The following is a 57,671-nucleotide window of genomic DNA, read 5'->3' as shown; positions in this document are numbered from 1 at the left end:
ACTTACAGTGTTTTGTATCGCCTTTATCTACACCAGCACTAATTGTAACTCTTTGCAATTCAGGTGATATATCAGTTAAATTAAGACTCGCAATTGCCTCTACAAGCCGTTGTGAAATCATTTTTACAATTTCAACATCATGGCTAGGAAAGAAAACTACAAACTCTTCTCCGCCATATCGCCCTACAATATCTTTCTCTCTAGTTTGAAATTTTAGAGCATGGGCTACTCTTTGAAGGACTTTGTCACCAGCATTATGTCCAAATTGATCATTGATGAGTTTAAAGTTATCTATATCTGCAATTAGTAAAAAGCCGCTTTGTTTATCTAAGCGTGAAACTTGTTCATGGAAGCCTCTCCTATTTAATACTTTTGTCAAAGGGTCGATTAACGATTCATTAGTGATGGTTATATTTAGTCGTTTTAATCTTTTAATATGTCGAAATGAGAAAAGTAAAATTAGAATGAAAAGGCTAAGATTAATGAACAGAATTATATTTAACCTAATATGATCAGCCGCTTTGTTTTGCCAATCTATTTCGCTTGGAAATGCAAAGCTACTGAATAAAGAAAGGCTAATTAGTGCTAAATTTAAAATATACATTTTTTGATAAAGTAGAAACACAAATTAGGCAACTTATAAATGAATGTAATAATAGACCTTGAATACCAATACTTAAATAGGGCCCAATCATCTTTGCATCAGATACATCTAGCAAAACACCCCATGAAACAACCAGGTATAAAAATCCAATTAAGAGTAGAGATAAAGATATCGTTTCAGGCTTCAACTTAGTTACATACGTTGAAAATAAAATTATAAGAAGTAATGAGCTTATAGAAGATAAAACAGTCATCGGCTCAAACCAAAAACTTGGGGCCTCAATAAAAGAATGATTTTCATTAGCTTCCCAAAACTCAGGAAAGGTCAAAACCTGTAAAAGATCGACATTTGAAAATATGATCAAAAGTTCTTCAAATGTTACTCCCGCAACAGACTCGTTAAAAGCAATAAAGGTGATAAAGCCATTTGAAAGCCAGATACAGAAGGCTGAAGTAATTGCTAAAAGCAAATTGTATAATTGAGTTTTACCACTATAGCTTTTCAACTCGTTATTCCGTTTTTTCTTTAAACTCACACAAGTCTTCAATAATACAGCTGCCACACTTTGGTTTACGTGCTACGCAGGTGTAACGTCCGTGCAGTATCAGCCAATGATGCACGTCTACTTTAAATTCTTTTGGTACAACCTTTTCAAGCTTTTTTTCTACAGCTACAACATCTTTACCCATGGCAAGCTTTGTACGGTTAGATACACGAAATATGTGTGTATCTACGGCTATTACAGGCCAGCCAAAGGCGGTATTGAGTACAACATTAGCGGTTTTACGGCCAACGCCTGGTAGGGCTTCTAGGGCTTCACGATTTTCTGGCACGATGCTGTTATGTTCATCCACCAAAATTTGGCACATTTTGTACACGTTGGCAGCTTTAGAATTAAATAAGCCGATGGTTTTTATATAATCACGCAGTGTATCGTGACCTAAGTCTAAAATGGCTTGTGGCGTATTGGCAACAGGGAACAACTTTCGAGTGGCTTTATTAACGCCTACATCGGTTGCTTGCGCTGAGAGGGTTACCGCTACTAGTAACTCAAATGGGCTTGAATATTCAAGCTCTGTAACTGGATGTGGGTTATCGTCGCGTAGGCGCGACAGTATTTGGTGACGTTTGTCTTTATTCATGCAACTTAAAACGTATTAGTGCTAATTGTTGCTCTAATACGTTTTCCCCTTAAGTTAAGCTAGTAACACGTGCTCGAGGGCCTTTTTCAGCCTCTGGCGGTGCAACTTGTTTTGATTTTATTTGTGCGTCAATTACGTTTTTTGCAGCAATAAGCAGCCCAAGCCCTAAAAAGGCACCCGGTGGTAAAATTGCGAGTAAAAATTGGTTATCAAAGTTAAATACTTCTATGCGCAAGCTCTGTGCCCATGGGCCAAGTAATAAGTCGGCACCGTCAAACAGCGTACCTTGGCCGATTAGTTCGCGCATAGTACCTAATACTAACAGTACAGCCATAAAGCCTAAGCCCATCATTAAGCCGTCAAATGCTGATAAATGAACAGGGTTTTTAGAGGCGTATGCTTCGGCGCGGCCAATAATGGCGCAGTTAGTTACAATCAACGGGATAAAAATCCCTAATGATTGATATAAACCAAAGGTATAAGCGTTCATGAGTAATTGAACTATTGTTACAAAGCCCGCGATGATCATTACAAATACAGGTATACGAATATCTTTTGGCACCCAGTTACGCACAATTGATACGGTAACATTTGAGCCTATTAGTACGAGTAAAGTTGCTAAGCCTAAACCTAAGGCATTTGTTACAGTTGAGGTAACGGCAAGCAGTGGACATAAACCTAAAAGCTGCACAAGGGCAGGGTTATTTACCCATACACCTTCTTTGTATAATGTTTTTAACTCACTCATTTAGCTACCTCCATACATTCGGCATTAGGTGCTGCAAAAATATCATCAAAATTAGTTTGTGCGAACAATACGGCATTTTTAACAGAGCCCACAACAGCACGTGGCGTTATGGTCGCGCCTGTAAATTGATCAAACTGGCCGCCATCTTTTTTTACAGCCCAGCGAGCGTCTTCTTCGCCTTCAACCGTTAAGCTTTTGAATGTTGTGATCCAAAGTGATTTTTTAACTTCGACTTTGTCACCTAAACCAGGGGTTTCTTCGTGTTTAGTCGTACGAACGCCAGCAATAGTGCCATCGCTCAATACCGCTGTTAATAAGTTAATATCGCCACTGTAGCCGTTTGGCGTAACATGCCTAATAACAACAGCGACTGGTTTATTGTTTTTACGAGCACGGTAAATTACTTGATTTGCGTGTGGGCCTAGTTTTTCGTCAGTAATAATTACGCAATCTTGTGATAATTGATTGTCGTACGATTTTGGGTCGAGCACTTCTTGTAACTGCGCAGTGAGTTGCAGTTGTTCTTGCTCTGCAATTTTATCGGCAGTAAGCGCATTGATAGAGGCAACTAAGCCCGTCGTAGCTAACGCAAACGCAGTTAAAATAGCACCATTTTTAGCCATTGACGAAATGATCATTTTACTGCTCCATGGCCATAAGTACGCGGTTGTGTGTAGTAGTCTATTAGCGGCACTGCAATATTAATCAGTAATACGCTAAATGCGATAGCATCAGGAAAACCACCAAAGGTACGAATTAAATAAATTAGTAAGCCAATTAGCGCGCCATAAATTAAGCGCCCTTTGTTAGTTGTTGCTGCAGATACCGGATCGGTTGCTATGAAAAAAGCCCCCATCATAGTGGCACCACTTAATAAGTGAAATAGGGTGCCCGGCTCTGTACCAGGTGATGCGATATAACCAATAGCACTACATACAGCTAAACTTACGATAAAACTGACAGGAATATGCCAGTTAATTATTTTTGCTTTTAGTAAGTATAAACCACCCACTAAATAGCCTAAATTAACCCATGCCCAACCAAGGCCAGCCCATTCGTTAAATATTGGCTTTTGCATGCTCTCGGTAACGGTTAAACCGTGGGCTATGTCTGTTTTAACAGTATCCAGCGGGGTTGCCATTGTTAGGCCATCAACCCCTGCGCGTACTTGATCTAGGCTAAACCCAGAGGCCGTAAAATCGGTGAATATTAGCCTTAGCTGATCAGCAAAGCCTATTGGCGTATTTATTAAATCAGTAACAGGCAACCATGCGGTCATTTGCACCGGAAACGAAACTAATAGCAGTACATAAGCCGCCATTGCTGGATTGAATAAGTTAAACCCAAGGCCGCCATAAAGCTGTTTAACTATAACAATAGAAAATAAACAGCCAATAACGATTATCCACCAAGGCGCAAGTGGTGGAATACTCAATGCCAATAACACGGCAGTAAGCCACGCACTGCCATCACTTAATGCAGGCCAAACAGGGCGCTTTCGTATTAGCATTATTGCAGCTTCAAATACGCTTACAGCAACAAGCGCTAGTACCAGTTGAATAAGCACACCTGTTCCAAAAAAGAAAACTTGAGCAATTAGCCCAGGAATACACGCAGCAATAACGCTAAGCATTAATCGCGTTAACGATTTATGGCTGTGATTATGCGGCGAACTGGCCATGGTTAATTTCATGACTGATTATTTCCTTCTTTTTGTAACTTTTTAGCTTTTGCTCTCGCAATTGCAGCAGCCACGGCGGCTTTTTTCTTATCGTCGACTGATTTAGGTTTATCTGCTTCAGTAGAATTGGATGAGTCATCGGTGTTACTTTCTGCACTCTTAGGTGCTGCGCTATCAACTTGTAGCTCTTGGGGCTGAGTTTGTTCGGTATCTTCTAGTGCTTTAGCTGCTTTTTTAGCTTTTGCACGAGCAATGGCCGCCGCTACGGCTGCTTTTTTAGCATCAGCAGGCGTATCGCTTTGTGGCGCTTCACTCACGGTTTGCTCGGTTTCTTCTAATGCTTTAGCTGCTTTTTTAGCTTTTGCACGCGCAATGGCCGCGGCTACCGCTGCCTTTTTGTCATCAACAGGGGCATCACTTTGTGGCACTTCACTTGCTGTTTGCTCAGCTTCTTCAAGTGCTTTAGCCGCTTTTTTAGCTTTTGCACGCGCAATGGCCGCCGCTACGGCTGCTTTTTTATCATCAACAGGGGCATCACTTTGTGGCTCTTCACTTGTTGCTTGTTCAGCGTTATCTAATGCTTGTGCTGCTTTTTTAGCTTTAGCACGCGCAATGGCCGCCGCTACGGCTGCTTTTTTATCATCAACAGGGCCATCGCTGTGTGGCTCTTCACTTGTTGTTTGCTCAGCGCCATCTAATGCTTTAGCTGCTTTTTTAGCTTTAGCACGCGCAATGGCTGCAGCTACTGCTGCTTTTTTATCATCAACGGGTGCCGTGCTTTGTGGCTCTTCACTTGTTGTTTGTTCAGCGTTATCTAATGCTTGTGCTGCCTTTTTGGCTTTAGCGCGAGCAATGGCTGCAGCGACTGCTGATTTTTTATCATCAACGGGCGCAGCAGCGGCCGATTCATCTGTTTGCGATTTTTGCTCTTTATATTTACGTGCTTGTTCTTTACGTAGTGCGCGCTCTTTTGCTACTTCGCTGTTATCTGGCTCTAGTTCTTCGCCTTGTTGCTTTTTAGCTTTAGCGCGTGCAATAGCGGCAGCAACAGCAGATTTTTCATCGCCGTTATCTGATTTATTTTTAACACGGGCTAGTGCCTCAGCTACTTTTTGTTTTTCGTCAGCAGACTTAGCAGCAGGTTTGCGTTTATGGCGGTTTTGGCGTTCTTCTTGCTCACGCTCTAAACGTTCTTTTCGGGCATCAAAACGCTCTTTTGCTCTGTCGGCTTTAATTTTGTCAGCTTGTTGTTCTTTAATTTCAACTTTGGCTATACGGTAGTACTGTACAAGAGGGATTTCGCTTGGGCACACGTATGCACAAGCACCACATTCAATACAATCAAATAAATTGTGCTCTTGTAGTTTGTCGTACTCTTTTGATTTAGCAAACCACTGCAATTGTTGTGGCAATAAAGAAGCAGGGCAGGCATCGGCACAGGCGCTACAACGTATACAGGCTTTTTCAGGGCCGGGTTCCGCTAGCTCTTTATGATCAGGCGCTAAAATACAGTTAGTGGTTTTAACTATGCCAATACGTACTGTGGGTAGCGTAAAGCCCATCATTGGGCCGCCCATCACAACACTTTGCTGCGGTACAGGAGAGAAACCTTGGCAATCTAGTAAATGCTTTATTTCAGTACCAAGCAGTGCCCATACATTTCCAGGTTTATGAATAGTGTTACCTGTTACCGTAACTATACGCTCAATTAGCGGTTTGCCTTCATAAACGGCTTGTTGTACGGCAAACAAAGTACCCGTGTTATGCACTAAAATACCAATATCGGCTGGAATACCAATGCTAGGAACTTCACGGTTAGTAAGTAATTTAATTAATTGCTTTTCACCGCCAGATGGATAAATAGTTGGCACCGTTTGAATAATAATTTTTGAGTTATGCTCAGCTGCTTGCTTCATTGCTGCAATAGCTTCAGGCTTGTTATCTTCTATACCCACAATGCACAGTGTTGGGTTTAAAAGTTGCTGCATTATTTCAATGCCTTGGATAACTTCTTTAGCGTGTTCGCGCATTAAAACGTCATCGGCAGTAATATAAGGTTCGCACTCAACAGCATTTACAATCAAAAATTCGATAGGTTGCTTGGTATCTGCTTTTACATAAGTAGGAAAACCAGCACCACCCATACCGCTAATACCGGCTTGGTGAATAATATTTATAAGCTCATCATGGCTAAGCTCAGCAGGATTTTTATTTTTATTTAAAGCTACCCATTCGTCTTTGCCGTCTGGTTCAATAATAACACTTAGTTCAGGCAGGGCCGATGGATGTGCTGATGGCATAGGTGCAATATCAGTAACTACACCAGAGCTTGGCGCATGTACAGGTACCGACCAGTTAGCAGCGGGTTCTGTTAGTGGTTGGCCTTTTAATACGTGTTGGCCTTTTTCTACAAGTAACTTACCATTTGCGCCTATGTGCTGCTTAAGCGCAACAATGAGTTTGTCGGGCAAGGGTAGGCGAGTGATACTCGCACTATTAGAGAGTGATTTTTGTTGTGGTGGGTGTATGCCGCCAGGAAATGCCCACACGGTGCCTTTTTTTATTTGTTCAAGTAACTTGTCCACTCAAACCTCTAATCTATTTGTGTAACAGGAATAGCATCTAGCTGCCATTTCCAGTTTTGTTTAGTTTCGGCTACAGGTAGCATATCAATGCAATCTACAGGGCAAGGCTCAACACATAAATCACAGCCAGTACATTCATCAATTAACACGGTATGCATTTGACGAGTTGCGCCCAAAATAGCGTCAACTGGGCAGGCTTGAATACATTTGGTACAGCCAATACATTCATCTTCGCGAATATAAGCCACTGTTTTTATAGGTTCTGCTTGCTCGCCACCGGCAAGTGGTTTTTCATCAACCCCCATTAAGCCGGCAAGCTTTTTCATGGTAGATTCGCCGCCTGGTGGGCATTTATTTATTTCATCGCCATTAGCTATGGCTTCGGCGTAAGGGCGGCAGCCCGGGTAGCCACATTGTCCGCATTGAGTTTGCGGTAAAATCGTATCTATTTGCTCAACAATAGGGTTACCTTCAACGCGAAAGCGAATTGCTGCAAACCCTAAAATAAGTCCAAAAATGAGTGCTAGCGAACCAATCGCTATCAAGGCATAAAACAAGGTCATATTAAAACTTCACTAATCCAGTAAAACCCATAAACGCCATCGACATTAAGCCTGCAGTGATCATTGCAATAGAGGCGCCTTTAAAAGGCGTAGGAACGTCAGCAGCTGCTAAACGCTCTCGTAGTGCTGCAAACAATACAAGCACTAAAGAAAAACCAACCGCAGCACCAAAACCATATACCGCAGATTGTAAAAACGAATGATCTTCTTTGATATTTAATAAAGCCACACCTAATACCGCACAGTTAGTGGTGATCAGCGGTAAAAATATGCCTAATAAACGATATAGAGTAGGGCTGGTTTTACGCACAACCATTTCGGTAAATTGCACTACAACGGCAATCACTAAAATAAAGCTCATGGTGCGTAAAAAGGCGATATCCAGAGGGATTAAAATATATTGATTAACTAAATAGCTAGTTACAGAGGCAAGGGTAAGCACAAACGTGGTTGCCAAAGACATACCAATCGCCGTATCAAGCTTACCTGATACGCCCATAAACGGACATAAGCCTAAAAATTGTACTAATACAAAGTTATTAACCAGAACGGTTCCAATCAATAACAAGACATATTCTGTCATGTGTGCCTCACGCTATTAAAGTCCTGCTTATTATCCTTTTTTCTGCCCCGATAAACAACATTTGCGAGTCGTTATCAGTTAAATAAACGCAAGGACAAACATATTGATCACAAGGCTGTAAAATTAATGTGATTTTGATGTAAGGAATTAGTCAAATAGCAGAAACAAAAAAAGAGCAACGAATGCTCTTTTTTGTATTAATTGAAAACTAATTAAATGTCTTTAGGTTTTTCTATGTAATAACCTTGAACGCCATCTAAACACAACGTTTCTATAATGTGTTTCTCTTCTTGGCTCTCAACGCCTTCAGCAAATACGCTAACACCAATGCGGTGGGCTAAATCGACCATTAAGCGCATAAAGTACTGATTATTTTTATCATCTTCTAGACCGCGAGTATAACTTGCATCCATTTTAATAAAATCAGGTTTTAAATCGCGGAAAAACTTAAATGAAGTTAAGCCAACACCAAAACGTTCAACTGTAACGCGTGCGCCAACACGGTGAACCATGTCGATAAAGCGCTTACTAGCCTTGATGTTTTGCTGTAAACCAAACTCGCTTACCTCAAATACTAGTTTAGATGCAATATGCGTATCTTTCAATAATCGGCGCTCTAGCCAAATTACAAACTGATCGTTGTGTGCACTTGAGGCTGTTACGTTTAAACCAAAAAACTTTTCAGATAAATTACGGCTTTTAACTTTTTCAAGAGAAGAGTCGATTATCAGGCGATCAATTTCTATTGCCATATCAAGTTTTTCGGCCATTGCTAAAAAAGAAGCGGTAGGCAGTACTTGATTGTCTTCTGTTTTAAATCGAACTTGTACTTCAGCGTAGGCTTTTATGCTTTTACCAAGCGGCATAATGTTTTGCATCACTAAATGCACACGCTTAGATTCAATAACTTCCTTAATAACCTTACGCCAGTTTTGATTACCAAACCCCGCACTTACGTTATTAACTAAATCGGTTTCGCGTTGTACGTGCCATGCATTAACTTGCTTTGACTGCGCCATGCTCATCGCGTTATCAACAACAGAAAGTAGTTCGCCTAACGGTTTACCTTTTTCGTAACCTACAATACCCGTATTAGCTACCGAGCTTAACTCTTGGTTTTGTTGGTACTGCGTGAAGCGCGATTGCAGGTTTTCACCAAAGCGCTCAGCTTCTTTTAAAGGAATGTGGGGGAGTACTACCGCAAAATCAGAGCTGTTTAATCTAAATACTTGGCTACCAGTGTAAGTGCCGCTTATGTGCTTAATAATATCGGCAACGCCTTTAACGTACTCATCACCTTTTTGATAACCACGGGTTTGGTTTATAGCTTGTAGCTCGCTACAACGTACCATAGCTAAAGAGCCAAATGTACTTTGCTCAGTGTTTTCAATATTTTTTTCGTAGTACTCAACAAACATATTACGATTACCAAGCGAGGTAATTACATCTTTGTACGCTTCATGCTTGATAGTCATAGCAGCGCTTTGTATGTCTTCGTTTTTGTTTTTTAAAAAATGTGATAACCGATTAAAACTAGGTACTAAATCTTTTCCCATTTTTTTCAACCGAGTGCCATCTAGTGCTGTTTCTAAATCGTTATCAACTTGGTTTTGATTGATATAAATATCGATAATGTCAGCAACTGTTGTACTTATATTTTTATTTAAATGATAAAAAATAGATTTCATTAGAATTATTGGAATAATAACTAAAATAGCAGAAATCAAAATAACAATAAAAAGGGACGTTTGTAGCTGCGACGCTAAATGCTCAATGTTAAGTACAAATTCAACTTTTATATCTGCGGCATCGTTTACAGCAAACTGTGGGCGTACAGAGTTAAAGTTAGAGAGTACAAAATCAGCAAACATTGGTAATTGAGTAGGGGGGTTAATGCTAAATACTTCAGCACCTTGGTAATCTCTTAGAGTAAAGCTTGAAAACGTATTACCATCTGCAATTGATTGTTTTAAATTTTGAGCAGAAATATCGTCTAAAGAAAGGTCATTAATATACTTAGTAACAGTCGTTTGTGCATTTTTTTGTGCATCACTTACCGCAGTATCAAAGCTTATAGATATGAAGTAGCTTCCTGCTGCAACACACAATAACCAAGAGATAATTTGTATAAAAATAAGTTTTTTAAATCCAGCCATGTTTTCAGTCTTTTAATAATCAAAAGGGAAGGAATCAAGTCCTTGATTAATAAACTAAGTACAGCGCATTAAAGAATTAAACTAATGCTTTAGTTATATAAGGAAGAGTAGTGGAAATAGCTTGGAATGTCTATGAAATTCTTAGAATTGGCTCCCCCTCCCCGACTCGAACGGGGGACCTGCGGATTAACAGTCCGTCGCTCTAACCAACTGAGCTAAGGGGGAACTAAAGTACTGATATTATTATGATGATTTGGCTCCCCCTCCCCGACTCGAACGGGGGACCTGCGGATTAACAGTCCGTCGCTCTAACCAACTGAGCTAAGGGGGAACTACATCATAAACATAAACTTGGCTCCCCCTCCCCGACTCGAACGGGGGACCTGCGGATTAACAGTCCGTCGCTCTAACCAACTGAGCTAAGGGGGAATCGTTTATGGTTGAAAAACTTGGCTCCCCCTCCCCGACTCGAACGGGGGACCTGCGGATTAACAGTCCGTCGCTCTAACCAACTGAGCTAAGGGGGAAGCGTCTTGCCTTTCAACGGGGCGAAATATTAATGACCGAGCCGCAAAGTGTCAACATATAAAAGTCATAAATTGAAAAAAGAGGTTTATTCGTTGTTTTTGTGTTCGATCTGCGTGATTTATAGCTCTATTAAAGCTGTTTTTTTAAGAATTTAAGAATACTAATGCGAGTTTTATTGTTGTTGAGTCTTTAAATTGGTTAAATTAAACACGCCATTAAGGCCGCTTGTAATTAAAAAACAACTCAAAAACATAAAATTTCATTTTTTACTTTGGGGTATTCTTCGTATTTATTTACTTTTTTATTTTAATTTTCTAAAAATATACCTGCACGAATAGTCATAAAAGTATTGTCCCTCTTAATAGTGATCCAATTTTGATCTATAAATTGAGCATTTATTATCTTCGCTCAAAAATAGAACAATCAATAACTTAACTTTGTATTAAACGTTTTTTATTTACTAACGTATAAGTATGTTAAGAAGAAAAATCGGCAAGCTTGCGTTTTCAGTGTGAGTTTATAAAAATGCCACAGTTAGCAAATCAACAATTGGTTGGACCTCAGCGAAAATTGCGAGTCTCTCAAGGCCTTTATAAATGCGGCTTTGAATGAGTTATCCACGGTTTCTGTGGATAACTCTGTTTATGAAACTTTAAGAACATCATCGGCACCAATGTTTTAGGGTGCTACAACGATTTCAAGCTTTTAAATCACTATTTTTTATTCATTGTAAAACAGTAGGTTATGTTTTGGTGGCTAATAGATGTAACTCCATGAATGAATTTTTTCGTAACGATAAACCAAGTAGTTGCTTTGTGTAAAAAAGCATCAGATAACACAGGGTGTTTGTAATAAAAGTTATAAAAATGTGTTTTAATTGTTTTTTGGCGTGTTTAGGCTCTATTTTAACAAAAAGATGTAAAAACCAAGTTTTACTATTTTTTAGAATATTTACTTACGTAATTACATCAATTGTAGTGATAAATCCGTGGCTTGAACTGTCTTGATGCTTTAAAATGATTCGTTCAGTAAAAGAGGCCTATTTATTTCATGCGCGCAATTTCAAAATCTCAGACTCGCCCAGATTTACTAAACGATCCTATCTTGCCTACATTAAAGACGATGACCATACCGATGATATTCGGCATGATCACACTAATGATGTTCAATATTGTAGACACCTTTTTTATAAGTTTACTTGGCACCGAACCATTAGCTGCCGTGAGCTTTACATTTCCAGTTACTTTTACCGTTATCAGCTTAGCAATAGGGCTGGGGATCGGTACATCAGCAGTAATAGCGAAAGCGCTCGGCAGTAATAAAATTGATGAAGCACGTTTTGATGCCAGTATTTCTTTAATGGTTGGTGTGGTTTTGGTTATTGTGTTGTCATCTGTTGGATATTTACTGATTGACCCCATATTTACTTTACTAGGAGCGGGCGCGCAAGTATTGCCGTTAATACATGAATACATGAATGTATGGTTTATCGGTAGCGTATTTTTAATAACCCCAATGATTGGTAATTCGGTACTGCGTGCCAGCGGTGATACCAAAACGCCAAGTATAGTAATGGGCGGAGCCGGGCTGATAAACGCCGTACTTGACCCAATACTGATATTTGGCTTTGGGCCGGTACCCGCGTTAGGAATTCAAGGCGCTGCCATAGCAAGTGTTGTCGCATGGTCGGTCGCTGTGGTTATTATTTTATATATATTAGCGGTTAAAAAACGTTTGTTGAGTCTCAAAGCGGGCAAGCAAACTGTAACTGGCGCTATTCGTAAAATATTAAAAATTGGTTTACCTGCTGCAGGTGCAAACATGCTTACACCTGTTGCAATGGCTGTAATGACCGCCTTAGTAGCGCATCATGGGCCAGAAGCCGTGGCCGCATTTGGAGTAGGAAGCCGGATAGAATCTATTGCAAGTATTTTAGTGCTTGCGCTATCGATGACATTACCGCCATTTGTGAGTCAAAACTTTGGGGCTGGCAAATTATGCCGAGTTAAAGAAGCGTATACCGGCACACTCAAATTTGTGATGGTATGGCAATTTGCCATTTACGTATTACTAATTGCATTTTCAGGTGTTATAAGCCAATTATTTGGTAAAGAACAAGCCGTAATAGATGTAATTAAGCTCTTTATTTATACCATCCCACTAAGCTATGGCTTACAAGGGGTGATCATATTATCAAACTCATCGTTTAATGCTTTACACAAACCAATGAACGCATTGGTACTAAGCGTTATTCGTTTATTCATATTTTATGTACCATTTGCTTATATCGGCAACGAAATAGCCGGATTATTAGGGTTATTTATAGGCGCTGCCATAGGTAATTTATTTACAGCAATAGTGGCATATAAATGGTTTATGAAAAAACTAGAAGCGCTGAGCGGCGAATCGTTACAGGAGTGCAATAATTGAGCGACCATTTTCAGTTAAAATCACATTTCAAACCAGCAGGCGATCAGCCTACCGCCATTAAACAGCTATGCGAAGGGTTAGAAGCGGGGCTTGCACACCAAACGTTATTAGGTGCCACCGGTACAGGTAAAACCTTTACTATGGCCAATATTATTAGCGATTTAAATCGTCCAACAATAATAATGGCGCACAATAAAACATTGGCTGCGCAGCTATACGGCGAGATGAAAGAGTTTTTTCCTAAAAACGCGGTTGAATACTTTGTATCGTATTACGATTACTACCAACCAGAAGCCTATGTTGTATCTAGCGACACATTTATTGAAAAAGATGCTTCGATAAATGAGCACATAGAGCAAATGCGTTTAAGTGCGACCAAAGCATTGCTTGAGCGTCGCGACACCATTATTGTGGCATCGGTATCGGCTATTTATGGTTTGGGTGACCCTAAATCGTACATGAAAATGATGCTACTTTTAAAAGTGGGCGAAAAAGTCGATCAACGCGACATGCTACGCCGCCTTGCTGAAATACAATATACCCGCAATGATATAGATTTTAGCCGAGGTACATACCGTGTACGTGGCGAAGTAGTTGACATATTCCCAGCAGAATCAGACACTTTTGCTGTACGTGTAGAAATGTTTGATGATGAAATAGAGCGCTTAAGTATTTTTGACCCGCTTACCGGTGCAATTGAAAAGCATATAGTGCGCGCTACTATTTATCCTAAAACGCACTATGTTACCCCGCGTGAAAAGATACTTGGCGCTATCGAAAAAATAAAAGAAGAACTAAAAGAGCGACGCGCCCAGTTACTCAGTGCAAACAAGTTAGTAGAAGAGCAACGTGTAGCACAGCGAACGCAATACGATATAGAAATGATGACCGAGCTTGGTTATTGCTCGGGTATAGAAAACTACAGCCGCTATTTATCTGGGCGTACGCCAGGCGATCCGCCGCCAACATTGCTTGATTACCTACCTGATGACGCATTAATGATTATTGATGAATCGCACGTAACCGTATCGCAAATTGGCGCCATGTATAAAGGCGACAGAAGCCGTAAAGAAAACCTTGTTGAGTATGGTTTTAGAATGCCATCAGCAATGGATAATAGGCCACTGCGTTTTGAAGAATTTGAAGCCATAGCACCACAAACTATTTATGTATCGGCAACGCCTGGCGACTTTGAGTTAGAGCGCTGTGCGGGTGAAATAGCAGAGCAAGTAATTCGCCCAACAGGGCTGCTCGACCCACTTATAGAAGTACGTCCTGTGGGCGATCAGGTTGATGATTTACTCTCAGAAATATACAAAAGTGTGGAGAAGGGCGAACGCGTACTGGTAACTACACTTACTAAACGTATGTCTGAGGATTTAACAGACTACCTAAGCGAGCATAATGTAAAAGTACGTTACTTACATTCAGACATTGATACCGTTGAGCGCGTAGAAATAATTCGTGACTTACGAGCTGGCGTGTTTGATGTGTTAGTGGGCATTAACTTACTGCGAGAAGGCCTTGATATGCCAGAGGTGGCACTTGTTGCCATACTTGATGCTGACAAAGAGGGTTTTTTACGCTCGGCTCGCTCGCTGATACAAACCATTGGCCGTGCTGCGCGTCACTTAGATGGCCGCGCTATTTTATATGGCGACAGAATTACAAAATCAATGGCAAAAGCCATGGACGAAACAGCACGCAGGCGCGAAATTCAGCATGCATACAACGTTGAGCACGGTATAGAGCCTCATGCTCTGGCTAAAAAAATACTTGATGTAATGGATGTAGGCGAAGAAGCGGCTCCTAAAGACAACCTTAAACTTATTCGTAAAGAGTCTAAAAAGGTACTTAGTGCGAAAGAAATTGCCGTGCAAATTAAGCAGCTTGAAACCAAAATGCATGCATACGCAAGCGACCTAGAATTTGAAAAAGCGGGCTCTGTTCGCGATGAAATACATGAACTACAACAACAGTTGATTAATTAAAAATGACAGCAAACTTTACACCTCTTATTACTGCGCTTGAAAACGCGCCAATTTTAAAAAATGAACTGTGTCGTGTTTTTCATGGCCGAGGCCACAGCGTCGAAGCATTAAGCCATATTAATTTAGACTTTTACCCGCCAAGTTTATTTTTGGTTTCGTACGATGAAATTGACGAGCAAACACTAAGCGAGCTCACCAATGTTGTGTGGCAGTGGGCACAAAAAAATCAGCCTGAGCTTATTACGTCACTTGTGTACCAGCAACGTGCTGGCGTACAAAGCCAAAACACTGTGGTTTATGGGCAATTACCTAACCCACATGTTGTAACCGAAAATGGCATTCGCTTTTTGGTTGATTTACAGAGCCGCCAAAATACCGGAATATTTCCCGATATGCGCAGCGGCCGTGAATTTGTAATGGCTAACAGCAAGCATGGCAAAGTGCTTAATTTGTTTTCATATACGTGTGGGTTTTCGCTTGCCGCCATGCAAGGCGGGGCAGATCATGTGATGAACATGGATATGAGCAAAGGTGTGCTTAAAGTCGGCAAGCAAAACCATCAACTAAATGGTTTTGAGCGCGGGGTAAGTTTTTTACCTCACGATATTTTAAAATCGTTTGGAAAACTAAAAAAAGCAGCCCCGTTTGATTTAATAATAGTTGATCCGCCAAGCTTTCAAAAAGGCAGCTTTATATTAACTAAAGACTATCAAAAAGTGCTGCGCAGGTTGCCAGAGCTACTTTGCGATACCACACAATTGCTATTGTGTGCGAATAGCCCAGAGCTTAGCGAAGATGCGTTTAAAGCATTAATAAACGAGAACACCCAAGGCGCAATTGAATTTGTTGAGCGCCTAGCCCCCACCGAGCGTTTTATTGAAGTAGACAGCGACAAAAGTTTAAAAGCGCTTGTCTATAAAACGTCACAAATACCTGCTTAAATGAAGCTCAGTAAACGCCTAACTGTCATTGATACATTAATTTCGCAGCATCACGATATTATTTGGGATTGTTGCTGCGACCATGGTTATTTAGGCATGGCGCTATTAAAACGCGCAGCTGCAAACCACGTTTTTTTTGTAGATATAGTCGCCACTTTAATGAACGACCTAGAAGCGCAATTATCATCTATTAATAAATTACAAAAAACCTGTGATAAAAATCCGCAGTGGCAGGTCTTATGTCAGGATGTAGGCAAAATAGAAATTACTCAAAGTAAAAGCCAAGTAGTTGTAATAGCAGGTGTTGGGGGTGAGCTGTTGTTAAGTTTAGTACAACAAATTATTGCTAATAACGCAGTGGAGCATTTAAATAATGTTCGGTTTATTTTATGCCCAGTGCATCACACTTATAAGTTGCGAGTGGGTTTAAAACAACTCGGTTTAGGGCTTATAAGTGAACAAATAGTCTACGACAACAAACGTTTTTATGAAGTGATTGAAGTGAGCTTTAGTACCAATAATGAGATTAGCCATACCGGCAACAAAATGTGGGACTTTGCTAGTACAGAGCACGCTATGTACCAACGACAACTCATAAATCATTATAATAAAATGCTCAATAAAGATAAGCCATACTATCAAAAAGTTATAACAGACTATCAAGAACTCACCGATAGTTAAAAAAGCCCAAAAGTAGGGCGTACATGTGATCTAATTACGACATTGACGACGTAATGTGTTCATAGTTTATATCGCACTACGCGAGTTTATTTGGTTTATTTATGTCAGATAACAAGAGTCACATTAATCATTTGCTTAGCAATGAGCAAAAATGGCAACACAGTTACGAGCAACCTATTTCTTATGCACCCCTGGTGCAATTGGCTAATAGTAATTGGGTGGTGCCACAGCATTTTTTACGTTACAAGCACACGCTTCAAAGCGTAAACGAAGTACTTGAGAGTATTGAGTTTTCGGCTCACTTTAGAGTGCTCGCTGCACAAAAAGGTGAAGAGATTTATCTGCAAGTAGCAGTGCTGAGCCCTGATAACTACCAAAAAAGCGCATCTACTAATGAAGCCAAAGCTAAAAAACTATTATTTGGCAGACGCTGGATTGTAGAGGAAAACCTACCTACTTCAGAACTTATCCAAACTGCATTTTTAGCGTTAAAAGTAGCGCGAGAACATGAAGTAAGAGAGCTTTTTCAGTTAATGCAAAGCGGCGCAACAAGTACGCCATTTAATAACCATCACGACTTACCTGTAATGGCGCAAAACCCTGAACTTGTTAAAAGCGAAGCGGTTACAAGTAACGTTGACGAAGTGCTTAAACGTATTGTATTTGCAGGAAAAAGTATTGAGCTTAAAAGTCAGCAGCAAGTAGCCGAGCAACATTTATATACTGTTGAGCTGTTGTGTGAGGATTGCCAGCTTAGCGAGTTTAATAAAAAAACAATTGCGTTTTTAACAGCAGACTCATCCGCTAATAGTTTTTTACACGGCTTAATTGCGGCATTGGTGGCCACAAGTAATGACTACGTAAACGAGCAGTTTAAATACAAAGGTTTTGCCCGCTTTAGTAAGCACGTAGTGGTTGAACAAGTAGGTAATCTAAGTATCGCTATGCGCTCGCCAAGTACCGTAGGGCTTTGCTCTATGGGTAAGCAACATGCTAATCAGTTAAATTTTGAGATAGACAGTGGGCGAGCACCACAGGGCTGCGGGCAAGCTATTGGTGGGTTTTTAGCTGCTCACGGCATTGAGCAGCCAGAAAATGCGCATTTATATCCAAATTACTTATAAAAACTTAAAGTTTATTAATTTCATCTTTAACGCTAAAGCTTGAATCGGTAACAATAGCCTCAAGTGTTTGTACACGCTCTTTTAATGCAAGCACTTGTGCGTTTGTTTCAGCTAGTTGTTTATGGGCATCGCTGTTGTTGTTTTGCATTTTATGCTTAAATTCAAGATGCTTTTTATACATATCGTAAACTACTCCTGAGCCAACCGAAATTAGCACAATAAGTACAATCATCGTAGTTCCAGACATAATCTCATTCCTTATCATTTTATTATTCGTTTATGGTTAAAGTATAACCTTTAAGCGCTTTTGATAAAGCTGACAATTGTAACTTAATTTGTATAGTTTACTTGGCGTGTTCATAATTCATACATTTTTTATATTGTTTAATGGAGATAGTGCCTCCATATAATAAACATACTTTAGCCAATACAGAGAGTTGCCATGTTAAATAATAAAATTCCACCGGTTATCGTTGTGCTGTTTTTTGCAGGCATAATGGCGCTTATTGCGCATTACAGTGTTATTGATTTCACCGCCTTTATTACCTACCTAGCAGCAAGTTTGGTCATTATCGGGTGTGTTTTTTGTATTGCAGGGGTAGCGAGCTTTAAAATAGCAAACACCACAGTAAACCCAAATAAACCTGAGCAAGCATCAAAACTTATTACGAGCGGCATTTATAAAATTTCGCGTAACCCAATGTATGTGGGTTTTGCATTTATTTTAGCAGGGTGGGGTGTTTGGTTAAGTTCCTTGTGGGCGCTTTTATGTATTATCGGGTTTATTGCGTATTTAACGTTTTTTCAAATAATACCCGAGGAGCGTGCGCTCACTAAATTATTTGGCGAAGAGTTTACCGCTTACAAAGCGCGCGTAAAACGCTGGCTGTAATCAATATCATTGACTTAAAACGTGACAAACAAAAAAGGCTATCGATGATAGCCTTTTTTTGTTTGCAGCAATTGTATTACTAATTAATTGCGGCTTATTCGTATTCTAACGGGTCTGTAATGTTATTTAGTGCAAATGCTTCAAGGCGTTCTTGGCACGCGCCACATTTACCACAGGCCTTTTCACGGCCGTTATAACAGGTCCACGTTTGGCTGTAATCTAAACCCATTTCAATACCGTCGGTCAAAATACCAATTTTAGTATTATTTAAATACGGGCTAAAAATTTCTACCGCGTCGTAGTTAGCAATACGACACACATCATCCATTTTTTGCACAAATTCAGGACGGCAGTCAGGGTAAATAGCATGATCCCCAGAATGAGCGCCGTAATAAACTTGGCTAGCTTTAAGTGATACCGCGTAACCAACAGCAAGCGAGAGCAAAATCATATTACGATTAGGCACAATCGTACTTTTCATGCTTTCTTCTTCGTAGTGGCCTTCAGGTACGTCAATATCATCAGTAAGTGATGAGCCACCAATAAGTTGGTTAATCGCCGAAATATCAACAATTTTATGTGGAACGTTTAATTTTTCACACACACTTGCTGCTACTTTAAGCTCTTTTACATGACGCTGACCATAGTCAAATGAAAGGGCATATACATCATGGCCTTGTTGCAGGGCTTTATTTAATACGGTAAATGAGTCCATACCGCCGGAATAAATAACAACTACTTTTTGCGTCATATCTGTTTTGCTCTTAGTTTTAATAGAGGTTTATATCAGGGCGCGATATACTACACGGCCGCAGCTTAAATAACAATTTTTGCACAGCGCTTTTTGGTTTTTTAATAGTAGCAATTTGGCTGCTAGGTAGTAAGTGAGATCTCTTTTGTACAAAATTAATGAAGTGTTTGAAACCATTCAAGGTGAAGCTAGCTTTACTGGCACACCCTCAATATTTTTACGTTTGCAAGGCTGCCCAGTAGGTTGCTCTTGGTGCGACACCAAGCAAACGTGGGATGTTGATAATGTATATAAAGTATCGCTGGATGAAACCGTAGAAAAAAAAGCCGACTCAGATCATTGGGCTAACGCCAGTGCAGAGCAAATTTTAGCGCTGTTTCAATCACGTGGTTATACCGCAAAGCATGTTGTAATTACTGGCGGCGAGCCATGCATGTTTGATTTAAATCCAGTCTGTAACTTATTACACGAACACGGTTTTAGCACACAAATAGAAACCAGCGGCACGTTTGAAATACTCGCCCCAGAGCAAACATGGGTAACGGTATCGCCAAAAATCAATATGCGCGGCGGCTATGAAGTACTTACCAGTGCAATGAAGCGTGCCAACGAAATTAAACACCCCGTTGCCATGCAAAAGCATGTAGAAGAGTTAGAAGAATTATTTGCTAAAACAGGCGTTAACCCTAAGCTTGTTTATTTGCAGCCAATTAGCCAAAAAGTATCAGCAACAAAATTAGCAATCGACACCTGTATTGCCAAAAACTGGCGCCTATCAATACAAGTACATAAGTATTTAGGAATTAGTTAAAGCCAGCTTAAAGTTATATTACGTATGTTGGGTAGAGCGAAGCTAGACCCAACAAATCTCCACTTCCGCACCATTTTCTAATAACGTTTCATAATATTTAAATACGTAGGTCGGATAAGCGAAGCACCACCCGACAACCTTAAAGCTCATATCTTCTTCGCTAATAGCCATAATTAGTTTACTATGCGCGACTTAAAAATATTCCACTACTTACTACTAGGCTTATATGTCCGTAAATGCGCTTTACACCGACCTTTCTGATTACTACGACTTAATGTGTGCAGATATTAATTATCAAGCCCAAAGCAATTCTATTCACAGGCTGCACCAAATTTTTGGTAATGGCGCAAATACCCATCTCGATTTAGCGTGTGGCACCGGCCCGCATGTACGCCACTTTATTGATTACGGCTATAAAAGTAGTGGGCTTGATTTAAACCAGCCAATGCTCGATAAAGCAAAAGTTCGTTGCCCAGAAGCGCAATTTTCGTTGCAAAACATGAGTGAATTTAAGGTCGCTGAGCACGTGGATTTAATTACCTGCTTTTTGTATTCAATCCATTACTGCGACGGCATTAATAAGTTAAAAGAGTGCCTTGCGAGTGTGCATAGCGCATTAAACGTAGGTGGAATATTTTGCTTTAACACGGTTGATAAAAACAAAATCGACAGCGATTCATTTGTAGAGCACACAGCAACAAGCGAAAATAGCTTCTTCACATTTCGCTCTGGTTGGCATTACAGTGGCAGCGGCAGTAAACAGTTATTAAAACTCAGCATAGAAAAAACCACCGCAGATAAAACACTCGTATGGCACGACGAGCACCCAATGGTTGCTTTTAGTTATACCGAGCTTAAAGAAGCCCTAAAGCCGTACTTTGAATTCCACATATTTGAACATGACTACGACAAAATAACCCCATGGGCAGAGCGCTCAGGCAACGCCATTTTTGTCTGCGTAAAAATTTAAGTTAAACACTCATCAAGAAGAGATACAAGTTTGGGTAGAGCGTAGCGAAACCCAACGAACCTCCAATACCCACACCCAATAACCCCGCATTATATATTTGAAAGCGTAGGTCGGATAAGCGAAGCGGCATCCGACACAGTAACTTATTTGAGTCTCGGCGAATATAAACAGCTAATTAATTATTAAGTCAAGATTTGACGCTCTGGTTTATAAAAAGTAATTACTGATTAGTTATAGTATGTGAAGTCAATATTTGATCTTTTTAGTTTTTTGTAATGACTCATTTAATTGCTTATGTACGAGTAACGATATAAAAAGAGATGAAGGCTTAGCCCTAAAAAGCAAGTTTACTGATAAAGTTTTATGCGTTTAATTAAAGTGGCTGTTGGTTTAGTTTTCTGAAGTTATCTGGTGTTCCAGATAAAATAACTATTTAAGGGAATTTAAGAATAATATGACTGATAAAAGTAAACTTATAGGTATCGTTATTTTGGCTGGATTGCTCATTTTTGCCATTTTATTTTCATGGGTGTGTAGCCTTGGAATTGGGTTTGGCGGAACAACAGAGACGTGGTCTCATTTCGGTAGTTTCTTTGGAGGTGTATTAGGGCCGATTCTTGCTTTTTTCTCATTTATTGGTGTTATCTATACTGTTTATCTTCAGTCTAAAAGTAATAAAGAACAAGCAATTGCGAATAAAAATGCTGCGTATGATCGACTTGCTTCAGAGCTTCTTCAAAAAGAGGCGCAAGTAGAAACAAGAAAATTATTTGAACAAAGAGTTGCACATGAAAAGCAAGTCAGCTTACAAAAATTTTTGACGAGTTCTTTGAATGATTTAGAGCACGCAGGTTGCTTAGTAATGAAGGATATAAATGTACTATCAGGGCAACCTATTTTAGGTCCTAATTACAATCCATACTATTGGAAGTTAGTGTCATTATCAAACTCTTTGGAATATTCTATAAAAAATATAGAATCTGGTTATGGGGAAGTAATTTATATTTATTTAGCTAGTTGCTGTAGTCAGCTTTATAATCTTTCGAATAATATAAAAATTAAGAAAAATACTTTTTATAATAATCCAGCAGAAATAGATGAGGCTTTGAAGAATTTAGATGAATTTGAAGCTAAGTTGAAAACTACCTTAAAGGGGTTAAGAGATAAATAATTTTTTACCGTGGATATTTTGCTGCTGGTCTGTCATCAGTACTGGCCGCTTTTATACATGCTTTTATTTAATCAAAGTTTGAGTAAATAACATAAAAAAACGTTGCGCTAGAGCAATACTTGTCTGTGTCTTTTTAATAGATCAAAGGCTATTCAGCCGTTAAATGAGTTTGGGGCGACTTAAGAGTGAGCTGTAGTCTTAAACTTACAACTATAAAAATTAATACTCACAAGGAAGAACACTTGCATATCCAAATTGCAGAACACATTAAGCTAGCTCCTTTAGTGGAAAGCGATGCTGCGGACATTTTAAAGACTGTTAATTTAAGTCGGGCAAGTTTAGGTAAGTTTTTGCCTTGGGTAGAAGGGGTAAATAATATTGAATCAGCTAAAAAATATATACTCGACAGAGTCAACAGCGGGCTAAATGGTTCGCGGTGGTTTAAAATTTATTATAAAGATAATCTGAGTGGCATTTTTGCAGTTAAGTCTATTTGCCCTGAGTTAAAAGTAGCGGAGCTTGGTTACTGGTTAAGTATTGACGCACAAGGAAATGGTATTATCAGTCAAGTAATCGCAAGAGTGCCGATCATACTCAAAAATACAAGCGCTAAAGTATTTGAGTTTAGATGCTTAGAACAAAATGCAGCTAGCATTAAAATTGCTTTAAAATCAGGTGCAAGTTTAGTTGGTACTATTTTAAACTTTGTATCGGTTGATAATACAATTCAGCAACTTAATAATACCAAGTGGATTTGTGAATAACGCATATACCACACCCTCCAGTAATAACTCCGTCTATTTAATTACTTTTCTCATCAATTTCTTTCCCGCAATTATAACAATTGTTAGTGGGGAGCTTATAACTAGAAATAGAGCGCATTACTTGGTTTTTCTTACAGGCAGGGCAGGCGTAATTAATTACAGAGATTATAAGCGCAATAGCAAAAACAAAACTACCGATATAAAACGGGTTTGAGTAAAATTGCATACTTGGTTCTGAAAAGTTAAAACCGATAATACAGATGATTAAGGCAGTTAAATAAAGTTTAAATTTTAGGCTTTTATTCAAGGTTTAAATATCCAATTGGCAAGGTGCTAATAATAAGTGCTTTGGCAGTTTTAACAAATTATTTACTAAATTACTAATTAAGTTTTTATATAGCGCAAATGTATAGGCATAAAAAAAGCGTTGCCCTTGAACAACGCTTTTCTGTATTTGTCTAATAGCTGGTAGCTAACTTACTCAGCCGCTAGCTTACTCTGCAGCAAGATTATTCCGCCGCTAAGTAATCCAAAACCACTTGATGGTGATCTTTAGTTTTAAACTTATCAAATAGGTGTTTTATTTTACCGTCTTGGCCTACTAAAAACGTTAGGCGGTGAATACCATCGTACTCTTTACCCATAAACTTTTTGTAGCCCCATACACCAAATGCTTCAGCAATGGCGTGGTCTTCATCGGCTAATAAATCAAAATTAAGCTCTTTTTTAGTTTCAAAGTTTTTAAGGCGCTTAATTGGATCTGGGCTAATACCTACAACGCGGGTGTTAAATTTAGCAAGCTGTGCTTGCTCATCGCGGAGGTTTTCGGCTTGTACAGTACAACCCGGCGTTGACGCTTTAGGGTAAAAGTACACAAGCACTTGTTGCTCTTTTAACAGCTCGCTTAATGTTACTGTTTCGTCGTTTTGGTTTTGTAGGCTAAAAGCGGGTGCAGTATCGCCAGCTTGTAATGGACTAATTGTGTTCATGTTTAGCATCCTTAACGAATTCGTTTAAAAATATAATCTACGTTTAGTGTGTGAGAAAGGCTCTCAAAACTAATTTTAAATTGATCTATATCTACATCAACAGGTATGTTGAATTCAAGTTCACAACGCATTTTAATGTTGTCTTCTTGGGAATAAGTGTCTGACTTAAGTGAGCAAATACTAATATTATTGTCGGCAAAAAAGCGCGTTACTTTGCTCAATGTACCAGGGGTGTCTATGCCTGTGTATTCTAGTGTGTAACCTGCACAAAACTCGCTAGGAGTATGACTTGCTGTACGCTTCATCATGGTTAGCAGGCCAAGTACCATGGCTTTAGTGGGCAGTACGTGTTCTATGCGGCTTATTGCCGACATGTCCCCGCTAAGTAGCATTATAAAGGTAAATTCGCAGCCTAAAATAGCAATACGGCTGTCAATAATGTTGCAGTGGCAATCGCTAACCAGTTGGGTTAGTTCACTTACTATACCGGGTCTGTCTTCGCCAATCGCTGTTAAAACAATTTGATGATTTGAAAATGCAGTCATGAGTTCAAATACCTTGTTACTTGGATTATATCAACCGAGTTGGCAACACCAAAAATACACACGAGAAGTTGCACGGCGGCGAAGTTTAACACAAAAAGGGCTCTAAACTACAGCACACGCTAATTAAGCGCTTTTAAAGTGCGGTGTTTCTTGTTTTTACTGGCACGGGAAAGTACCATAGCTAAAATTTGCTTATTTGCGCTTAGTTGCTTACTAAGTTGAAGTGCTGAACTTTATTGCATTTAGGCAGCCAAATAATAAATGTAAAGTTAATATTGATTTTACACTGAACCAAATCGGTATTACCCACTCATATATTTGTTAAAACAATTAAAGGGTATGCTAAGGAGAAATATCTGTGCAGTATTGGATCCCAAAAGCACTTGCAGTAAGTGTATTGGTAAGTTTATCAGGGTGTAGTGTATTTATTAATAAGGCACATGACGAGCGTAATTATCGTACGCATGAGCCTGTAAAAGCACCAGCGTCGTTATCTCAACCAGCTCAAGACCCAGTTTATAAAATGGATGTAGGTCAATACGACAATAATCCTGAAGCTACAAATTACCGCCCACCGGCACAAGTATTAACAATTGCGAAAGGCAGTTGGGTAGAAGAGACAGATAAACAAGCGCGTATTTATTTTGATAAAAATGATGGCATTGCTGATTTAGATGAGTTTCTTTGGGATACGATTAAATCTGTCCTAGCTGATAATAATGCAGGAACTACTAAAGAAGATAAGCTACTTGGTATTATTGAAACTGATTGGTACTCAATCATTAAAACCGAAGAAGGTTTTTGGTGGTGGGGCGATGAAGTTAACGATGATTTAGAAAAGTTTAGGTTCACTATTGAAGAAAAATCACATCAACGCACTGCGTCTTTACGTGTAGAGCTGATTGATTTTAAAGGTGATAAAACGCTAACAGACTTACTCAAGCAGCAGCTAGAAGTACGTGCGCTTAACCAAGTAGTAAGCGAGTTTGATTACCGTTACCGTCAACTTGAAGTTGATATGCGTAAACGCCAAGGTATTATTTCTCTTGAAATGGGCTTTGATAATAAAGGTAATGCAGCACTTGTAACTGAGCAATCTTACGACGCTGTGTTTGACCGTTTCTCTGGGTTTTTAGAGCGCTTGTCGTTCTCTATTGTTGAAATTAACCCAGATACGGGCTTAATTACTGCAGATTATACTAAACCAGAAACAAGCGTTTGGGATTCAATTTGGGGTGATGACGTAGCTCAACTACCTATTGATGAAGGCCAATACCAAATTTTAGTAAGTAAAACTAAAGAAGGCGGTACTAGCTTAACGTGGATGGATGATAAAGGCGAAACGCTTGAGCCAGGTACTATGAATGGTTTACAACAAGCATTAGAAGCAGCACTCATTCAGCGCGGCATTAAAATTTAAATAATAATAAGTTTTACCACAAAAAGAGCGCTATGCTCTTTTTGTGGTTTTTATAGGTTAAACAATATGTCTCAGCTACCTGAACGTTCACACTATACGTGGCGCACTTGGTTTACTTTTTTGGTTCCTTCGTTAATTGGTGTGTTTTTATTTATGACACCCATTAGTACTTCGCAAGGGATGACCATTCCTATTGCAGTTATGGCAAAAGCGGTTCAAGCAATGATGCTTGGCTCTGCTCAAGCAATTATTACCCTCATTATTTGTATTACAGGGGTTATTTCTGTAATTACTAAAGTGTTTAAACCCGCCGCTATATGTAACTCACCTTTGTTAAAGCATTTATTTGATGTGAGCTGGACATGGCTGGTGGTACGCTTATTTGGTATGGCGTTTGGTTTAATGACGTACTTAAGCCTAGGCAGCGAGATGATTACCTCGGCCAATACTGGCGCGCTGGTATTAAATGACTTATTGCCTGTGTTGTTTTCGGTATTTATTTTAGCGGGCTTATTACTGCCGCTATTAATTAACTTTGGTCTATTAGAGCTTGCTGGTACGTTAATGACCAAAGTAATGCGCCCTGTATTTGGTGTACCAGGCAGAAGCGCGGTAGACTGTACTGCGTCGTGGTTAGGTGATGGCAGTGTGGGTATTTTGATGACTGCAAGGCAGTACGATCAAAAGCATTATACACAACGCGAAGCGGCTATTATTGGTACTACGTTTTCAGCGGTTTCAATTACATTTAGTTTAGTGGTGCTTGGGCAAGTTAAACTTGAATACCTATTTGCACCGTTTTACGCAACGGTATGTTTAGCCGGTATTGTTGCCGCTATTATTGTGCCGCGATTACCGCCACTGCGCTTTAAAAAAGACTTACTCATTGATGGCACTGAGCCAGATAGAGACGCTGAAACAATTCCGGGTCATAAAACTTTATTTGGCCATTCATTAGATGTTGCACTAGCTAAAGCAGATAACTCAACGGGTGTTAAAGGCACTATAAAAGAGGGCGTACATAATGCGCTTGATATGGTGTTTGGTGTGTTACCAGTAGTAATGGCGGTAGGCACATTTGCACTGATCATTGCTGAGCATACGCCTATATTTCAGTATTTAGGTATGCCGTTTGTGCCATTTTTAGAGCTATTGCAAGTACCCGAAGCAGCCGCTGCGTCGCAAACTATTATGGTTGGTTTTGCTGATATGTTTATTCCGTCAATATTAGCAGCAGGGACTATTGAAAGTGATGTAACGCGCTTTATTATTGCCGCAATGAGTGTAACTCAGCTTATTTATATGTCTGAGGTGGGTGCACTTTTACTTGGCAGTAAAATACCGGTAAACATTTTAGAGTTGTTTATTATATTTATTTTGCGAACGCTAATTACTTTACCTGTTATTGCGCTAATGGCGCATTGGCTCGTAGGCTAAATTAACGAAAATATAATTAAGCGAATTGATATTATTGAAAAAGCCCTGATTAATCAGGGCTTTTTTGTGTCTGTTGTATTTTTTATATTGGCGTTGGGTTTTATAAACTCCTGTTTTGCAGAGAGCTTAATTAGCGCAATGTTACCAATGATAATGGCAAATACAACGGCGACAATAATTACAATATGCCAAGTTTGCATCGCAGTATCACCTAATCTTTAGTACGTTTAAGTGTGACCGCTTTGCACTATAACAGCAATTAATTTACTCAAAAATACAATCAATAACGTTAAAAACGTCTCGCTACCGAAAGCGTTAAAAAGTTAAGCCCAGGGTTTGGCTCTTTAAAGCCTGCGTTTGAATAGTGAATAACGCGAAGGGCAACGTTAGTATGGCCAAAATCGGCTACAAGGCCTATGCGGTCTTCAAACTGGTAGTGAGTACTTATGTTTTTACCGGCAAACTGCGTTTCATCAATCAGTGATACACCAATGCCTGCTTCTACATAAAATGGGGTGTTGTTAAAACTAAAAGCAGGAAATTGCAGTACAGGTGACATAGCAAGTACTAGGTTTGATTGTGTTTCATCGCCGTGGCGGTATTCCCACATGTTTACGCTGGTTTCAAAGTAAAAGCGTGCATCACCAATAAGGTTTTGCATACCAGGTGCATGATACTGATACGCAAGCTTAACGCCGTTTACGTTACCTTCGCCTTTGAGAAAGTCAACGGCATAACCGTGGTCCGATTGAGCAAAAGCAAGCTTGCCAAAAAGTGAAACTACTAATACAAAAGAGATAATAAGTGTTTTAAGTGACGTTTTCATAGGTGCCAAATGTTTGTTTGATTTAAGCTGATAACTAAATGATAAGGGCGGCCTGTAAACAATTACAATGAGGACAAAATGCCGGTTGTATATGAGCTGTTAATGGAGTTTTCTAACCGCTTGAATTTATTTTATTTATTCGATTGGTGCTAATTGGGCATTAATAAGTTGCTTATTTGTGCCTTTTTTATTGCGTATAGTTCGCGTAAATTACAGCCATCTTAATCACACAGACATATACAATTATGAAACTCTTTAAACTATTCGTTTTAGCCACTGCTTTTTTTAGCAGTTCGTTATTTGCACAAGCTCAGCAATCACCAGATCAGTTACTTGAATCGGTAGCCGACAAGCTTTTTGCAGATATTGGTCAAGTGAACTCAAAAGGTACAGCCAGCAAAGACGCGATGGCTGCCATTGTTGAAAAACGTTTAATGCCACATATTGACGTTAAGTTTGTGTCGTTTAAATTATTAGGTAAACACATTAAAGGTATTGAGCGCGAGCAAGCTGTTCAATTTATAGATGCAGTAGAGCATTACTTAACAGGCACATACGCCGGTGCACTAATGAAGTATACGGGTCAAAAAGTAGTATTTGAGCGTAATAACGCAAAAAGTGACTCTGAATACGCAACAGTTAATACGCAAATTATTGAGCCAAATGCGCCTACTATCGACTTAAGCTTTAAGCTTCGTTTAGGGAAAAACAATGAGTGGAAAGTATACGATATTGTTGCTGAAGGCATTTCACTATTAAGTGCTAAACAAAAAGAGATTATTCAACGCATTTCTGATGTGGGTTTAGAGCAAGTTATTAGCGAGTTAAAAAGTAAATAGACTATTTGTCTGGCTCTGATTAAGCCCAACTCCAACCTCAAAAACGGCCAATTACTTATGTATTTGGCCGTTTTTATATTTTTGCTAAGGACAATACCAATCCACAGTAATACTTAATCATTTAGAACAACTAAATAACGAAATTTTTGCTTTGCTATCACATGGTTTTCTACCTCAAAATAAATCACTTAATTAAGCGAATTGGTATAATCCTAAAGGATTGTTGTTATAGCGTAATTTTGCGCTAGCAGCAAAACAAAGGTGTGCTAGAATATCGGCACTTTGATTAAGCGTGGTGTCAGCTTAAAACTGATATAACTTACCACCCCCAAGCCACACTGGAGTTGTGTTGTTTTAATGGAAAATGTACTGATTTGGCCAAAGGAATACCCATTACTTATTAAAGGACTGGTAGAACAAAACGGTGCCTTTATTTTAGATGCTTTGGAAGCTTGGCCTGCTTGTCGTTCTACAAATGAAGACGATGGTGTATGCACCACCGTGCTGCCACCTATTTATTATTTGGCATGGCTAACCCCGCTGGAGCCATTTGAAGAATGTTACTTTCAACATATCTCTGAATATGACGAAGACGCACAAGCGTATATTAGTGCGGTTAAAAGCCATTACTACGATAATGAATACACCCCTGAAAGCTTAGTGCTTATGCTGTGCCAGCGCCTTGAAAAATACGCAAGCGTGGCTGCACAAAATACCATAGATACGCCACTGTCTTTAGTTGATTTATTTTTTAGTAAACGCTACTTCACCTTAATTGAGCATGCGTTAAATAATAAAAGTAAACTCTCGGCAAAGGACACATTAGCGCTTTGGAAAGAAGTTGATTTTAGAGAGCGCCTAAGTGCGTTTATTCCAGAGTCTATTGCTGATTTAGATACTCTCTCTGAACTTGCCAGCGAAAAAGTAGCTGCGGGTAAAGACTATTTTACGCTGCTTACGCAGGTTTCTCCTGATGTTGACTCTGTTGTATTGCTAGAAAAAGCTTTGCTTACTCATTTACGTAAAAAAACAGCTAAGCAAACAATGGCTATGCGTTTTATTGAACAAGGCGCTACAGGTGTGCTTGCTGATGAAAACAATAAAACAGCTTTTATGTGGGCGGCCGAAAAAGGCTTTGTAAATGTGGTTGAAACGCTACTTGCAAAGCAAGACAAAAAAGCGACAGATAACTTAGGTAATACTGCACTTCATTATGCTGTGTTTGCTAAAAATGAGTCGTTAATGGTGCTGCTTATTAAAGCCGGATACGATTTTAGAGCACGTAATAAAGAAGGTTTAAGCTGTTACCGTTTAGCGGTGAGTATTAAAGCTAATAACTTAGTTAAATGTTTAGAGCGTGACTTTGGTATTAAAGAACTTTCGCCAGAAGGGCAGTTCGATCGCATTAAAAAAGTGCATGTGCTACATGCTATTGTGACTATATTGCTGCCTTTACAGTTGTTTTTCTTTTTTGATGAAACCCTGTCAATTAAAAGTGAGCTGACGCTGGGTTTAACTATGACTGCAGTGATTTGTTTTTTCTTTGCGACCACTTTAAAACGCTGTGCGCTATATCCACATATTAAACACCCTTGGGGTTTGTTTGTGCTTAGAGGCTTTTCGTTTATTAGCTTAATTGCTCAAATAGGGTTGGCGAGTATTGTGGTGCTAGCTGCCTTGAGCGATTTAGTTTAGCTAGTTTTAAACAATTAATAAAAAACGCGCTTAAAGTAATTTAAGCGCGTTTTTTTGTATATAGCGTTTATGGTTAAGCCTTATTTACCGTGCTCATTTGCTGCTTTTTCTTCAGCTAATTCTTCTTTAAGCTTACGGATTTTTAAACCTTGTTCTTGTCCGCGGTGTCTTGCGTAGTAAGTACAGCCAATAAACATTGAAGAGGCAAACACAAGCTCTAACAACACCCAAATTAATTCATCTGGTGCTGCCCACAGCATGGTAAGCCCGTGGATAAAATAAAGCATTACAATAAAGTTAGCCCACGCATATGTGTATGTGTTGTCTTGAATTATGCCTCTTAGCGGCAGCAGTAAAGGAATGATAGGAAAAAACAATGACACCCAACTAGTATTACCGTCTAGAGGGGGTACAAAATACATCCACAAAGGAATCAGAATAAGTAAACCAACATAGCCAAATAGTGCTGCACGTTGAAATTTTACCGTAATCGGCTTTTTAGCTGGACTGTCAGCTGTATTCATTTAAGTTTTCTCGCAATGTGAGTAAGGCGTTTACCAACGCTTTGGCATATTTTAATTTCGTCTTTGCTTAGCTGTGCACTATTAGCGCTGCCAGCGACGTGTGTTGCACCGTATGGTGTTCCACCGGTTTGTGTTGCAAGTAGTTCGGGCACATCATATGGCACGCCCATAAGCATCATACCGTGGTGTAATAGTGGCAAAGATAAGTTAAGTAAGGTTGCTTCATTTCCACCATGCATGCTACTTGATGACGAAAATACACACGCTGGCTTATCGATTAATTGGCCTTTTAGCCACAAGTCGCTGGTGGTTTCCCAAAAGCTTTTTGCTTGAGAGGCCATCATGCCAAAGCGAGTTGGTGTACCAAATGCTAAACCATCGCAATTTATTAAATCATCTTTGGTGATCACAATATCGTGCGCGTTTTTAGCCACAAAGGTGCGAAGTAGTGCACTAGCACCTTGTTGCTCTATCGACTCTGCTATCTCGTGAGCCATTGCTTCAACTGAGCCATGGCTTGAGTGATAAAGCACCACTATGGTTGCACTCATTATAAAACGCTTAGTACGTTTTCTGGTGGACGACCAATCGCTGCTTTATTGTTATTAACTACGATAGGGCGTTCAATCAATTTTGGGTATTTAACCATAGCGTTAATAAGTGCATCCTCATTTGTTTCATCTTTCAAATTAAGCGCTTTGTAGTCATCTTCTTTTGTGCGCATCATTTCACGTACGGATGAAAAACCAAGTTGGATTACAAGCGTTGAAATTTGCTCGTGAGTAAGAGGGGTTTTTAAATACTCTACAACACTTGGCTCTATCGCTTTACTTTGCAGTAGCGCTAGCGTTTCGCGTGATTTAGAACAACGTGGGTTGTGGTAAATAGTAACAGACATAAAATGATTCCAAAGTGTGAATTGCGTCTATTTTAGGGTAAGCGCTTGCAGACTTAAAGTCTTGCAAGCTCTTTTTGTAAAAGTCGATACTGGGTAAGTAGTGCTTTTAAACGTTGTTGCTTTACAAGTTCGGTTGGCTCTACGAAGTTAAGTGCTTTTTGTACTTCGTCTGCGGCTTTTAAATAAGCACCGTATTGAGCCAATACATCGGCGTTCGCTTCGTGATATGAGGCTAATTTATCTTGTTTTTTATACGCATCAGCAAGAAGTTGCTTGCCTAGGTTATGATCTGGCTTTTCGAGTAAAAAACTCTTCAAAATATTTTCGGCTAGTTCATATTGCTCAGCTTCAAGTGCTGCGTTGGCATAGTTGAGCGTAATTACCTGATTATTAGGGCGATACTGATTTAAATCGGCTAAAAATTTTACGGCTTCATCTGCCTTTTTTTGCGCGATGAGTAAATCGGTATGGGTATCTATATAAAATAGGTTTTTAGGATCGTTTTTTAAAAGCTCATCTAGTATTGGGGCTGCTTCATCAAGCTTTTTTTGATCAAGTAAGCTAATAGCTAAACCGTACTTTAAAGCGGTGTTATCGTAGCTATTTTCGCGAAGTCGTTTTCTAAATAGGTCTTCGGCGTTTTCTGGTTTGTTGTCGTAGCGCGCAAGCACGCGGCTTTTAGCTAAATTAAACTCAAGACTGGCACTCATATGACGCACAGGAAATTGCTCTGCACGCAAACGCACATCTGATACTCGGCTCTCTGGTAATGGGTGAGTAAGTAAAAACGCAGGTGGTTTATATTTATAACGAATTTGCGCGGCAAGTTTAGTTAAAAATTCGCTCGATGCACGGGCATCAAAGCCTGCATTGTTAAGCGTTTGCATGCCTATGCGGTCAGCTTCTTGCTCGGCTGAGCGACTATGCGTTAACTGACTAAAAGCAGATTGTGTTTGGCTGGCAGATATAATCGCAATACCCGCGTCGGGTGCAACAACGGTTGCTAATATACCGGCAATCATACCGGCAATAGTCAGCGCGCTGTTATCTTGTTGTTGCTGTATTCTTCGTGCTAAGTGGCGCTGTGTTACGTGAGCAATTTCGTGACCAAGCACTGAGGCAAACTGGCTCTCGTTATCGGCTTGCGCTATTAACCCTGTATGCACGCCTACATGGCCGCCATAAAAGGCGAAGGCATTTATTTCTGAGTTATTTATCCAAAAAAACGAAAACGGAAAGCGCACGTCATTAGCATTAGCAACGAGTTTACGGCCAATAGTTGTGAGGTATTCATCAAGCACTGGGTCATTTATTACTGGTGATGAGCCTCGTATTTGCATCATCATTACTTCGCCAATGGCTTGTTCTTTTTCGAGTGGCAGTGCTTGTAATGCAGATGTTCCTAAATCAGGAAGCGTAAAGTTAGTTTGCGCTTTTAAAGGTTCGCTTATTAATAAGCTAAACGTAAGCGCAGCACTGCATAAAGTGATAAATGCTGATTTTAGCTGCATTTTATTCCTTGTTAATTTGTTCGCCAATTGCAATTTTGGCTATGTCTATTTCGTCACTGCTTGCACGGCTGTCTTTTTCGCACAATTGGTACAGTTCTTTTATTGTGACTCCATCAAGCTTTACAACGTTCAATTCTCGCTGCAAAAAAGTAATAATTTTATGTACTACTTTGTGTGCATGTAAGATAATGGCTTTATCTGCTTTGTCGCCTCGTTCAAAATAAAAGCCAATAAACTTATGTAACTGACTTATTCTGATCAAGTTTTTCATTGAATGTGGGTCCCACACTCTAAACTCCATAAAGCGATTGTTTTTTATGTATTGATCAACAATAACATCTTTAGCATAAGGCTGTGCCCATAGCTCAAAGCCTCTGTCGGTAAATACTTGGTGCAGCGCAATACGTGGCTTATGTTTGGTATGTATTTCACCTAAGTTATCTTCATAGCCTTCTAATAAATCTAAGTTCCAATTGCGTTTATCTAAAAGTTGTTTAACTGCATTGTCGAACCCATGATCTAAAATTCCTTCTGATTCGCTTATTGATGAGGCAACAAGGTGATAAAAAGGAGGTAGTTCGCCCCAATTAATCTGCTTTTTAAACCAATTAATCTCTTTGAGTGTTGGATTACTTGGTAGTTGCGCTTTATTATGCGTGCCAGGCATTAACTTATCCTTACTGCTAGTTATGTTATAAGGATAAACTATTGCAGGAATTGTTTTAACAAAAAGTTACAATGGTTTGAGTATATAAATACGTAGACCGTAAATATGCGACTTATTATTCATTTACTATACGGATAAAGTAGTTATGGTAGAGCGCGATTTAAAAGAGTTTAAGTGTCCTCAGCAATTTGTGCAGTTCAAGCTTGCGCTACGAAGTGCGCAGTCATCAAAACAACGTATCACTTTTAGTCTTAATAAAGGTGAAAGTGCGAACGACATTGAACGTTTTTTGCAAAAAAATGCTTATAGTTACAATTTTGATAAACAACGTGGGTTGTTATTAGTGGAGCCATTACATGTTTGAATACGTAAAAACATGGTACGAAAGGAAGTTCTCGGATCCTCATTCGTCTACCTTATTATTTTTATTATTGGTATCAGTTGCCTTACTTTACTTTTTTGGCGCGTTAATTGTTCCTGTGCTTGTTGCACTGGTTATCGCTTATTTACTAGATTGGCCGGTTGTTCATTTAGAGCGTGTTGGCTTAAAACGTTTTACTGCAACAATTATTGTAATGTTAATATTTATTAGCATTATGCTCACCCTTATTTTAGTTATTGGCCCAGTGCTTTGGAAGCAAACCAGTAACTTAGTGCAAGAAACACCGCATATGCTAGAGCAGGGGAAGTCTTATTTAATGGCTTTACCTGAACAATACCCAAGTTTAATTAATATAGAACAAGTACAAGCAATTGTTGCAACCGTAGAAGCTAAAATCATTGAGTTTGGTCAAGCGGTATTATCGTTTTCACTTACGTCTTTAAAAGATGTTGTTGCTTGGCTTATATATTTGGTGCTTGTGCCGTTACTGGTGTTTTTTATGCTTAAAGATAAGCTGGAGCTGACAGGGAGTATAGCTAAACTGATCCCGCAGCAACGGCGCTTGATTTTACAAGTGTGGAACGAAATGAACCAACAAATTATGAATTACATTCGCGGTAAAGTATTCGAAATTTTAATTGTTGGTGGTGTGTCTTTCATTGCATTTACTGTTTTAGATTTGCGCTATGCAGCTTTACTTGGTGTGCTTGTTGGCTTTTCGGTATTAATTCCATTTATTGGCGCGGCACTCGTCACTATTCCGGTAGCGGCAGTTGCACTGTTTCAGTTTGGATTAGAAACGCAGTTTTGGACCATTTTAATTATTTATGGAATTATTCAAGCGCTTGATGGCAATGTACTTGTACCGCTGTTGTTTTCTGAGGCAGTTGATTTAAATCCGGTATTTATAATTGTCGCGGTATTATTTTTTGGTGGTTTATGGGGGTTTTGGGGCGTATTTTTTGCCATCCCACTGGCCTCATTAGTAAAAGCGCTAATAACAGCTTGGTCGTCAACGCACGAAGAGATCAGCAAAGAGCTCAGTGAATAGTTAAGCAAACAGACTTTTAGTTTAAAAAAGCATAGTAAACGCACCTCTAGTGCTAATTGATTATTACTCATTACCTGTAAATTTATGTACTATTGGTAATAAGATATATTTTTTAGTAATAAGGTGCGTTTTTTAATGTCTGAGTTTTTATTGCACGATGAGCCAGTAAAACAAGTTTACCTTGATGCAAATGCAACGACCCCTGTGTTGCCTTGTATTGCTGATGTTGTTTCTCATACCATGCAAATATGTTTTGGTAATCCTTCAAGCCCGCACATCACAGGTATTCAAGCCAAGCATTTATTAGAACAAACACGTCAAAAGGCACGCACGGTTATTGGCGCAACTAATGGCGATATCCTATTTACCTCTGGTGCAACGGAGGGTATTCAAACTGCGGTGGTTTCTACATTAATTAATGCTAAAAAGCAGTCTATTAAAAACCCTGTATTATTATATGGCGCTACTGAGCATAAAGCGGTGCCAAATACACTCAAGCACTGGAATAGCGTACTTGACGTTAATGCTGAGGTGCTTGCTATTCCGGTTGATAGTAACGGTATTTTAGATTTAAATTTTATCGCAGAGCATATTAATAACGCTTTGATGATTTGCACCATGGCCGTTAATAACGAAACCGGTGTATATCAAGATTTACCCGCTATAGAGCAGGTAATTCGTAGCCGTAACAAAAATGTATCGTGGATGGTGGATTGCGTGCAGGCACTCGGTAAACAAGCGCTCGCACTGAGTAATACAACTATTGATTACGCTCCTTTTTCGGGGCATAAGCTTTACGCACCTAAAGGTATTGGCTTTTTATATATTCGTAGTGGCAGTGCGTACACACCTTTTATAGCGGGTGGCGGTCAAGAAAGTGGAATGCGTTCAGGCACCGAAAATCTACCCGGTATTGCAGGGTTAAATAAACTATTTAGTATGTTGCTTGATAAATCAGACGATACATTTAAACCAATTAGCACACTAAACTCTTATCGAAGCCAGTTACAAAGCGCGATAAAAGACACCTTTGGCAATATTACATTCAATCATGATTTTGCTTATAGCGTGCCTACTACACTTAACTTTGCGGTAAACGATTTAACGAGCAAAGAAGTGATTGATTTATTTGATGCTGCGGGCATTCGCGTAAGTGGTGGCTCGGCTTGTAGTACGGGCGCATCAACAAGTTTTGTTTTAGATGCAATGGGTGCAAGTAAGTGGCAAAGTGAAAATGCGATTAGGCTATCGTTTGGACCTGCTGCAACACAACACGATATTGATGATGCTTGTGTGCGTATTCGCGCTCTTAAAGCAATACTTCAGGCTAACTGTTTAATTGTATCTGATAGCACTACACCACAACAAGAAGTGTGCGCACTTGGCCTTACTCAGTTTAGGCACCAAGGAGCATGTAGTTGGCTTTATGTAAGCGATGATAAGCGCGCAGTTATAATAGACCCGATTGTTGAGCTTATTCCGCGCTTTGAAAAAATAGCCAATACACAAAACTTAACTATATCAGCGGTGCTTAATACTCATCTGCATCAAGAGCGAGAGTCAGCGACTAATTTATTAACCAGCGTTCTTGCATCAAGAGTTGTAAAAGGTGAGGTTGATGCTTTAGGTTGGCCACTAAATGCAGAAAGTATTAGCTTAGCAAATGACGTACTTGAAAAAGTAGCGACACCTGGGCACAGCAAAGATAGCGTAAGTTATTTATTAAAAAATAGTAATGGCGAAACGCGTTATTGTTTTTGTGGTGATTTAATTTTGCCTGCAGGACTTGGCAATACGTCCCTTACGGGTGGGGATGCAAAAGCAATGGCACGCTCTATTTTAGCAATAAGCGAGCAACTAAATAGCACCAGCATTATTTGCTCAGGGCACGACTACCAACAATGTTTTGCCATGAACTGGGCTGTACAACAAAACCAAACGCCATTACTCAATGCGTTAGTAAGCGGCAGTATTTCAGTTGATGAATTTACAATACAAAAGCAGCAGTACGACGCTTCAAAGCAAGTAAATAACACGCAATTGTGTGGTTATGTAAATGCATTGCCTGAGATTGATACACAGCAATTAAATTTTGATGACGCTAAAGCAATGTTAAACACCAGCGATGTGTATTTAATAGATACTCGGGAGCCGTATGAACATGGAGCAAATAATGTTGCTCAGTTATTTAATACACTTGATGGAAAAACATTAAATATACCGCTTAGCAGAATGGCAAATGCGGTATTTGAAGGGCAGTTAAGTAAAAATAACAACTATATTTTATTATGCCGCAGTGGTAACCGCTCAAAGATTGCTGCGAGCAATTTAATGCAGCTAGGGTACAAAACTGTTTATAACCTAAGTGGTGGGCTAGCGCTTAGTAATTAAGCAAAGATTGTAATTTATACAAAATCGGCTTTAGAGCCGATTTTTTGTTTTTAAGGTTTATTTGTTTGCAAGGCAAACAATTACAGTAATTAGTGAATAACTATGAAAAGTAATTAGCAGCGCTTATAAAAATTCATTAATATTTCATTTTGATTGATTAAGCTATGCCGTTGCCTTTCAAATTACAGGTAAATTAATTTATAAAATTTTTATGATACCGGTGTCAAAAGCTAAAAATTGCGTTATCATCTGCACATAAAATTATAAAAACAGCATTTTTTTTGCATTTTTAGTTATACTATTTGCGCTTTAATTTAGTGTGAATAAGTAGTATTAAGAGTTTTGCTTTTATAAAAAACATTTTTAAATCAATTGATTGAAAAAAATAGAGGATATTTCCATGTCTAACCGAACGCAACTAGCAAGTTGGCAAGCACTAGAACAAAGTGCAGCTAAGATGAAACAAACACATCTAAAAACGTTATTTGCACAAGATGACACGCGCTTTTCTCAGTTTTCTACTCAAGTACCAGGTGTATTATTCGACTATTCTAAGCAACTTGTTGATAATGATGTTTTTGCTAACTTAATGTCGCTTGCTAAAGAATGCGATATTGCATCGTGGCGCGATAAAATGTTTAGCGGTGAAAAAATAAATATCACTGAGGATCGCTCAGTTTTGCATACGGCACTTCGTAATCGTGCTCACACTCCATTAATTGTTGATGGCGAAAACGTGACACAAGCCGTAGACAACGAGTTAGCTAAAATTAAAGTGTTTGTAGAAAAAGTTCGTAGCGGTAAATGGTTAGGCTATACCGGCAAAGCGGTAAAAGATGTTGTAAGTATTGGTGTTGGTGGCTCTAACCTTGGTCCACAAATGGCAACTGAGGCATTAAAAGCACTTGCTGATGATACGTTAAATGTTCACTACGTATCTAATGCTGACGGTGTACAAATTTCGTCTATATTAAAAGCCATTGACCCTGAAACAACATTATTTGTTATTTCGTCAAAAACATTTACTACGTCAGAAACCATGACAAACGCAAAGACGGCGGTTGACTGGTTTTTACAAGCAACAAAAGATGAAAGTACAATTGCAAAGCATTTTGTTGCAGTAAGTACAAATTTAGAAAAAACGGCAGCCTTTGGTATCAGCGACGAAAACGTATTCACTATGTGGGATTGGGTTGGTGGTCGCTTTTCACTTTGGAGTGCGATAGGCTTACCAATTGCTTTATATTTAGGCTACGACGCCTTTGAAGCAATTTTAGAAGGTGCGTTTGAAATAGACGAGCACTTTAAATCAGCGCCGTTTGAGCAAAATATACCATTAATTATGGCATTGCTTAGTGTATGGAATACGAGCTTTTTAGGTTATACAGCGCAAGCTATATTACCGTACGATCAAGCACTGCATATGTTGCCTGCGTATTTACAGCAAGGCGAAATGGAAAGTAACGGTAAACACGTTAACTTTGCAGGCGAAACGGTACCTTATACTACGGTTCCAATTATTTGGGGCATGACGGGTATTAATGGCCAGCACGCATTTTATCAGTGTTTACACCAAGGTAATGTAATTGTACCTGCAGATTTTATTGCATCAGTTAAGCCACAAGTGAATGTTGATAAGCATCACGATATTTTATTATCGAACTTCTTTGCTCAAACAGAAGCGATGATGAGTGGTGTAGATGCAGCGCAAGTTACAGCTGATTTAACCGCTAAGGGTAAATCGCAAGCAGAGATTGATGAGTTATTAAATCATAAAATTCATCAAGGCAATCGTCCTACAACGTCTATGCTATTAGATACAGTAGATGCTAAAACAGTGGGCAGTTTAATTGCACTGTATGAGCATAAGATATTTTGCCAAGGCATTATTTTAGAAATATGCTCGTTTGACCAATGGGGTGTAGAGCTGGGTAAAGGTTTAGCATCTAAAATTGAGAGTGAACTCACTGATGATAGCGTGAAACACGCTCATGATAGTTCTACAAACGGCTTAATGGCGTACTACAAACAAAACCGTACGCAGTAAAAAATTCGCTTACGCAAGTAAGTAAACCGAGTACCTTTGAACGGGTAGCGCTGGAGTGCTTAGGGTCTGTATTTTTGTGAGAGGAGATACAGTGCCCCTAAGGCTCATTTAATAAGCGCAATGATAAACAATAATAATAAATCATCGATACAGAACAATTCAGCAGGCTTTTATTTAAATACAGCTATAAAAGCCATCTAATCTAGCAATAAATAGGCATACCCGCGCATTTACAAAATGTACTGGGTATCACAACGTAGAGAGTAACTATGCTTAATCCTTTTGATATTATAATTTTTGGGGGCGGTGGTGATCTTGCGTTACGCAAATTGCTACCTGCAATGTACAGAGCATATCAAGAAGGTAACTTACCTGAAGGCTCACGTATCCTACCAACAGTGCGCGAAGAATCGAAACGTGCTGAATACATAGAAACAGCGCATAAAGCATTACAAGAATTTTTAAGCAAAGGTGAGTTTAACGCTAAAGATTGGAAAGCGTTTTCTACTTTTTTAGTGCCAGTGGTAAGTAATGTTACAGAAGCAGACGACAACTGGGATGTGCTAAAAGGCATTTTAGATGAGCACGAAAGCACTAAGTCTCGCGTGTTTTACTTATCGCTTCCGCCTGCTGTTTACGGCACATGTTGTGAAATATTATCGACTAAAGGTTTAATTACACCTACATCACGCGTTGTTGTTGAAAAGCCAATTGGTTATTGCGGTGATTCTGCTGAAGCAATTAATGGGAAAATTGCAGAGTTTTTTAATGAAGAACAAATTTTCCGTATTGACCATTACTTAGGTAAAGAAACAGTACAAAACTTAATGGCGCTGCGTTTTTCAAACTCATTGTTTGAAAATATGTGGGATGCTAAATCTATTGATAATATTCAAATTAGCTTGTCAGAAACGGTTGGTCTTGAAAGCCGCGCTGGTTTTTATGATAAAGCCGGTGCACTTCGTGACATGGTTCAAAACCACTTATTACAACTACTTTGCTTAGTTGCAATGGAGTCGCCTAATAAGCTAAACGCTAACAGCATTCGTAACGAAAAACTAAAAGTATTAGAAGCACTTCGCCCGCTTGTAGATGGTGATGTTGATGAAAATATTGTTCGTGGTCAATACGTACCAGGTGACTTAAACGGTAAAATTGTACCGGGTTACTTAGAAGAGCTAAATGAAGGTTCTAGTAAAACAGAAACGTTTGTAGCTATTCGCGCGCATATTGATAACTGGCGCTGGGCAGGTGTTCCATTTTACCTTCGTACGGGTAAACGTATGGCTAAGCGCTGTGCAGAAATTGTGGTTGAATACAAAAAAGTATCTCACAATATCTACGAAGATAACGTGGGCAATATCGAGCCGAATCGCCTTGTTATTCGTTTGCAGCCAGAGGAAACAATTCAACTAACGCTTATGTCTAAGCGCCTTGATAATCTTCAAATGCAACTTGAGCCAGTAACAATGAATATTGAGCTTTCACAAGCTTACAGCAATGGTTTCCATTCAGATGCGTACAAGCGTTTAATGCTTGATGCTGCTGCAAATAACCCATCGTTATTTATTCACCGTGATGAAGTGCGCCAAGCGTGGAAGTGGATTGATCCAATTATTGATAGATGGCAAGGCAAAGGCAAACCTGCGCTTTACCGTTCTGGTAGTTGGGGACCTGATGATGCTGATGAATTATTAGCAGAAAACAACCACGTATGGTTTAACACAGGCGATAAGGTATAAGCATGGCAACATTAGTTGAAAAGTTTTTTGACGATAAAGACGCGTTAACAGCTGAGCTTTCTGCAACGCTTGAGCAATCATTACGTGATGGCATTAAAAACGATGGCCGTGCTGTATTAATGGTGTCGGGCGGCTCGTCTCCTGCGCCCGCTTATAAGCATTTATCAACGCTTGATTTAGATTGGCAACATGTTGATGTTGCTATGGTTGATGAGCGTTGGGTAGATCCAAACCATGAAAAAAGTAATGAAGCATTTATTAAAAGTACTTTATTACAAAATCATGGTAGTGCTGCCAACTTTATTACTATGAAGAACGCTGCAGCAACGGCTCAACAGGGCGCACAAGAGTGTGAAGCGGCTTATAGCGAGCTAAAAAGCCCATATGATGTAACTATTTTAGGTATGGGCCCAGATGGCCATACAGCGTCGTTATTCCCAAATGCAGACGGTTTAGAGCATGGTTTAACAACTGAGCAAACAGTATGTGCGATTAATGCGATACAAAGTGATGTGACGGGTAGTATTACTGAGCGAATGACATTAACTTTAAATGCCATTGCGCAATCTAAAGTGGTTAAGCTTTTAATTAGCGGTGAAGAAAAACTCGCTGTTTATAAGCAAGCAAAAGCGGGCGGCGATGTTAATGACATGCCACTTCGCGCTGTGCTTAATCACCCAAGTATAAATATTGAAGTATATTGGGCGCCTTAATTTAGATGCCAATTTAACTTTTAAAGGCCGCTTATATAAGCGGCCTTTTTTATTTGCTTAAATTTAAGCCTAAACACTGCAAAAAAATAGCTTTGAACTGTTAACCAATGTTAATGAATAACTTTGGTTTGTATTAAAATTAACCATGAAGTGTGTTGTTTTTGAACAAAATTTATGAGTTTGAGCTGTATGTTTTTTAGCAACGTTCAGATTTAGTTAAATTTTATTTTTTCATGGTTGTTGTCATAAAAGTTTCCCTTCCTTTTTTAGCTCAAAAGCATTAGCCTAAAGGCATTAACAATGAAACATATAAATTAAAATAAACGGAGCAGTAACATGGCGGAGCAACAAGTACAGCCTTTACACAACGAAAAACATGCCAACACTAAAATTCAAAACGGCATCAATGTAGAATTCATGAAAACTCAACACTTAGTGCCAGTAGTTGCACATGAGTTTGCACGTGTAGCAAACGAGTTTCCAATGTCATTCGTTAAAAATAACGAAACCGGCACTTTTCAAGCAGTTGCTATGTTTGGCTTAGAGCCAGGCGAAAACCTTTTTGTAGAAGATGGTAAATGGACTGCAGCATTTGCACCTATGGCATCTACTCGTTACCCACTTGGTTTAGTTAAACACCCAGATCAAGATCAATACGGTATCGTAATTGACGAAGCAAGTGCGCTTGTTGGTGAAGACGAAGGTAACGCATTATTTGAAAACGGCGAAGAAACAGATTACCTAAAACGTCGTAAAGAAGCGCTAGTATCATTTATTGAGTTTTCTCAAGTAACTGAAGCGTTCACTAAATTCCTTGCTGATAAAGAGCTACTAATTGCGCAAACGCTAACAGTAGACATTAAAGGCGAGAAAAAAGACATCAACGGTATTTACCTTATCGATGAGAAAAAACTAAACGAGTTAAGCGATGCTGATTTCTTAGAGCTTCGTAAACGTGGTTACTTAGCACCAATTTACTCGTTCTTAACGTCTACTCACCAAGTAGCACGTTTAGCGCGTTTAAAAGCTAAACAAGCTTAATTACAAACACGTAAAATTTTAAAAAGCGCCTTAAGGCGCTTTTTTTATGCCATTAAACTCACTTTAGTTGAAATTAAGTCCGTAACCATTCACATTAGTTTATAACTTCCCCATAAAAGAACTCATTATGAAAACACCATTATTAGCGATTTTTGCGAGCAGCTTTGTTGCTTTAAGTAATAGCGCAGTAGCTGCAGAGACTCCTTTTGCCATTGCGATTCATGGTGGGGCAGGGACAATTGAAAAAGCACGATTTACACCCGCTCAAGAAAAAGAGTATCGTGCAAAATTAACGCAAGCAGTAGAGACAGGTTATAAAGTATTACACCAAGGCGGCGAAAGCTTAGATGCGGTAATTGCAGCAATTGCAGTATTAGAGCAATCCCCTTATTTTAATGCAGGGCGTGGAGCGGTATACACCTACGATGGCGGGCATGAGCTTGATGCATCCATAATGGATGGTCGAAACCGTGAAGCAGGCGCAGTTGCGGGTGTAAAGCATATTGAGAGCCCAATTAACTTAGCGCGTTTGGTAATGGATAACTCTGTACACGTAATGCTTAGTGGGCAAGGCGCTGAAGAGTTTGCTAAAGAGCAAGGTGTTGAGCTTGTCGAAAATAACTTATTTGATACCGAGCCTCGTTACAAAGCGCTTTTAAAAGCAAAACAAAAATTAGATAAAGCCAAAGCAACCAGTAAAGAGTACCAAGCCGCGCACAAAGCATTACCTAACTCTTACAAAATGGGCACGGTTGGCGCAGTGGCGCTTGATAAAAATGGTAATTTAGCGGCAGGTACATCAACAGGTGGTATGACCGCAAAACGTTATGGTCGTGTGGGGGATGCGCCGGTAATTGGGGCCGGAACATTTGCTGAAAATGAATCGTGCGCGGTATCGGCAACAGGGCATGGTGAATACTTTATTCGCTATAATGTAGCGAGCGATATATGTGCGCGAGTTAAGTACCAAGGTAAAACCATTGCTGAGGCAGGGGATGAAGTTATAAACGGTGTGCTTAAGCCTATTGGCGGCACTGGCGGCGTAATTATTATTGATACAAAGGGTAATATTAGCTTACCGTTTAATACCTCTGGCATGTATCGGGCAAGTAAATCGAATACGCAAGCGACCTACGTGGGCATTTTTAGTGACGAATAAGTCAACGTCATTTAATTTATTCAATGTAGTTAGCCCTGAAAATAATTGTTTAAAATAAATTTATTATTCACAGTTTAGTTCAATAGCAGCGTTTATATAACAAACAACCCCGCGTTATGCATTTTGTAGGATTAACCCCAGCCGTTTAATTTGATACAATTACGGCTCTTTAACTAATTTTATAAGGTATGCGGGTGGTAAACCTAGGTCAGTTGTTTGGCGAGCTAAAAACGTGCTTAAAAAAAGATCAATTCATTTTCAAAAAACGCTTACATGGCGTAAAAAAAATAACGGATGAAAACAAGCATGCCAACGCGCTTGAAAAAATAGCGGCTGATATAACCCGTAGCCAAGAATTACGCGATAAACGCTTAGCTGGCCTCCCTAAAGTGACTTACCCTGAGCAATTGCCGGTAAGTCAAAAAAAGGAATTAATTAAAGACGCCATTGCAAATAACCAAGTGGTTATTATTGCCGGTGAGACGGGCTCAGGCAAAACAACGCAAATACCTAAAATGTGTTTAGAGCTTGGTCGCGGTGTTGATGGTTTAATTGGTCATACGCAACCACGTCGATTAGCAGCGCGTACTGTGGCTAATCGTATTGCTGAAGAAATGAAGTGTGAACTTGGCCAGCAAGTTGGCTTTAAAATTCGTTTTAGCGATCAGGTATCTAATAATACGTATATTAAATTAATGACTGACGGTATTTTGCTGGCTGAAATTCAGCAAGACCGTTTTTTAAATCAATACGACACGATTATTATTGATGAAGCGCATGAGCGTAGTTTAAATATTGATTTTATTTTAGGTTACTTAAAAAACCTGCTTCCAAAGCGCCCTGATTTAAAAATAATAATTACCTCAGCGACTATTGATCCTGAGCGCTTTTCAAAGCACTTTGATGATGCGCCCATTATAGAAGTATCGGGTCGTACTTTCCCTGTTGATGTGCGCTACAACCCTATTACTGATATTAATAAAGATGATATGGAAGCGGAAGGCGATCAGCTACAAGGTATATTTGATGCCGTTGATGAGCTGTGTGCTGAAGGCCCTGGCGATATTCTCATATTTTTAAATGGTGAGCGTGAAATACGCGATACCGCAGATGCACTTAGCAAGCGTAATTTAAAACACACCGATGTATTGCCACTTTACTCGCGTTTATCTAACGCAGAGCAAAACCGTATATTTGCGCCGCATTCTCGTCGTCATATTATTTTATCGACTAACGTAGCCGAAACGTCACTCACCGTGCCGGGTATTCGTTATGTAATAGACCCAGGTACTGCGCGTATAAGTCGCTACAGCTATCGTACAAAAGTACAGCGCTTACCAATAGAGCCTATATCGCAAGCAAGTGCTAATCAGCGTATGGGTCGTTGTGGACGTGTTGAAGCGGGTATTTGTATTAGGTTGTACTCTGAGGATGATTTTTTATCGCGCTCAGAGTTTACCGACCCTGAAATACTACGTACTAATCTTGCATCTGTTATTTTACAAATGTTGGCGCTAGGGCTTGGTGATATGGCGCAATTTCCGTTTGTACAAGCGCCAGATAGCCGCAATATTAATGATGGCCTAACATTGCTTGAAGAGCTACAAGCGGTAAAACCAGCTAAACGCGATAGTAAAACCAGCCTAACGCAATCGGGCAGAGAGCTTAGTCGATTACCCGTTGACCCACGTTTAGCAAAAATGGTGCTAACAGCCCATAAACTTGGCGCATTGCGTGAAGTGATTATCATTGTAGCGGCGTTGTCTATTCAAGACCCACGTGAACGCCCACAAGAAAAACGTGCTGCTGCCAATGAAAAGCACGGTCGTTTTGATGATCCAGATTCTGATTTTATCGCTTTTTTAAACTTATGGAATTACTTAGAAGAGCAGCAAAGCGAGCTTACTAATAGCCAATTTAGAAAGCTGTGTCAAAAAGACTTCTTAGCCTATATGCGCCTGCGTGAATGGCAAGATATTGTTTATCAAATAAGTACTGTGTGTAACGAAATGGGCATGAAAGCAACCAGCCAAGCGGCTGATGGCGAACTTGTTCACAAAGCGTTATTAAGCGGAATGCTAAGCCATATTGGCTTTAAAGATGAAAAACAAATATACAAAGGGGCACGTAATAGTCAGTTTCATATTTTTCCAGGTTCAGGTTTATTTAAAAAGAGCCCCAAATGGATCATGTCGGCGGAGTTGGTAGAGACAAGTAAGTTATATGCCCGCACAAATGCAAAAATAGACATTAACTGGGTAGAGCCATTAGCACAGCACTTAGTAAAACGTAGTTACACTGAACCACATTGGGAGAAAAAACCAGGTGCGGTAATCGCGTTTGAGCAGCAAACTTTATATGGCTTACTTATTGTAAATAAACGCCGCTGTGTTTATAGCAACATAGACCCTAAAGTGAGTCGAGAGCTTTTTGTGCGCACTGCATTAGTTGAGCAAGAACTGGGCTTAAACGAGGGCTTTTTAGCGTTTAACCGTGAGCTAATAGAAGATATTCAAGTTCTGGAAAATAAGTCACGTCGTCGTGATATTTTAGTTGATGAGCAAACGTTATTTGAGTTTTACGATAAAAAAATACCCAAAGAAATTAATAACCGCGCTGCATTTTTAAAATGGTATAAAACACAAAAACAACAAAATAAGCATTACCTACACATGACTCGTGAAGAGCTAATGCAGCATGGTGCAAGTAATATCACTGAGTTTGACTACCCTGACACATGGCAGCAAGACAATATTATATTGCCGCTTGCTTATCATTTCGATCCAGGCCAAGCAGTTGATGGCGTTGCGGTACAAATACCGGTCGCGCTGTTGAATCAAGTGCAAGAAAGTGGTTTTGACTGGCACATACCAGCATTTAGGCATGAGCTAATAAGTGGGCTTATAAAGTCATTGCCTAAATCGCTTCGTCGTAATTTTGTGCCAGCACCAAACTATGCTGATGCAGTGCTGGCAGCTATTGAGCCAATGCAAGGGAGCTTAATTGATGCATTAACGACGCGTTTATTGAGAATGACAGGTGTAAAAGTTGATCCAGAGGCATGGGATTTAACCGCGCTTGCACCGCATTTAAGATTGCAGTTTGAAGTACGTGATGAACACGATAAGTTACTTGCACGAGGGCTTGATTTAGCCAAGCTCAAAGCAGAGCTGCAAGGTGAAGTAACCGAAACACTGTCTAAAGTAGCCGATAAAGGCATTGAAAAGTCAGACCTAACACAATGGGATTTTGGTGAGTTACCCGCTTCATACGTTAAAAAACAAGGTCAATATGAGATAAAAGCATACCCTGCGCTGGTGGATAAAAAATCAGCCGCTGCAGTGGAGCTTTTTGATAGCGAAGCAAAAGCGCAGCAAGCACATCAACAAGGTTTGCGCCGTTTAGTACTATTAAATGTGCCATCGCCAATTAAGTACTTACAACAAAACTTACCGAATAAGGCAAAGCTGGGTTTGTACTTTAACCCATTTGGTAAAATAGCTGATTTAATTGATGACTGTATTGCCGCAGGTGTTGATAACTTATTAGTAAAACACGGTGATATACGCGACGAAAAAGCATTTGAAACAGTAAAAGAGCAAATACGCGGTGAGCTGGGCGATGCCGTTGTATCGATTGCAACGCAAGTTGAGCAAGTATTAAGTATTGCTCATGCGCTGCATAAAAAAATGAAAGGGCGCGTTGATTTAACCATGATAACTGCGCACGGCGATATTAAGTCACAGCTTGAGTCACTTATATTTAAAGGTTTTGTGAGCGCGCATGGCTCAGATAAAATAGCGGATTTAATTCGTTATTTAAAAGCGATTCAAAAACGTTTAGAAAAGCTGCCTGTGGATCCAAATCGTGATAGGTTATGCGTACTAGAGCTAGATAAAGTTGCGCAAGAGTATAAAAAAGTAGTTAATAAAACGCCAAAAGGGTTGCCTATACCACAAGAGGTAACCGCTATTTTTTGGATGCAACAGGAGCTTAGAGTGTCGTTATTTGCTCAAACACTAGGAACGCCTTACCCAATTTCAGCCAAGCGGGTACTTAATGCGATAAAAGAGATAGAATAAAACTTGCATTTTCTATTAAGCTTAGTACCTTAATAGAAGGATTTATTTTTGTTTTGAAAAGGAAGCGACATAGTTATGTCCTCATCGATTGAACATAAAACAAAGCGACTTTTAGTGGTAGATGACGAGTATTTTAATTTTGAAATGCTCAAAGCCGCACTAGCGTCGAAATTTGATGTTAGTTACGCAGATTCAGGGCAAAGCTGCCTTGCGTCAGCAATTGCGAGTCCGCCAGATATAATTTTGCTTGATGTTTGTATGCCTGGTCTTGATGGTTATGATACATGCCGAATGCTAAAGCACACACCTGAAACAAAAAATATTCCTGTTGTTATGGTATCGGGCCTAGAGTCCCCATCTGAAAAACAAGCAGGGTTTGATGCTGGTTGTAACGCGTATGTTGTAAAGCCATTTTCAGTGGGTGCTTTGTTGGAAGAAATTAACACGGTTGTTTAGAGGTAACATATGTTTACTGATGATAAGCGAAATTTTAGACGCATGCAGATTAACACTCCTGCAAATTTAACAACGATAGAACCAATAGCGGGTTTAAATTTTGCCGCAGAGTGCGTGGATTTAAGTGCAACAGGTTTATCAATTCATTTAGATGAATTGCTTGAACCTAATACCTTGCTGACGGTGAACATTGATTCGACTCATCCAAGTATTGCGCCTTTAAATGCAACTGCAAAAGTAATACGTGCCAGCAAAGAAGATGATGGCACGGTAACAGCAGGTCTTGAAATCATTGAGTTTAACTAAATAGAATTCAGTTAAACTCAATAGTAGATATTAAAAAACCTTACAGATTAAGCCTTTTAAGTAAAAGCCTTCAGGGTAGCTGCCAGCAATTGGGTGATCGGCTGCCTGGTTTAATCGCTCCATTATCAGTAGGTCTTTACCTGCATCAAGTGCTGCATCGGCTACTACTTTTTGAAACAAGTTTTGTTCCATTAAACCAGAGCATGAGAATGTTAATAGTGTTCCGCCTGGTTTTAGTATTTGCATGGCAATCATGTTGATATCTTTATAGCCACGACACGCGCCCGTTAGCTGCGCTTTATTATCAGCAAATTTTGGTGGGTCCATTACGATGGTATCAAACTGTCTACCTTCGTCGCGGTATTGGCGTAATAATTTAAATACATCCTGCTTAACAAAGCTCACTTTGTTTAAATCTAAGTTATTATGCTCAACATTACGTTTTGCTGTATCTAAAGCGGGTTGCGATACATCTACGTTAGTTACATGCTCACATCCACCACGCAGGGCATACAACGAGAATGTACCTGTGTAACTAAAGCAGTTAAGGACAGTTTTACCTTTTGAGAAGCGCTCAAGTGCAGCACGGCTGTCACGCTGATCTAAGTAAAATCCTGTTTTGTGACCTTCAATTATATCAACTTCGATTTTTAAGCCGTTTTCTTCAATAAGCACAGGCTCTTTTGGTTCATTCCCCCAAAGTGCGCCTTTAATTGGTTCTAAGCCTTCTTTAGTACGTACATCTACGTCAGAACGCTCATATATGCTAGAGCCGGGGAAAATAGACATCAATGCGCCTACAATCTCGCCTTTATGGCGCTCGGCACCGGCGCTTAATAGCTGGCACACTAATACGTTGTCAAACTTATCTATTGTAACGCCTGGTAAGTAATCAGACTCAGCAGCACATAAGCGAAACCCTGTTAATCCGCCTTCTTCAATAACTTGGCTACGGGCTTCTAATGAGCGACGTAAACGGCGTTCAAAAAAGTGTTGATCGATGACTTCTTTTTCGTCAAAGCTCCAAACACGTGCACGAATTTGTGAGTGAGGGCTATACGCAGCAGTTGCTAAAAACTTACCTTCGCTGTCGTGAATCGTTACTGTGTCGCCTAATCCAGGTTTACCTTTAATTTTTTTGATGGCTTTTGAAAATAACCAAGGGTGTTTTCTTTTTAATGATTTATCGCGACCAGCTTGTAGGTAAACGGCAGATGACATAAGGCTTCTCAGTAGTAATAAATAAGCGCTGTATTTTAGTCAAGCAAGGAGCAACATACAATGAATGTTTTGCAAGGGGGGCATAAAGCACGGTAAAGTACGGATAATTCATTGATTAATTAGCTTTTTGGAACCTAACTTTGTCTGACGTCGCTTTAAGCCCTGATTTAGAAATACTTAACTCACAATGTAGAGGGTTTATCGCCTCTTTAGTGCATGCTGATGTTGCTCATGACATTACTCATATAGAGCGAGTGGTGCGTGTTGCAATACAGTTATGTAATGCGGAGCAGGCAAACATGTCAGTAGTATTACCTGCAGCGTGGATGCACGACTGTGTGGCGGTGGCTAAAAACCACCCTGATCGTGCAAAAGCCTCTACTATGGCAGCTGATAAGGCATTGGAGTTTTTAAAATCGATTAATTATGACGAGTCACTTTTTGATGAGATTCATCATGCAATTGCAGCGCATAGCTTCAGCGCAAATATAAAAATTAAAACAGTTGAAGCGCAAATAGTACAAGATGCCGACAGAATGGATGCGTTGGGCGCTATTGGCGTTAGCCGATGCATGAAAGTTGGTGGCTCAATTTCTCGGTTATTATATAACCCAAATGACCCTTTTTGTGTTGAACGCGAGGCTGATGATAAAACATACACGCTTGATCATTTTTTCATAAAGTTATTACATATTGCCGATAGTATGAATACCCCATCAGCTAAAGCAGAGGCGAATAGACGAACAAGGTATATGCATGAGTTTTTAGAGCAATTAAAGTCAGAAATTGGTGAGTAATGTGAATAATACAAGCATACCGAAATTATCTGGCATTGATCATTGCCATTTAAATGTTGATAACTTAGCTAATGCCGTTAAGTGGTATGAACGGGTTTTAGGTTTTAGCGTAGTGCCAGAGCTTACCTTTTGGAATGAGCATGGGCGAGGCCCTTTAACGCTTGAGGATGCTTGTTCAACCTCTCGTTTAGCATTGTTTGAAGGAGAGGGGCGCAGTAAAGGGATTGCATTTTTGGCCTCAGGGGATCAATTTATTCAATGGCGTATTCATCTTGAGAGTTTAAATATAAAAGTAGTTTTAGCAGATCATGGTGTAACGTTTTCTATGTACTTTAAAGATGAAAGTGGCAATAGCCATGAAATTACGTCACATGACTATCGTTATATAAAATCTTGTTACCCAAATGTTGAGCTTGGCTCTCACAGTGCTAAAAAGAATTAGCTTTCTTGATTTGCATTTTTTATAGCAATAATATCGTCTAAGTTTTTTACTAATAGCTCGATTAGAGCGGGATCGAAATGAGTTCCTGCTTGCTCTTGCATATGCAAAACTGTTTTCTCTACGCTCCAAGCCTCTTTGTAAGGGCGTTTTGAGGTAAGTGCATCAAATACGTCAGCTATAGCAACAATTCTACCTTCAACTGATATTTCTTCGCCTTTGATCCCGTTAGGATAGCCTGAGCCATCCCATTTTTCGTGGTGTTCAATTGCAAGTGTATGCGCAAGTTGTAGTAAAGGAGATGATGAGTTTGCTAAAATTTGCGCGCCAATGGTGGCGTGTTCTTTCATATGATCAAACTCTTCAGAGGTTAACTTTCCAGGTTTGAGTAGGATAGCGTCAGGGATACCTATTTTTCCTACATCGTGCATTGGGGCGGCTTGACGTAAAAGTTCTGCTCGTTGTTCATCCATACCTAGTGCTAACGCTAATACTTTACTGTATTGGCTCATGCGCACTATATGTTCACCCGTGTCGGTGTCTTTATATTCCGCTGCACGGCCTAGACGTTCTACTAAATCTACATGAGCTTGCTTTAATTGCTCTGCTTGTACTAGCGACAAGTGAGTATTAACCCTTGCTCTTACAATGGCAGGGCTTATTGGTTTAGTAATATAATCTACTGCGCCTAACTCAAAACCTTTGTATTCATCGCTTTCATCGCCAAGCGCAGTTACAAAAATAATTGGGATGTGTGATGTTTTAGGATTTCTCTTAACTATTTGGCACACTTCAAAGCCATTCATATCTGGCATCATTATGTCGAGCAAAATTAGCTTTGGTAGTTCTTTTTCAAGTAGTGCTAGTGCGGCATCACCAGATTTAGCAAACGACATACGATATTGATTACCTAACACTTCGCGCATTACTTTTAGATTTGCAGGCTCATCGTCAACAATTAATACCCGTGGCCTATCTGCCGTAAAATCCATTAATTAATACTCATTGTTTGTTAGTTTTTCAAGTAAGGTTTCTAGTATTACGTGTGCTTTATCAAAATCAAATTCATCAAAGGCTTCGGCTATATCATCAACTTCATTTTGAAAGGTAGAAGGTGCGCCGCGTTGCAACTTTGCGAGTAGTTCATCATTTAATTCTGCGTTTTGCGCATCTTGATGAAGTGTTTCACACAGTGACTTAATTTCATCTATTGATAGAGTGTCTGAGCTATCATCTTCAGGCTTGCTATTTGGCTCATCGCAAGTATTTGATGACAGCAGTTGCGTTATAATAAGTAGTTCGTTTTTGATATCGTCTAAAAGACTAATAACTTTAGCATCACTTTGCTTGTGCTCTAAATCGGTTAATAACTTCATTAACGTTGTTAGCCCTAAGTTACCAGCAACACCTTTGAGTGTGTGAATGAGGCTATCGACATCTTTTATGTTTGATAATTTATCATTAAATAATATCTCAAACCGCTTATCACTATCACTAACAAACTTAGTAATCTCTGTAAGTTGCTTACACTTAGAACCCCAAAGTGCTAATCCTTTTTCAAAATCTATATGCTGCGCTTTAGGATCGCTTTGCGATATAACCATTTCTTTTGCAATACCAAGCCCCAGCACTTGCGCTATTTCTTGGTTAAGCTGATTTATATCGACGGGTTTATTGGCAAAGCCATTCATGCCTGCTTTTTTAGCCGTAAGCTTATCTTGCTGTAATACGCTTGCTGTGAGCGCGATAATTGGCGTGTACTTAAGCTGCCTTTGGTTTTCTATTGCTCTTATTTTTTGTGCTGCTTGTATGCCATCACACAATGGCATATGTATATCCATTAATATGACATCAAAGTCTTGTTCTTCAAATACTTTAATCGCTTCAAGTCCGTTTGACGCTTTGGTAACTGAATGCTGATCTCGTGATAGAAGCAAAGACAGTAGTTCTGTATTTTGCTCTATATCATCAACTACTAGTACTCTAAGTGCAGGCAGTTGGGTGTGTAGACCATCAAAATAATCAATTTTAGATTCGTCACCTAAAGTAAGCGGCAATGAAAAGTAAAAACAGGTGCCTTTACCTAGCTCACTTACTAAGTTTATTGTTCCGCCCATAAGCTCTACAAGTTGTTTACTTATGGTTGTACCAAGGCCTGTACCACCAAAGCGGCGAGTAGTAGTGCCATCGGCTTGTTCAAAAGGTTGAAATACAGCTTGAATACGATCTTTTGCAATACCAATTCCGGTATCTTGCACTTCAAAAAACAGATGCTGATTTTGTGTCATGCCAACGGTGACCGTAACAGAGCCTTTTTCGGTGAACTTAATCGCGTTACCAATTAGATTAGTGAGTACTTGTCTGAGTCGATCTGGGTCGCCGTAGTACGTAGAACTTACTGATTCTTTAATATGGAGTTTAAGTTCTAAATCTTTCTTTTTAGCCTCTAACCAAAAAGTAGAAATAATACTGTCTATCACTGGTTTTAAGCTAAAGTGGACTGGCTCAATGGTCAGCTTACCGCGTTCTAGTTTTGCAGAATCGAGAATTTCATTTAACAATCTTAGCAATGAACGCGCTGCATTATTTACGGTAACCAAGTGCTTTTGTTGTTCTTGATCAAGTGGGGTGTCCATTAATAGATCGCTAAAACCTATTATAGAATTCATTGGGGTGCGTATTTCATGGCTCATATTAGCCATAAAAGATTGCTTTGCATGAGCAGCTTCTTCAGCTTTAAATTTAGCTTGCTCTAGTTTTTCTTCATATTCTTTGCGTTCAGTAATATCGACTAAAACACCATCAATCCACTTTGGGTTGCCTTGAGCATCAAAGTCGATACTCCCTTTATCTAACAACCACAAAATTTTGCCATTTCTATGTCTAATTCGGTATTCAATAGAATATTGAGACTTTGCATCAACAGCTTTAGTGACTTCATCAACTATTTGTTTTTGGTCTGATTTCAAGACCAAGTCATTAAACTCGATACAATGCTCTGTAAACTCATTTGGGTTATACCCTGTAAGCTCAATTATATTTGGACTAATAAATAACGTAGTCCAATTGTCATCAAACTTGCATCTAAACGCGACTCCGGGCATGTTATCGATAAGAGAGCGGTATTTTTGTTCTTTCTCTTCTAAACTTTGCTGCAAAGCGCGTTGTTCGGTCAAGTCGGTGATAAAGCCAACATATAAAGGGTTATGGCCCGGCTGATTTACTTCGCCTATACCTAAGCGAATAGGAAAAACATGTCCGTTCATGTGTTTTGCATATACATCACGGTTTATGCCTATTATTTTACCTAGATCAACATTGTGAGCATTTAAGAGGTATTCGTCGTGGTGCTTGGCAATGTTATCGTCCATTAGCATTTTTACGTTTTTGCCTTGAACTTGGTTTTCTTGCCAGCCAAAAATTTTACTTGCGGCTTCATTAAAACTTAAAATAATACCAGCATGGTCAATGGTAACAATGCCATCTATAGCGGTACCTAAAATAGCATTTAGACGGGATTCTTTTGCCGACTTCTCCTCAAGTAGCATGCGATAGCGAACCATACCATTTATTACACCAACCACGCTTGTAATCGCGATAGTTGCTGTGGCGACTGCAATGGCGATAAAAGTTAGTCCTGCGGTTGCGTTAGCATCATCATAGATTAGTGGCGATGTAGCTACAAAACGTGTAGCGGCCATACCCATATAGTGCATACCAGCAACAGCACACCCTAAAATAACAGCGCTAATTGAGTTATTTTGAAGAGGTGATAAAGAGGGTAAAAAACGCTCAAGATTAAAGCGACTGTAAAGGGCTATAAAGGAGAGGGCTATAGCAACAATGATTGATAACGAAAATATCAATGGATCATATCTAAGTAAAGGAGCAAGATCCATTGCAGCCATGCCGCTATAATGCATAGTGCCAATGCCAGCTCCTAGTAACACGGAGCAAATCGACAATACTTTTAGATTCCCTTTACTATTTACTAGCATTGATACAGCGTACTGACATGCTATAAATGCTGGTATAAAAGAAAGGAGAGTGATTGTTGGATCATAATCAATATTAGTACACAGTGAAAAGGCAAGCATACCAATAAAGTGCATACTCCAAATACCAGCCGAAAAAACAGTAGCAGCGGTCACGTTTGCTAAACGTTGGTAGCTAGGAAATTGAGTTTCTTTTGCGAGATTTATAAGTCGAATGGTGAAAAAGGCTGCAAAAATAGCAATTAGCAATGACATTGAAACTAATAGAGGATCGTAAACGCCATTAATGATTAAGCTAGGATCTTGGTCTGTGATAAAAAAAGCTGATAACATAATGGCTCAAAATATAATCTTTATTTATCAAGTTTAATCTAATTAATTAATTAATAAACCGTTAATTCAATGAAGTGAATAAAATAACGAATTTATTACTTTTCGTTTTCTTTTATTTATCAGGGATTAGTTTTTTAGTTGGTGTTTTTTATTCTAATGTATTGCCTTTAACGGGGCTAAGTTCGATTTATATGGTCATATTTAAGTTTCTATCGAGCAACCTTAAGAAAACTAATGAATTGGCTTAACTAAGCGAAAAGTACACTTTATTTGGTTTTATTAATTGCTGGTGAATTTTCTCGTAGCAATATCATTAATGAGTATGAAAGTGTTTGAATATCAGTTAAAGAAAAGTATAAAACGTAAAACGGTTGCCATTAAAGTACATAACAAAAAGGTGACTGTATATGCCCCTCAGTTTGTTAGTAATAAACACATTCAAGAATGGCTTTTTGATAAGCAGGTGTGGGTAAATGCTCAATTAACTAAACAGCACAATATTGCTGATAGCAGACAGAACCCGCTCAAAGACAAACAAATTTTAATCTTTGATAGCATTATAAACATAGAATTTAAGCAAGGTACTAAGTCCGAAGTACTAAACTGTAACGACAGCTTGCTTATTACACACTCTTCGCGCGTTAAAAATACTTCGCAAAAATATCAGCAACTTCTTGAAGAATATTTAAAAGAGCAACTAACTGCATATATAGAAATGCGTTTAGCGTACTTCTGCGCACAAATGGGTGAAGAATTACCTACGAGTCTAAAAGTAGCTATTTATAAGCGAAAGTGGGGAAGTTGTAATAGTAAGCGAGAGCTAACATTTAATTTGCATTTAATCGGAGCCCCTTATCATGCTATTGATTATGTGATTGTTCACGAGTTAGCGCATTTACGTCACTTAAACCACAGCAAAGCTTTTTGGCAACACGTTGAGCATTTTTTTCCTAATTATAAAGCATCATCAACATGGCTAAAGAAAAACAGTATGAGTTTACAATGGGTGTTTTGAAGTTAACCTGAATATAGGAATATAGGAATATAGG

General features: G+C 39.3%; 52 protein-coding genes and 4 tRNA genes (1 of these 56 running past the window's edge). 28 read left to right on the top strand and 28 right to left on the bottom strand.

Features of this window, described 5'->3' with window-relative positions:
* The 14 genes from H5161_RS17125 to H5161_RS17060 all read right to left on the bottom strand — a co-directional run.
* Positions 1-604, bottom strand: partial view of a GGDEF domain-containing protein gene (locus H5161_RS17125; RefSeq protein WP_024591501.1) — the 5' portion only. The gene continues 86 nt to the left of window position 1, outside the view; the window shows 604 of its 690 coding nt (coding positions 1-604); the start codon lies at positions 602-604; its stop codon lies beyond the left edge, outside the window.
* The gene (locus tag H5161_RS17120) at positions 576-1,139 is read right to left on the bottom strand and encodes a hypothetical protein (RefSeq protein WP_154903405.1); all 564 of its coding nucleotides are present in this window, start codon (positions 1,137-1,139) and stop codon (positions 576-578) included. Before H5161_RS17120 ends, H5161_RS17125 begins: the two co-directional genes overlap by 29 nt.
* Positions 1,114-1,746: an endonuclease III gene (nth, locus tag H5161_RS17115; protein ID WP_182752793.1), complete on the bottom strand. Its 633-nt coding sequence runs from the start codon at positions 1,744-1,746 to the stop codon at positions 1,114-1,116. The genes H5161_RS17120 and nth overlap by 26 nt, the downstream gene beginning before the upstream one ends.
* Before the next feature lie 49 nt (positions 1,747-1,795).
* Complete coding sequence (locus H5161_RS17110; RefSeq protein WP_002962263.1) at positions 1,796-2,494, bottom strand: electron transport complex subunit E; 699 nt, start codon at positions 2,492-2,494, stop codon at positions 1,796-1,798.
* Complete coding sequence (gene rsxG / locus H5161_RS17105; protein WP_002962266.1) at positions 2,491-3,132, bottom strand: electron transport complex subunit RsxG; 642 nt, start codon at positions 3,130-3,132, stop codon at positions 2,491-2,493. Before rsxG ends, H5161_RS17110 begins: the two co-directional genes overlap by 4 nt.
* On the bottom strand, positions 3,129-4,187 hold the full coding sequence (gene rsxD, locus H5161_RS17100) for an electron transport complex subunit RsxD (protein ID WP_182769741.1): 1,059 nt from the start codon (positions 4,185-4,187) through the stop codon (positions 3,129-3,131). The genes rsxG and rsxD overlap by 4 nt, the downstream gene beginning before the upstream one ends.
* The gene (gene rsxC / locus H5161_RS17095; RefSeq protein WP_182769740.1) at positions 4,184-6,760 is read right to left on the bottom strand and encodes an electron transport complex subunit RsxC; all 2,577 of its coding nucleotides are present in this window, start codon (positions 6,758-6,760) and stop codon (positions 4,184-4,186) included. Before rsxC ends, rsxD begins: the two co-directional genes overlap by 4 nt.
* Before the next feature lie 8 nt (positions 6,761-6,768).
* Positions 6,769-7,323, bottom strand: a complete 555-nt coding sequence (gene rsxB, locus H5161_RS17090; RefSeq protein ID WP_007585357.1) for an electron transport complex subunit RsxB — start codon at positions 7,321-7,323, stop codon at positions 6,769-6,771.
* A 1-nt stretch (position 7,324) separates the two neighbouring features.
* The gene (gene rsxA, locus H5161_RS17085) at positions 7,325-7,906 is read right to left on the bottom strand and encodes an electron transport complex subunit RsxA (protein WP_008172491.1); all 582 of its coding nucleotides are present in this window, start codon (positions 7,904-7,906) and stop codon (positions 7,325-7,327) included.
* A 212-nt stretch (positions 7,907-8,118) separates the two neighbouring features.
* Entirely contained in the window at positions 8,119-10,062 is a 1,944-nt protein-coding gene (locus tag H5161_RS17080; protein ID WP_182693494.1) for an EAL domain-containing protein, read from the bottom strand.
* A 148-nt stretch (positions 10,063-10,210) separates the two neighbouring features.
* Positions 10,211-10,287: transfer RNA gene (locus tag H5161_RS17075), tRNA-Asn, on the bottom strand.
* A 29-nt stretch (positions 10,288-10,316) separates the two neighbouring features.
* A tRNA-Asn gene (locus H5161_RS17070) sits at positions 10,317-10,393 on the bottom strand.
* Positions 10,394-10,414: 21 nt separating this feature from the next.
* A tRNA-Asn gene (locus H5161_RS17065) sits at positions 10,415-10,491 on the bottom strand.
* A gap of 21 nt (positions 10,492-10,512) precedes the next feature.
* Positions 10,513-10,589 (bottom strand) — tRNA-Asn (locus tag H5161_RS17060).
* A 1,051-nt stretch (positions 10,590-11,640) separates the two neighbouring features.
* Here H5161_RS17060 and H5161_RS17055 point away from each other — a divergent pair.
* The 5 genes from H5161_RS17055 to H5161_RS17035 all read left to right on the top strand — a co-directional run bounded on the left by H5161_RS17055 (position 11,641) and on the right by H5161_RS17035 (position 17,757).
* Complete coding sequence (locus H5161_RS17055; protein ID WP_138489356.1) at positions 11,641-13,020, top strand: MATE family efflux transporter; 1,380 nt, start codon at positions 11,641-11,643, stop codon at positions 13,018-13,020.
* Positions 13,017-15,011, top strand: coding sequence for an excinuclease ABC subunit UvrB (gene uvrB, locus H5161_RS17050; RefSeq protein WP_039487290.1), 1,995 nt, complete (start codon positions 13,017-13,019; stop codon positions 15,009-15,011). Before H5161_RS17055 ends, uvrB begins: the two co-directional genes overlap by 4 nt.
* Before the next feature lie 2 nt (positions 15,012-15,013).
* Positions 15,014-15,952: a class I SAM-dependent methyltransferase gene (locus H5161_RS17045; RefSeq protein ID WP_182682114.1), complete on the top strand. Its 939-nt coding sequence runs from the start codon at positions 15,014-15,016 to the stop codon at positions 15,950-15,952.
* Positions 15,953-16,633 (top strand): tRNA (adenine(22)-N(1))-methyltransferase TrmK, encoded by a 681-nt coding sequence (locus tag H5161_RS17040; protein ID WP_182769739.1) that lies wholly within the window; start codon positions 15,953-15,955, stop codon positions 16,631-16,633.
* Between the two features lie 101 nt (positions 16,634-16,734).
* Positions 16,735-17,757, top strand: a complete 1,023-nt coding sequence (locus H5161_RS17035) for a hypothetical protein (protein WP_182748491.1) — start codon at positions 16,735-16,737, stop codon at positions 17,755-17,757.
* A 4-nt stretch (positions 17,758-17,761) separates the two neighbouring features.
* Here H5161_RS17035 and H5161_RS17030 read toward each other — a convergent pair whose 3' ends face one another.
* On the bottom strand, positions 17,762-18,004 hold the full coding sequence (locus H5161_RS17030; protein ID WP_007583900.1) for a hypothetical protein: 243 nt from the start codon (positions 18,002-18,004) through the stop codon (positions 17,762-17,764).
* A 195-nt stretch (positions 18,005-18,199) separates the two neighbouring features.
* Here H5161_RS17030 and H5161_RS17025 point away from each other — a divergent pair, with 195 nt between their 5' ends.
* Positions 18,200-18,649: an isoprenylcysteine carboxylmethyltransferase family protein gene (locus tag H5161_RS17025; protein WP_007378935.1), complete on the top strand. Its 450-nt coding sequence runs from the start codon at positions 18,200-18,202 to the stop codon at positions 18,647-18,649.
* Between the two features lie 94 nt (positions 18,650-18,743).
* Here H5161_RS17025 and queC read toward each other — a convergent pair whose 3' ends face one another.
* Positions 18,744-19,400 carry a 7-cyano-7-deazaguanine synthase QueC gene (gene queC, locus H5161_RS17020; protein ID WP_002960416.1) on the bottom strand — a complete coding sequence of 219 codons (657 nt, stop codon included), beginning with the start codon at positions 19,398-19,400 and terminating at the stop codon, positions 18,744-18,746.
* A 145-nt stretch (positions 19,401-19,545) separates the two neighbouring features.
* Here queC and queE point away from each other — a divergent pair, with 145 nt between their 5' ends.
* The 4 genes from queE (at position 19,546) to H5161_RS17000 (ending at position 23,116) form a co-directional block, all read left to right on the top strand.
* The gene (gene queE / locus H5161_RS17015; RefSeq protein WP_024591014.1) at positions 19,546-20,211 is read left to right on the top strand and encodes a 7-carboxy-7-deazaguanine synthase QueE; all 666 of its coding nucleotides are present in this window, start codon (positions 19,546-19,548) and stop codon (positions 20,209-20,211) included.
* Positions 20,212-20,437: 226 nt separating this feature from the next.
* The gene (locus H5161_RS17010; protein ID WP_182769738.1) at positions 20,438-21,181 is read left to right on the top strand and encodes a class I SAM-dependent methyltransferase; all 744 of its coding nucleotides are present in this window, start codon (positions 20,438-20,440) and stop codon (positions 21,179-21,181) included.
* Positions 21,182-21,635: 454 nt separating this feature from the next.
* On the top strand, positions 21,636-22,352 hold the full coding sequence (locus H5161_RS17005) for a hypothetical protein (protein WP_182769737.1): 717 nt from the start codon (positions 21,636-21,638) through the stop codon (positions 22,350-22,352).
* A gap of 242 nt (positions 22,353-22,594) precedes the next feature.
* Positions 22,595-23,116, top strand: coding sequence for a GNAT family N-acetyltransferase (locus H5161_RS17000; RefSeq protein ID WP_182769736.1), 522 nt, complete (start codon positions 22,595-22,597; stop codon positions 23,114-23,116).
* A 509-nt stretch (positions 23,117-23,625) separates the two neighbouring features.
* Here the strand turns inward: H5161_RS17000 and bcp are convergent.
* Both bcp and H5161_RS16990 read right to left on the bottom strand, forming a co-directional pair.
* Complete coding sequence (gene bcp, locus H5161_RS16995) at positions 23,626-24,105, bottom strand: thioredoxin-dependent thiol peroxidase (RefSeq protein WP_002963124.1); 480 nt, start codon at positions 24,103-24,105, stop codon at positions 23,626-23,628.
* Positions 24,106-24,116: 11 nt separating this feature from the next.
* The gene (locus tag H5161_RS16990; protein ID WP_182769735.1) at positions 24,117-24,650 is read right to left on the bottom strand and encodes a glycine cleavage system protein R; all 534 of its coding nucleotides are present in this window, start codon (positions 24,648-24,650) and stop codon (positions 24,117-24,119) included.
* A 358-nt stretch (positions 24,651-25,008) separates the two neighbouring features.
* Between H5161_RS16990 and bamC the strand changes: the two genes are divergently transcribed.
* Together bamC and H5161_RS16980 are read left to right on the top strand one after the other, a co-directional pair.
* Positions 25,009-26,070 carry an outer membrane protein assembly factor BamC gene (gene bamC / locus H5161_RS16985; protein WP_039487313.1) on the top strand — a complete coding sequence of 354 codons (1,062 nt, stop codon included), beginning with the start codon at positions 25,009-25,011 and terminating at the stop codon, positions 26,068-26,070.
* 66 nt (positions 26,071-26,136) lie between these two features.
* Positions 26,137-27,507 carry a YjiH family protein gene (locus H5161_RS16980; RefSeq protein ID WP_138489349.1) on the top strand — a complete coding sequence of 457 codons (1,371 nt, stop codon included), beginning with the start codon at positions 26,137-26,139 and terminating at the stop codon, positions 27,505-27,507.
* A gap of 53 nt (positions 27,508-27,560) precedes the next feature.
* Here the strand turns inward: H5161_RS16980 and H5161_RS16975 are convergent, their stop codons facing one another.
* Entirely contained in the window at positions 27,561-27,707 is a 147-nt protein-coding gene (locus H5161_RS16975; RefSeq protein WP_182752782.1) for a DUF2897 family protein, read from the bottom strand.
* A gap of 89 nt (positions 27,708-27,796) precedes the next feature.
* Entirely contained in the window at positions 27,797-28,333 is a 537-nt protein-coding gene (locus H5161_RS16970; protein ID WP_182672816.1) for an acyloxyacyl hydrolase, read from the bottom strand.
* Between the two features lie 245 nt (positions 28,334-28,578).
* On the opposite strand from H5161_RS16970, the gene H5161_RS16965 reads away from it, so the two are divergent.
* Both H5161_RS16965 and H5161_RS16960 read left to right on the top strand, forming a co-directional pair.
* Positions 28,579-29,172 (top strand): phospholipid-binding protein MlaC, encoded by a 594-nt coding sequence (locus H5161_RS16965; RefSeq protein WP_024595677.1) that lies wholly within the window; start codon positions 28,579-28,581, stop codon positions 29,170-29,172.
* 357 nt (positions 29,173-29,529) lie between these two features.
* Positions 29,530-30,867 carry an ankyrin repeat domain-containing protein gene (locus H5161_RS16960; protein WP_039487320.1) on the top strand — a complete coding sequence of 446 codons (1,338 nt, stop codon included), beginning with the start codon at positions 29,530-29,532 and terminating at the stop codon, positions 30,865-30,867.
* Positions 30,868-30,947: 80 nt separating this feature from the next.
* Here the strand turns inward: H5161_RS16960 and H5161_RS16955 are convergent, their stop codons facing one another.
* The 5 genes from H5161_RS16955 to H5161_RS16935 are packed head-to-tail and all read right to left on the bottom strand — an operon-like array spanning position 30,948 to position 34,467.
* On the bottom strand, positions 30,948-31,391 hold the full coding sequence (locus H5161_RS16955; protein ID WP_154903427.1) for a DUF2069 domain-containing protein: 444 nt from the start codon (positions 31,389-31,391) through the stop codon (positions 30,948-30,950).
* The gene (gene wrbA / locus H5161_RS16950; RefSeq protein WP_002961459.1) at positions 31,388-31,942 is read right to left on the bottom strand and encodes an NAD(P)H:quinone oxidoreductase; all 555 of its coding nucleotides are present in this window, start codon (positions 31,940-31,942) and stop codon (positions 31,388-31,390) included. Before wrbA ends, H5161_RS16955 begins: the two co-directional genes overlap by 4 nt.
* On the bottom strand, positions 31,942-32,289 hold the full coding sequence (arsC, locus tag H5161_RS16945; RefSeq protein WP_024595681.1) for an arsenate reductase (glutaredoxin): 348 nt from the start codon (positions 32,287-32,289) through the stop codon (positions 31,942-31,944). Before arsC ends, wrbA begins: the two co-directional genes overlap by 1 nt.
* Before the next feature lie 53 nt (positions 32,290-32,342).
* Entirely contained in the window at positions 32,343-33,800 is a 1,458-nt protein-coding gene (locus H5161_RS16940; protein WP_039487326.1) for a M48 family metalloprotease, read from the bottom strand.
* 1 nt (position 33,801) lies between these two features.
* Complete coding sequence (locus tag H5161_RS16935; protein WP_024597628.1) at positions 33,802-34,467, bottom strand: hypothetical protein; 666 nt, start codon at positions 34,465-34,467, stop codon at positions 33,802-33,804.
* Positions 34,468-34,612: 145 nt separating this feature from the next.
* Here H5161_RS16935 and H5161_RS16930 point away from each other — a divergent pair, with 145 nt between their 5' ends.
* The 11 genes from H5161_RS16930 (at position 34,613) to H5161_RS16880 (ending at position 49,837) form a co-directional block, all read left to right on the top strand.
* Positions 34,613-34,831 (top strand): sulfurtransferase TusA family protein, encoded by a 219-nt coding sequence (locus tag H5161_RS16930; protein WP_002961455.1) that lies wholly within the window; start codon positions 34,613-34,615, stop codon positions 34,829-34,831.
* Positions 34,824-35,900 carry an AI-2E family transporter gene (locus tag H5161_RS16925; protein WP_024606584.1) on the top strand — a complete coding sequence of 359 codons (1,077 nt, stop codon included), beginning with the start codon at positions 34,824-34,826 and terminating at the stop codon, positions 35,898-35,900. Before H5161_RS16930 ends, H5161_RS16925 begins: the two co-directional genes overlap by 8 nt.
* A 135-nt stretch (positions 35,901-36,035) precedes the next feature.
* Positions 36,036-38,291 carry an aminotransferase class V-fold PLP-dependent enzyme gene (locus tag H5161_RS16920; RefSeq protein ID WP_182769734.1) on the top strand — a complete coding sequence of 752 codons (2,256 nt, stop codon included), beginning with the start codon at positions 36,036-36,038 and terminating at the stop codon, positions 38,289-38,291.
* 400 nt (positions 38,292-38,691) lie between these two features.
* Positions 38,692-40,338, top strand: coding sequence for a glucose-6-phosphate isomerase (gene pgi, locus H5161_RS16915; protein ID WP_182769733.1), 1,647 nt, complete (start codon positions 38,692-38,694; stop codon positions 40,336-40,338).
* Positions 40,339-40,607: 269 nt separating this feature from the next.
* Positions 40,608-42,080, top strand: coding sequence for a glucose-6-phosphate dehydrogenase (gene zwf / locus H5161_RS16910; protein ID WP_182696114.1), 1,473 nt, complete (start codon positions 40,608-40,610; stop codon positions 42,078-42,080).
* 2 nt (positions 42,081-42,082) lie between these two features.
* Positions 42,083-42,793: a 6-phosphogluconolactonase gene (pgl, locus tag H5161_RS16905; protein ID WP_182693523.1), complete on the top strand. Its 711-nt coding sequence runs from the start codon at positions 42,083-42,085 to the stop codon at positions 42,791-42,793.
* A 336-nt stretch (positions 42,794-43,129) separates the two neighbouring features.
* Entirely contained in the window at positions 43,130-43,834 is a 705-nt protein-coding gene (locus H5161_RS16900; RefSeq protein ID WP_024597622.1) for a SapC family protein, read from the top strand.
* A gap of 127 nt (positions 43,835-43,961) precedes the next feature.
* Positions 43,962-44,993 (top strand): isoaspartyl peptidase/L-asparaginase family protein, encoded by a 1,032-nt coding sequence (locus H5161_RS16895; RefSeq protein WP_029752414.1) that lies wholly within the window; start codon positions 43,962-43,964, stop codon positions 44,991-44,993.
* A gap of 194 nt (positions 44,994-45,187) precedes the next feature.
* Positions 45,188-49,075: an ATP-dependent RNA helicase HrpA gene (hrpA, locus tag H5161_RS16890; RefSeq protein WP_182769732.1), complete on the top strand. Its 3,888-nt coding sequence runs from the start codon at positions 45,188-45,190 to the stop codon at positions 49,073-49,075.
* A 75-nt stretch (positions 49,076-49,150) separates the two neighbouring features.
* Entirely contained in the window at positions 49,151-49,531 is a 381-nt protein-coding gene (locus H5161_RS16885; protein ID WP_024597850.1) for a PleD family two-component system response regulator, read from the top strand.
* Between the two features lie 9 nt (positions 49,532-49,540).
* A complete protein-coding gene (locus H5161_RS16880) occupies positions 49,541-49,837 on the top strand; it encodes a PilZ domain-containing protein (protein WP_149602406.1) in 297 nt (98 codons plus the stop codon).
* A 30-nt stretch (positions 49,838-49,867) separates the two neighbouring features.
* On the opposite strand, the gene H5161_RS16875 is transcribed toward H5161_RS16880, so the two are convergent.
* Positions 49,868-51,058 (bottom strand): class I SAM-dependent methyltransferase, encoded by a 1,191-nt coding sequence (locus H5161_RS16875; protein ID WP_002961441.1) that lies wholly within the window; start codon positions 51,056-51,058, stop codon positions 49,868-49,870.
* 140 nt (positions 51,059-51,198) lie between these two features.
* On the opposite strand from H5161_RS16875, the gene H5161_RS16870 reads away from it, so the two are divergent.
* The gene (locus tag H5161_RS16870) at positions 51,199-51,855 is read left to right on the top strand and encodes an HD domain-containing protein (protein WP_039487345.1); all 657 of its coding nucleotides are present in this window, start codon (positions 51,199-51,201) and stop codon (positions 51,853-51,855) included.
* 1 nt (position 51,856) lies between these two features.
* Positions 51,857-52,297 (top strand): VOC family protein, encoded by a 441-nt coding sequence (locus H5161_RS16865; protein WP_182696112.1) that lies wholly within the window; start codon positions 51,857-51,859, stop codon positions 52,295-52,297.
* Here the strand turns inward: H5161_RS16865 and H5161_RS16860 are convergent.
* Positions 52,294-53,286 (bottom strand): two-component system response regulator, encoded by a 993-nt coding sequence (locus H5161_RS16860; protein WP_182769731.1) that lies wholly within the window; start codon positions 53,284-53,286, stop codon positions 52,294-52,296. The two genes, H5161_RS16865 and H5161_RS16860, sit on opposite strands and share 4 nt — an antisense overlap.
* A 3-nt stretch (positions 53,287-53,289) precedes the next feature.
* The gene (locus H5161_RS16855; protein ID WP_182769730.1) at positions 53,290-56,622 is read right to left on the bottom strand and encodes an MHYT domain-containing protein; all 3,333 of its coding nucleotides are present in this window, start codon (positions 56,620-56,622) and stop codon (positions 53,290-53,292) included.
* A gap of 316 nt (positions 56,623-56,938) precedes the next feature.
* Here H5161_RS16855 and H5161_RS16850 point away from each other — a divergent pair, with 316 nt between their 5' ends.
* Positions 56,939-57,637, top strand: a complete 699-nt coding sequence (locus H5161_RS16850; protein WP_182716748.1) for a M48 family metallopeptidase — start codon at positions 56,939-56,941, stop codon at positions 57,635-57,637.
* Positions 57,638-57,671 lie beyond the last annotated feature (34 nt).

Origin of the sequence: Pseudoalteromonas sp. SG43-5 (assembly GCF_014164345.1) — a bacterium.
Classification (GTDB): Bacteria; Pseudomonadota; Gammaproteobacteria; order Enterobacterales; family Alteromonadaceae; genus Pseudoalteromonas; species Pseudoalteromonas distincta.
This window is presented reverse-complemented; position numbering and strand designations above follow the sequence as displayed.

What these genes read in the sequence shown, in the direction of transcription:
- H5161_RS16900 (WP_024597622.1), top strand. Translation starts at nt 43,130, where the DNA reads ATGGCGGAGCAACAAGTACAGCCTTTACACAACGAAAAACATGCCAAC.
- H5161_RS16850 (WP_182716748.1), top strand. Translation starts at nt 56,939, where the DNA reads ATGAGTATGAAAGTGTTTGAATATCAGTTAAAGAAAAGTATAAAACGT.
- rsxB (WP_007585357.1), bottom strand. Translation starts at nt 7,323, where the DNA reads ATGACCTTGTTTTATGCCTTGATAGCGATTGGTTCGCTAGCACTCATT.
- H5161_RS16980 (WP_138489349.1), top strand. Translation starts at nt 26,137, where the DNA reads ATGTCTCAGCTACCTGAACGTTCACACTATACGTGGCGCACTTGGTTT.
- H5161_RS17045 (WP_182682114.1), top strand. Translation starts at nt 15,014, where the DNA reads ATGACAGCAAACTTTACACCTCTTATTACTGCGCTTGAAAACGCGCCA.
- H5161_RS16860 (WP_182769731.1), bottom strand. Translation starts at nt 53,286, where the DNA reads ATGGATTTTACGGCAGATAGGCCACGGGTATTAATTGTTGACGATGAG.
- H5161_RS17040 (WP_182769739.1), top strand. Translation starts at nt 15,953, where the DNA reads ATGAAGCTCAGTAAACGCCTAACTGTCATTGATACATTAATTTCGCAG.
- H5161_RS16965 (WP_024595677.1), top strand. Translation starts at nt 28,579, where the DNA reads ATGAAACTCTTTAAACTATTCGTTTTAGCCACTGCTTTTTTTAGCAGT.
- H5161_RS17110 (WP_002962263.1), bottom strand. Translation starts at nt 2,494, where the DNA reads ATGAGTGAGTTAAAAACATTATACAAAGAAGGTGTATGGGTAAATAAC.
- rsxA (WP_008172491.1), bottom strand. Translation starts at nt 7,906, where the DNA reads ATGACAGAATATGTCTTGTTATTGATTGGAACCGTTCTGGTTAATAAC.
- H5161_RS16975 (WP_182752782.1), bottom strand. Translation starts at nt 27,707, where the DNA reads ATGCAAACTTGGCATATTGTAATTATTGTCGCCGTTGTATTTGCCATT.
- H5161_RS17025 (WP_007378935.1), top strand. Translation starts at nt 18,200, where the DNA reads ATGTTAAATAATAAAATTCCACCGGTTATCGTTGTGCTGTTTTTTGCA.
- H5161_RS16925 (WP_024606584.1), top strand. Translation starts at nt 34,824, where the DNA reads ATGTTTGAATACGTAAAAACATGGTACGAAAGGAAGTTCTCGGATCCT.
- H5161_RS16920 (WP_182769734.1), top strand. Translation starts at nt 36,036, where the DNA reads ATGTCTGAGTTTTTATTGCACGATGAGCCAGTAAAACAAGTTTACCTT.
- H5161_RS16990 (WP_182769735.1), bottom strand. Translation starts at nt 24,650, where the DNA reads ATGACTGCATTTTCAAATCATCAAATTGTTTTAACAGCGATTGGCGAA.
- H5161_RS16935 (WP_024597628.1), bottom strand. Translation starts at nt 34,467, where the DNA reads ATGCCTGGCACGCATAATAAAGCGCAACTACCAAGTAATCCAACACTC.
- arsC (WP_024595681.1), bottom strand. Translation starts at nt 32,289, where the DNA reads ATGTCTGTTACTATTTACCACAACCCACGTTGTTCTAAATCACGCGAA.
- pgl (WP_182693523.1), top strand. Translation starts at nt 42,083, where the DNA reads ATGGCAACATTAGTTGAAAAGTTTTTTGACGATAAAGACGCGTTAACA.
- H5161_RS16930 (WP_002961455.1), top strand. Translation starts at nt 34,613, where the DNA reads ATGGTAGAGCGCGATTTAAAAGAGTTTAAGTGTCCTCAGCAATTTGTG.
- rsxD (WP_182769741.1), bottom strand. Translation starts at nt 4,187, where the DNA reads ATGAAATTAACCATGGCCAGTTCGCCGCATAATCACAGCCATAAATCG.
- H5161_RS17030 (WP_007583900.1), bottom strand. Translation starts at nt 18,004, where the DNA reads ATGTCTGGAACTACGATGATTGTACTTATTGTGCTAATTTCGGTTGGC.
- pgi (WP_182769733.1), top strand. Translation starts at nt 38,692, where the DNA reads ATGTCTAACCGAACGCAACTAGCAAGTTGGCAAGCACTAGAACAAAGT.
- bcp (WP_002963124.1), bottom strand. Translation starts at nt 24,105, where the DNA reads ATGAACACAATTAGTCCATTACAAGCTGGCGATACTGCACCCGCTTTT.
- H5161_RS16880 (WP_149602406.1), top strand. Translation starts at nt 49,541, where the DNA reads ATGTTTACTGATGATAAGCGAAATTTTAGACGCATGCAGATTAACACT.
- H5161_RS16970 (WP_182672816.1), bottom strand. Translation starts at nt 28,333, where the DNA reads ATGAAAACGTCACTTAAAACACTTATTATCTCTTTTGTATTAGTAGTT.
- H5161_RS16895 (WP_029752414.1), top strand. Translation starts at nt 43,962, where the DNA reads ATGAAAACACCATTATTAGCGATTTTTGCGAGCAGCTTTGTTGCTTTA.
- zwf (WP_182696114.1), top strand. Translation starts at nt 40,608, where the DNA reads ATGCTTAATCCTTTTGATATTATAATTTTTGGGGGCGGTGGTGATCTT.
- H5161_RS17035 (WP_182748491.1), top strand. Translation starts at nt 16,735, where the DNA reads ATGTCAGATAACAAGAGTCACATTAATCATTTGCTTAGCAATGAGCAA.
- H5161_RS17010 (WP_182769738.1), top strand. Translation starts at nt 20,438, where the DNA reads ATGTCCGTAAATGCGCTTTACACCGACCTTTCTGATTACTACGACTTA.
- H5161_RS16960 (WP_039487320.1), top strand. Translation starts at nt 29,530, where the DNA reads ATGGAAAATGTACTGATTTGGCCAAAGGAATACCCATTACTTATTAAA.
- H5161_RS16940 (WP_039487326.1), bottom strand. Translation starts at nt 33,800, where the DNA reads ATGCAGCTAAAATCAGCATTTATCACTTTATGCAGTGCTGCGCTTACG.
- wrbA (WP_002961459.1), bottom strand. Translation starts at nt 31,942, where the DNA reads ATGAGTGCAACCATAGTGGTGCTTTATCACTCAAGCCATGGCTCAGTT.
- H5161_RS16875 (WP_002961441.1), bottom strand. Translation starts at nt 51,058, where the DNA reads ATGTCATCTGCCGTTTACCTACAAGCTGGTCGCGATAAATCATTAAAA.
- H5161_RS17055 (WP_138489356.1), top strand. Translation starts at nt 11,641, where the DNA reads ATGCGCGCAATTTCAAAATCTCAGACTCGCCCAGATTTACTAAACGAT.
- rsxG (WP_002962266.1), bottom strand. Translation starts at nt 3,132, where the DNA reads ATGATCATTTCGTCAATGGCTAAAAATGGTGCTATTTTAACTGCGTTT.
- H5161_RS17005 (WP_182769737.1), top strand. Translation starts at nt 21,636, where the DNA reads ATGACTGATAAAAGTAAACTTATAGGTATCGTTATTTTGGCTGGATTG.
- H5161_RS16855 (WP_182769730.1), bottom strand. Translation starts at nt 56,622, where the DNA reads ATGTTATCAGCTTTTTTTATCACAGACCAAGATCCTAGCTTAATCATT.
- H5161_RS16955 (WP_154903427.1), bottom strand. Translation starts at nt 31,391, where the DNA reads ATGAATACAGCTGACAGTCCAGCTAAAAAGCCGATTACGGTAAAATTT.
- nth (WP_182752793.1), bottom strand. Translation starts at nt 1,746, where the DNA reads ATGAATAAAGACAAACGTCACCAAATACTGTCGCGCCTACGCGACGAT.
- H5161_RS17080 (WP_182693494.1), bottom strand. Translation starts at nt 10,062, where the DNA reads ATGGCTGGATTTAAAAAACTTATTTTTATACAAATTATCTCTTGGTTA.
- H5161_RS16885 (WP_024597850.1), top strand. Translation starts at nt 49,151, where the DNA reads ATGTCCTCATCGATTGAACATAAAACAAAGCGACTTTTAGTGGTAGAT.
- queC (WP_002960416.1), bottom strand. Translation starts at nt 19,400, where the DNA reads ATGACGCAAAAAGTAGTTGTTATTTATTCCGGCGGTATGGACTCATTT.